This window comes from Streptomyces sp. NPDC031274 (genome assembly GCF_055570235.1).
Map to the genome: position 1 here is coordinate 1 of NZ_JBVIHP010000012.1, position 56453 is coordinate 56453.

At 70.5% G+C, this 56453-nt stretch carries 52 protein-coding genes, 1 other RNA gene and 1 pseudogene (1 of these 54 running past the window's edge); 17 read left to right on the plus strand and 37 right to left on the minus strand.

The annotated features are described in order from the left end of the window. Positions 1-100: 100 nt before the first annotated feature. Entirely contained in the window at positions 101-1828 is a 1728-nt protein-coding gene (locus tag ACZ5CR_RS20020) for an MFS transporter (RefSeq protein WP_468859242.1), read from the minus strand. A 249-nt stretch (positions 1829-2077) separates the two neighbouring features. On the opposite strand from ACZ5CR_RS20020, the gene ACZ5CR_RS20025 reads away from it, so the two are divergent. From ACZ5CR_RS20025 to ACZ5CR_RS20035, 3 genes are all read left to right on the plus strand, one after another. Next, the gene (locus ACZ5CR_RS20025) at positions 2078-4261 is read left to right on the plus strand and encodes an acyl-CoA dehydrogenase (RefSeq protein WP_468859243.1); all 2184 of its coding nucleotides are present in this window, start codon (positions 2078-2080) and stop codon (positions 4259-4261) included. A gap of 13 nt (positions 4262-4274) precedes the next feature. After that, positions 4275-5465 (plus strand): lipid-transfer protein, encoded by a 1191-nt coding sequence (locus ACZ5CR_RS20030; protein ID WP_468859245.1) that lies wholly within the window; start codon positions 4275-4277, stop codon positions 5463-5465. Positions 5466-5628: 163 nt separating this feature from the next. Further along, positions 5629-7053 (plus strand): MFS transporter, encoded by a 1425-nt coding sequence (locus ACZ5CR_RS20035; RefSeq protein ID WP_468859247.1) that lies wholly within the window; start codon positions 5629-5631, stop codon positions 7051-7053. A gap of 116 nt (positions 7054-7169) precedes the next feature. Here the strand turns inward: ACZ5CR_RS20035 and ACZ5CR_RS20040 are convergent, their stop codons facing one another. The 9 genes and pseudogenes from ACZ5CR_RS20040 to ACZ5CR_RS20080 all read right to left on the minus strand — a co-directional run bounded on the left by ACZ5CR_RS20040 (position 7170) and on the right by ACZ5CR_RS20080 (position 14139). After that, on the minus strand, positions 7170-7811 hold the full coding sequence (locus tag ACZ5CR_RS20040) for a response regulator (RefSeq protein WP_468859249.1): 642 nt from the start codon (positions 7809-7811) through the stop codon (positions 7170-7172). 89 nt (positions 7812-7900) lie between these two features. Then, positions 7901-8161, minus strand: coding sequence for a hypothetical protein (locus ACZ5CR_RS20045; protein ID WP_384256738.1), 261 nt, complete (start codon positions 8159-8161; stop codon positions 7901-7903). Positions 8162-8193: 32 nt separating this feature from the next. Beyond that, entirely contained in the window at positions 8194-8691 is a 498-nt protein-coding gene (locus tag ACZ5CR_RS20050; protein WP_468859251.1) for a glycine-rich domain-containing protein, read from the minus strand. 579 nt (positions 8692-9270) lie between these two features. Further along, entirely contained in the window at positions 9271-10113 is an 843-nt protein-coding gene (locus ACZ5CR_RS20055; protein ID WP_468859253.1) for a helix-turn-helix domain-containing protein, read from the minus strand. A 6-nt stretch (positions 10114-10119) separates the two neighbouring features. Continuing rightward, positions 10120-10638, minus strand: a complete 519-nt coding sequence (locus ACZ5CR_RS20060) for a DUF6879 family protein (RefSeq protein WP_468859254.1) — start codon at positions 10636-10638, stop codon at positions 10120-10122. Next, the gene (locus ACZ5CR_RS20065; RefSeq protein WP_468859580.1) at positions 10619-10867 is read right to left on the minus strand and encodes a hypothetical protein; all 249 of its coding nucleotides are present in this window, start codon (positions 10865-10867) and stop codon (positions 10619-10621) included. The genes ACZ5CR_RS20060 and ACZ5CR_RS20065 overlap by 20 nt, the downstream gene beginning before the upstream one ends. A gap of 287 nt (positions 10868-11154) precedes the next feature. Next, positions 11155-12429: a sensor histidine kinase gene (locus ACZ5CR_RS20070; protein WP_468859256.1), complete on the minus strand. Its 1275-nt coding sequence runs from the start codon at positions 12427-12429 to the stop codon at positions 11155-11157. 86 nt (positions 12430-12515) lie between these two features. After that, complete coding sequence (locus ACZ5CR_RS20075; RefSeq protein WP_468859258.1) at positions 12516-13238, minus strand: ABC transporter permease; 723 nt, start codon at positions 13236-13238, stop codon at positions 12516-12518. After that, positions 13238-14139: pseudogene (locus ACZ5CR_RS20080) on the minus strand (ABC transporter ATP-binding protein). The gene ACZ5CR_RS20075 and the pseudogene ACZ5CR_RS20080 overlap by 1 nt, the downstream one beginning before the upstream one ends. A gap of 333 nt (positions 14140-14472) precedes the next feature. Here ACZ5CR_RS20080 and ACZ5CR_RS20085 point away from each other — a divergent pair. The 3 genes from ACZ5CR_RS20085 to ACZ5CR_RS20095 all read left to right on the plus strand — a co-directional run bounded on the left by ACZ5CR_RS20085 (position 14473) and on the right by ACZ5CR_RS20095 (position 17526). Then, a complete protein-coding gene (locus ACZ5CR_RS20085; protein WP_468859259.1) occupies positions 14473-15327 on the plus strand; it encodes a MaoC/PaaZ C-terminal domain-containing protein in 855 nt (284 codons plus the stop codon). Positions 15328-15478: 151 nt separating this feature from the next. Then, entirely contained in the window at positions 15479-16555 is a 1077-nt protein-coding gene (locus ACZ5CR_RS20090; protein ID WP_468859261.1) for a Zn-dependent alcohol dehydrogenase, read from the plus strand. 17 nt (positions 16556-16572) lie between these two features. Beyond that, on the plus strand, positions 16573-17526 hold the full coding sequence (locus ACZ5CR_RS20095; RefSeq protein WP_468859262.1) for a 3-oxoacyl-ACP reductase: 954 nt from the start codon (positions 16573-16575) through the stop codon (positions 17524-17526). 174 nt (positions 17527-17700) lie between these two features. On the opposite strand, the gene ACZ5CR_RS20100 is transcribed toward ACZ5CR_RS20095, so the two are convergent. Continuing rightward, positions 17701-17841: a hypothetical protein gene (locus ACZ5CR_RS20100; protein WP_468859264.1), complete on the minus strand. Its 141-nt coding sequence runs from the start codon at positions 17839-17841 to the stop codon at positions 17701-17703. A gap of 110 nt (positions 17842-17951) precedes the next feature. Further along, positions 17952-19076, minus strand: coding sequence for a hypothetical protein (locus ACZ5CR_RS20105; RefSeq protein ID WP_468859266.1), 1125 nt, complete (start codon positions 19074-19076; stop codon positions 17952-17954). 294 nt (positions 19077-19370) lie between these two features. Between ACZ5CR_RS20105 and ACZ5CR_RS20110 the strand changes: the two genes are divergently transcribed. From ACZ5CR_RS20110 to ACZ5CR_RS20125, 4 genes are all read left to right on the plus strand, one after another. Beyond that, positions 19371-20414, plus strand: coding sequence for an ABC transporter substrate-binding protein (locus ACZ5CR_RS20110; RefSeq protein WP_468859582.1), 1044 nt, complete (start codon positions 19371-19373; stop codon positions 20412-20414). Between the two features lie 90 nt (positions 20415-20504). Then, complete coding sequence (locus ACZ5CR_RS20115; RefSeq protein ID WP_468859268.1) at positions 20505-21356, plus strand: Nif3-like dinuclear metal center hexameric protein; 852 nt, start codon at positions 20505-20507, stop codon at positions 21354-21356. Beyond that, positions 21353-22096 carry a zinc ribbon domain-containing protein gene (locus ACZ5CR_RS20120; protein WP_468859584.1) on the plus strand — a complete coding sequence of 248 codons (744 nt, stop codon included), beginning with the start codon at positions 21353-21355 and terminating at the stop codon, positions 22094-22096. Before ACZ5CR_RS20115 ends, ACZ5CR_RS20120 begins: the two co-directional genes overlap by 4 nt. A gap of 12 nt (positions 22097-22108) precedes the next feature. Beyond that, positions 22109-23275 (plus strand): bifunctional RNase H/acid phosphatase, encoded by a 1167-nt coding sequence (locus ACZ5CR_RS20125; protein WP_468859269.1) that lies wholly within the window; start codon positions 22109-22111, stop codon positions 23273-23275. 107 nt (positions 23276-23382) lie between these two features. Here ACZ5CR_RS20125 and eda read toward each other — a convergent pair whose 3' ends face one another. Both eda and yaaA read right to left on the minus strand, forming a co-directional pair. Next, a complete protein-coding gene (eda, locus tag ACZ5CR_RS20130) occupies positions 23383-24027 on the minus strand; it encodes a bifunctional 4-hydroxy-2-oxoglutarate aldolase/2-dehydro-3-deoxy-phosphogluconate aldolase (protein ID WP_468859271.1) in 645 nt (214 codons plus the stop codon). A 129-nt stretch (positions 24028-24156) separates the two neighbouring features. Then, positions 24157-24957 (minus strand): peroxide stress protein YaaA, encoded by an 801-nt coding sequence (gene yaaA, locus ACZ5CR_RS20135; protein ID WP_468859273.1) that lies wholly within the window; start codon positions 24955-24957, stop codon positions 24157-24159. A gap of 377 nt (positions 24958-25334) precedes the next feature. On the opposite strand from yaaA, the gene ACZ5CR_RS20140 reads away from it, so the two are divergent. Continuing rightward, positions 25335-26777, plus strand: coding sequence for an RNB domain-containing ribonuclease (locus tag ACZ5CR_RS20140; protein ID WP_468859274.1), 1443 nt, complete (start codon positions 25335-25337; stop codon positions 26775-26777). Here ACZ5CR_RS20140 and ACZ5CR_RS20145 read toward each other — a convergent pair. Together ACZ5CR_RS20145 and ACZ5CR_RS20150 are read right to left on the minus strand one after the other, a co-directional pair. Continuing rightward, entirely contained in the window at positions 26728-27582 is an 855-nt protein-coding gene (locus tag ACZ5CR_RS20145) for a hypothetical protein (RefSeq protein WP_468859276.1), read from the minus strand. The genes ACZ5CR_RS20140 and ACZ5CR_RS20145 overlap by 50 nt on opposite strands. A gap of 20 nt (positions 27583-27602) precedes the next feature. Then, entirely contained in the window at positions 27603-28418 is an 816-nt protein-coding gene (locus tag ACZ5CR_RS20150) for a MerR family transcriptional regulator (protein ID WP_468859586.1), read from the minus strand. 206 nt (positions 28419-28624) lie between these two features. On the opposite strand from ACZ5CR_RS20150, the gene ACZ5CR_RS20155 reads away from it, so the two are divergent. Both ACZ5CR_RS20155 and rnpB read left to right on the plus strand, forming a co-directional pair. Next, positions 28625-29203, plus strand: a complete 579-nt coding sequence (locus ACZ5CR_RS20155) for a Uma2 family endonuclease (protein WP_468859278.1) — start codon at positions 28625-28627, stop codon at positions 29201-29203. Between the two features lie 57 nt (positions 29204-29260). Next, an RNA gene (gene rnpB, locus ACZ5CR_RS20160) (RNase P RNA component class A) lies at positions 29261-29670 on the plus strand. A 91-nt stretch (positions 29671-29761) separates the two neighbouring features. Here rnpB and ACZ5CR_RS20165 read toward each other — a convergent pair. From ACZ5CR_RS20165 to ACZ5CR_RS20235, 15 genes are all read right to left on the minus strand, one after another. After that, on the minus strand, positions 29762-31177 hold the full coding sequence (locus tag ACZ5CR_RS20165; RefSeq protein ID WP_468859280.1) for a DUF6177 family protein: 1416 nt from the start codon (positions 31175-31177) through the stop codon (positions 29762-29764). After that, positions 31174-35166 carry a type VII secretion protein EccCa gene (gene eccCa / locus ACZ5CR_RS20170; protein WP_468859282.1) on the minus strand — a complete coding sequence of 1331 codons (3993 nt, stop codon included), beginning with the start codon at positions 35164-35166 and terminating at the stop codon, positions 31174-31176. Before eccCa ends, ACZ5CR_RS20165 begins: the two co-directional genes overlap by 4 nt. Then, positions 35163-36272, minus strand: a complete 1110-nt coding sequence (locus ACZ5CR_RS20175) for a type VII secretion protein (protein ID WP_468859284.1) — start codon at positions 36270-36272, stop codon at positions 35163-35165. Before ACZ5CR_RS20175 ends, eccCa begins: the two co-directional genes overlap by 4 nt. Before the next feature lie 9 nt (positions 36273-36281). Beyond that, positions 36282-37646 carry a type VII secretion integral membrane protein EccD gene (gene eccD / locus ACZ5CR_RS20180; RefSeq protein WP_468859286.1) on the minus strand — a complete coding sequence of 455 codons (1365 nt, stop codon included), beginning with the start codon at positions 37644-37646 and terminating at the stop codon, positions 36282-36284. 31 nt (positions 37647-37677) lie between these two features. After that, positions 37678-37968 (minus strand): hypothetical protein, encoded by a 291-nt coding sequence (locus tag ACZ5CR_RS20185; protein WP_468859288.1) that lies wholly within the window; start codon positions 37966-37968, stop codon positions 37678-37680. Between the two features lie 144 nt (positions 37969-38112). After that, entirely contained in the window at positions 38113-38985 is an 873-nt protein-coding gene (locus ACZ5CR_RS20190; protein ID WP_468859289.1) for an immunity 49 family protein, read from the minus strand. Beyond that, positions 38982-41582, minus strand: coding sequence for a hypothetical protein (locus ACZ5CR_RS20195; protein WP_468859291.1), 2601 nt, complete (start codon positions 41580-41582; stop codon positions 38982-38984). Before ACZ5CR_RS20195 ends, ACZ5CR_RS20190 begins: the two co-directional genes overlap by 4 nt. Beyond that, a complete protein-coding gene (locus ACZ5CR_RS20200; protein WP_468859293.1) occupies positions 41579-41971 on the minus strand; it encodes a DUF6507 family protein in 393 nt (130 codons plus the stop codon). The genes ACZ5CR_RS20195 and ACZ5CR_RS20200 overlap by 4 nt, the downstream gene beginning before the upstream one ends. 53 nt (positions 41972-42024) lie before the next feature. Continuing rightward, complete coding sequence (locus ACZ5CR_RS20205) at positions 42025-42336, minus strand: pore-forming ESAT-6 family protein (RefSeq protein WP_190084597.1); 312 nt, start codon at positions 42334-42336, stop codon at positions 42025-42027. A gap of 69 nt (positions 42337-42405) precedes the next feature. Further along, positions 42406-42735, minus strand: a complete 330-nt coding sequence (locus tag ACZ5CR_RS20210) for a hypothetical protein (RefSeq protein ID WP_453526625.1) — start codon at positions 42733-42735, stop codon at positions 42406-42408. 219 nt (positions 42736-42954) lie between these two features. Next, the gene (locus ACZ5CR_RS20215) at positions 42955-43890 is read right to left on the minus strand and encodes a glutaminase (protein WP_468859295.1); all 936 of its coding nucleotides are present in this window, start codon (positions 43888-43890) and stop codon (positions 42955-42957) included. A gap of 42 nt (positions 43891-43932) precedes the next feature. Beyond that, on the minus strand, positions 43933-45330 hold the full coding sequence (gene aspA, locus ACZ5CR_RS20220) for an aspartate ammonia-lyase (protein ID WP_468859297.1): 1398 nt from the start codon (positions 45328-45330) through the stop codon (positions 43933-43935). Between the two features lie 75 nt (positions 45331-45405). Then, entirely contained in the window at positions 45406-46446 is a 1041-nt protein-coding gene (locus ACZ5CR_RS20225) for an asparaginase (RefSeq protein ID WP_468859298.1), read from the minus strand. Continuing rightward, positions 46443-47891: an amino acid permease gene (locus ACZ5CR_RS20230; protein WP_468859300.1), complete on the minus strand. Its 1449-nt coding sequence runs from the start codon at positions 47889-47891 to the stop codon at positions 46443-46445. Before ACZ5CR_RS20230 ends, ACZ5CR_RS20225 begins: the two co-directional genes overlap by 4 nt. Further along, entirely contained in the window at positions 47888-48568 is a 681-nt protein-coding gene (locus ACZ5CR_RS20235) for a FadR/GntR family transcriptional regulator (protein ID WP_468859587.1), read from the minus strand. The genes ACZ5CR_RS20230 and ACZ5CR_RS20235 overlap by 4 nt, the downstream gene beginning before the upstream one ends. Before the next feature lie 485 nt (positions 48569-49053). Between ACZ5CR_RS20235 and ACZ5CR_RS20240 the strand changes: the two genes are divergently transcribed. After that, entirely contained in the window at positions 49054-49458 is a 405-nt protein-coding gene (locus ACZ5CR_RS20240; RefSeq protein ID WP_468859589.1) for a hypothetical protein, read from the plus strand. 61 nt (positions 49459-49519) lie between these two features. Here ACZ5CR_RS20240 and ACZ5CR_RS20245 read toward each other — a convergent pair whose 3' ends face one another. From ACZ5CR_RS20245 to ACZ5CR_RS20255, 3 genes are all read right to left on the minus strand, one after another. After that, positions 49520-50275 carry a YqeB family protein gene (locus ACZ5CR_RS20245; protein ID WP_468859301.1) on the minus strand — a complete coding sequence of 252 codons (756 nt, stop codon included), beginning with the start codon at positions 50273-50275 and terminating at the stop codon, positions 49520-49522. Positions 50276-50379: 104 nt separating this feature from the next. Beyond that, complete coding sequence (locus ACZ5CR_RS20250; RefSeq protein WP_468859303.1) at positions 50380-51150, minus strand: SAM-dependent methyltransferase; 771 nt, start codon at positions 51148-51150, stop codon at positions 50380-50382. 78 nt (positions 51151-51228) lie between these two features. Next, the gene (locus ACZ5CR_RS20255) at positions 51229-51777 is read right to left on the minus strand and encodes a DoxX family protein (RefSeq protein ID WP_468859305.1); all 549 of its coding nucleotides are present in this window, start codon (positions 51775-51777) and stop codon (positions 51229-51231) included. A gap of 206 nt (positions 51778-51983) precedes the next feature. On the opposite strand from ACZ5CR_RS20255, the gene ACZ5CR_RS20260 reads away from it, so the two are divergent. Next, positions 51984-52307 carry a nuclear transport factor 2 family protein gene (locus tag ACZ5CR_RS20260; protein WP_468859306.1) on the plus strand — a complete coding sequence of 108 codons (324 nt, stop codon included), beginning with the start codon at positions 51984-51986 and terminating at the stop codon, positions 52305-52307. Between the two features lie 108 nt (positions 52308-52415). Further along, positions 52416-53429, plus strand: coding sequence for an aldo/keto reductase (locus ACZ5CR_RS20265; protein ID WP_468859308.1), 1014 nt, complete (start codon positions 52416-52418; stop codon positions 53427-53429). 123 nt (positions 53430-53552) lie between these two features. Here ACZ5CR_RS20265 and ACZ5CR_RS20270 read toward each other — a convergent pair whose 3' ends face one another. From ACZ5CR_RS20270 to ACZ5CR_RS20280, 3 genes are all read right to left on the minus strand, one after another. Next, positions 53553-54482: a PhzF family phenazine biosynthesis protein gene (locus ACZ5CR_RS20270; RefSeq protein WP_468859310.1), complete on the minus strand. Its 930-nt coding sequence runs from the start codon at positions 54480-54482 to the stop codon at positions 53553-53555. 179 nt (positions 54483-54661) lie between these two features. Continuing rightward, complete coding sequence (locus ACZ5CR_RS20275; RefSeq protein WP_468859312.1) at positions 54662-55135, minus strand: lamin tail domain-containing protein; 474 nt, start codon at positions 55133-55135, stop codon at positions 54662-54664. A 217-nt stretch (positions 55136-55352) separates the two neighbouring features. Next, positions 55353-56204, minus strand: a complete 852-nt coding sequence (locus tag ACZ5CR_RS20280; RefSeq protein WP_468859314.1) for an SDR family oxidoreductase — start codon at positions 56202-56204, stop codon at positions 55353-55355. 133 nt (positions 56205-56337) lie between these two features. Here ACZ5CR_RS20280 and ACZ5CR_RS20285 point away from each other — a divergent pair, with 133 nt between their 5' ends. Next, on the plus strand, positions 56338-56453 hold the 5' end (the start) of the coding sequence (locus tag ACZ5CR_RS20285) for an alkaline phosphatase D family protein (protein WP_468859316.1). The gene runs 1519 nt beyond the window's last position; only the first 116 of its 1635 coding nucleotides appear in the window; its start codon is at positions 56338-56340; its stop codon lies off the right edge, out of view.

Genomic DNA, 56453 nt, shown 5'->3' on the forward strand with positions numbered 1-56453 from the left:
TCCCTCCCCCCCCCTCCCCCCCCCTCCCCCCCCCCCCCCCCCCCCCCCCCCCCCCCCCCCCGCGCCCTTACGCCAGCACGCCAGCCCTGCAGGGATCCCCCTACGCCAGCACGCCACTCTCGCCCGGCAGCGCGAGGTCGACCTCCACCGCGTCCCCGCGGTGCGCCGCCGCAGACGCCAGCGGCGCATGCCCGGCGGCCGTCGCGGCGAGGACGTACGAGCCGTCGCCCGGGACGGAGAGCGAGTAGCGCCCGCCCTCGTCCGTGAGGGCCGAACCGGCCTGCCGCCCCCTGGGGTCGATCAGCGTGACCTTGGCCCGCGCGACCGGCGTCCCGGAGGGGCTGAGCACCCGGCCGTGGAAACCGGCGAGCGCCTCCGTGGCGGCGCGCAGGTTCGCGTCCTCCTCGCTGCTCGCCCGGAGCTGGGTCTTGACCGAGCGGCGGGCGGAGGGCAGGAACAGGGCGAAGACCAGGCCCAGGGCGACCGCGCCCGTGGCGATCAGGAAGGACGTACGGAAGCCCGTCATCGTGGGGATCGCGACGCCGCCCACGTGGTCCGCCGTGTTGGCGAGGACCATGCCGATGACGGCGCTCGAAACCGACGTACCGATCGACCGCATCAGGGTGTTGAGGCCGTTGGCCGCGCCCGTCTCCGAAGGCGGAACGGCCCCGATGATCAGTGCGGGGAGCGAGGAGTAGGCGAGGCCGATGCCCGCGCCGATCACCACCGCGATGATGATCGTCTGCCAGGCGGCGCTCATCAGGCCGAGGCCCGCGCCGTAGCCGATCCCGATGATCAGCATGCCGAGGATGAGGGTCACCTTCGGGCCGTACTTCGCCGACAGGCGCGCGTACACCGGCGCCGTGAACATCATCGTGAGGCCGAGCGGCGCCACGCACAGGCCCGCGACGACCATGGACTGGCCGAGGCCGTAGCCGGTGGAGGTCGGGAGCTGGAGCAGCTGGGGGAGGACCAGCGAGATCGCGTAGAACGCCACGCCGACCGTGATCGAGGCCAGGTTGGTGAACAGGACCGCGGGGCGGGCCGTGGTGCGCAGGTCCACCAGCGGCGCCTTGAGGCGCAGCTCCATCACGCCCCACAGGACCAGGACGACCGCTGCCGCGCCGAACAGGCCGAGCGTCATGCCCGAGGTCCAGCCCCAGTCGCTGCCCTTGGTGATGGGCAGGAGGAAGAGGACAAGGCCCGCGGAGAGGCCCAGCGCGCCGGCGACGTCGAAGGTGCCCTGGGCCTTCACGTCGCTCTCGGGTACGAAGAGGACGGTCAGGAGCATCGATATGACGCCGAGGCCCGCCGCGCCGAAGAACAGCATGTGCCAGTCGGCGTGCTGGGCGGTCAGTGCCGCGAGCGGCAGGGCGAGGCCGCCGCCGACGCCGATGGACGAGCTCATCAGGGCCATCGCGGAGCCGAGCTTCTCGCGGGGCAGCTTGTCGCGCATCAGGCCGATGCCGAGCGGGATGGCGCCCATCGCGAAGCCCTGGAGGGCGCGGCCGACGATCATCACGACGAGGCTGTCGGTGAAGCCGCAGATCAGCGATCCCACGACCATCACGGCCAGGCTCGTCAGAAGCATGCGGCGCTTGCCGTAGAGGTCACCGAGGCGGCCCATGATCGGGGTCGAGACGGCGCCCGCGAGCAGGGTCGCCGTCATGACCCAGGTGGCGTTCGACGGCGTGGTGCTCAGCAGCGTCGGCAGGTCCTTGATGACCGGCACCAGGAGCGTCTGCATCACCGCCACGACGATGCCGGCGAAGGCGAGTACGGGGACGACTCCGCGAGTGCCGCGTTGGTGGGTCGTCGACTGCGTCATTACGTGGGGCCTCCGGGGGCGGTGCAAGGGCTGGCAGGGGTACGTGGGATACGAACCTGTTTCCTGGGGCGACTATTCCGACGGATGTCGTACGAGGGGAATTCTTGACCTGTTGTTAACCGGGCGCTTACGGGCGGACCAGTGGGCGCCCGCGGTCAGGGAGAAGCCGATCCGTATCTGACCTTCCGTCAGATTGGAACGTGTTCTAGTCTGGCGCCGTCCCGGAAGCTGCTACCGGCGAGGACGCGCATGGGCATCGGAATCACACAGGAACAGCGGGAGTTGGCGTCGGCGGTGCGCGGCTGGATCGCCCGCGCCATGCCGCCCGAGGAGATACGCAAACTGCTCGACGCGCCACCAGGGCCGGGCGGCAGGCCCGCGTACTGGGACGGGCTCGCCGAGCAGGGGCTGCTCGCGGTGCACCTGCCCGAGGAGTGCGGCGGCGGGGGCGGCGACCTCGTGGACCTCGCCGTCGCCCTGGAGGAGGCCGGGCGGGCCGCGCTCCCGGGGCCCTACTTCGCGAGCTCCCTCGCCTCGCTCGTGCTGCACCGGGCCGGTGCCCGTGACCTCGCCGCGGGCCTGGCGTCCGGGGCGTGGATCGGCGCCGTCGCGCTCAGTACGGGCACGCTCACCGCGGTGTCCGTGGCGGACCGCTGGGTCCTCGACGGCACCGCGCCGCCCGTCCTCTCCGGGGCGGACGCCGACCTCCTGATCCTGGCCGCGGAGTCCGCGCGCGGCACCGTGTGGCTCGCTGTCGACGCCGCCGAGCTGACCGTACGTACCCAGGAGAGCGCCGATCCGACGCGGCCCACCGCCGAGGTGACGGCGGACGGGGTCCAGGTCCCGGCCGCGCGCGTGCTCGACGTCGACGCGGCGCTCGTGCGCGACCTGGCGTGCGCCCTGTACGCGGCGGACGCGTGCGGGGTGGCGGCCTGGGCCCTTGAGACCGCCGCCGGGCACGCGAAGGTGCGCGAGCAGTTCGGGCGGCCGATCGGGCAGTTCCAGGCGGTCAAGCACGGGTGCGCGGACATGCTGGTGCGCCTCGAACAGGCGCGGGCACTCGCCTGGGACGCGGCGCGGGCGGCGGAGGAGCCCCCGGAGGTGAGAGGGCTCGTCTCCGCGCTCGCCGCCGGCGCCGCGCTCGACGCCGCGTACTCCTGCGCCAAGGACGCCATCCAGATCCTCGGCGGCATCGGCTTCACCTGGGAGCACGACGCGCATCTGTATCTGCGCAGGTCACTGGTTGCCCGGCAGCTGCTCGGCGCCGGTGACACGCACCGGCTGCGGGCGGTCGGGCTCGCGGAGAGCGGGGCGCGGCGCGAGCTGCGCATGGAGCTGCCGCAGGAGGCGGAGGCGTACCGGGACGCGGCCCGCGAGGCCATCGCACCGGCGCGAGGGCTCGACCCGGCCGCGGCCCGCAAGGCACTCGCGCCGACCGGCTACGCGGCGCCCCATCTGCCCGAGCCGTACGGCCTGGGCGCGGGCCCCGTCCAACAGCTCGCCGTACAGCAGGAGCTGGCGACCGCCGGGGTGCGCGTCAGCGATCTCGGGATCGCCACCTGGGTGGTGCCCTCGCTCATCTCGTACGGGACCAGCGAGCAGCAGGAGCGGTTCCTCGCGCCGACGCTCAGGGGCGAGCTGCTGTGGTGCCAGCTGTTCAGCGAGCCGGAGGCGGGCTCCGACCTGGCATCGCTGCGGACGCGGGCGGAGCGGGTCGACGGCGGCTGGCTGATCAACGGCCAGAAGGTATGGACGAGCGCGGCGCAGTGGGCGGACCACGGGATCCTGCTTGCCCGCACGGACCCGGACGCGCCCAAGCACAAGGGCCTGACGTACTTCCTCATCGACATGAAACGGGCCAAGGGCGTCGACATCCGCCCGCTGAAGGAGATCACCGGGGACTCCCTCTTCAACGAGGTCTACTTCGACGACGTACTGCTGCCCGCCGACGCGGTCGTCGGCGAGGTGAACGACGGCTGGCGGGTCGCGCGCCACACTCTCGGCAACGAACGCGTCCACATGGCCGACCAGCTGACCTTCGACACCGGCCTCGAAGCGCTCATCGCGCGCGCCGGTGACCTCGACGGCGCCTGCCGCGCGCGGATCGGCACGCTCGCCGCGGAGGCGCACGCGCTCGCCTGCATCGGCCTGCGGACGACGATGCGGCAGGTGTCCGGCGCGGAACCGGGCGCCGGGGCCTCCATCCGCAAGCTCGTGCAGACCCCGCACCAGCAGAAGGTCGCCGAGCTCGCCCTCGAACTGCTCGGCCCGGCGGGCGCGGTGCGCGAGGGCGCGGGGGAGCGGACGCTGCACGGCCTTTTGATGTCGCGCTGCCTGACCATCGCGGGCGGGACCACGCAGGTGCAGCTGAACGTCGTCGCGGAGCGCCTCCTCGGCCTGCCGAGGGACCCCGAGCCGCGCCCCATCATCTAGAAGGAGCTGGCCAGTGAAGGCGTACATAGTCGGTGTCGGCATGACGAAGTTCGAGAAGCCCGAGACGCGGGACTGGCAGTACTGGGACATGGCGAAGGAGGCGGGGACAAAAGCGCTCGGCGACGCCGGGATCTCGTACGAGCAGGTGGAGCAGGTCCCGGTCGGGTACTGCTTCCAGGCCTCGACGGCGGGGCAGCGGGCCGCGTACGAGCTGGGCCTGACCGGCGTCCCCGTCTACAACGTGAACAACAACTGCGCGACGGCGTCGACCGCGCTGATGATGGCGCGGCAGTTCGTCGAGGGCGGCATCAACGACTGCGTGCTCGCGCTCGGCTTCGAGAAGATGGCGCGCGGCGCGCTGGGCGGAGGGACCGACGGCGGGGACTTCAAGACGTCCCCCGTGGCCAGGCACTACGGCGTGATGGCCGCGGCGCACGGCTTCGAGATGACCCCGCCCACCGCCCAGATCTTCGGCAACGCGGCACGCGAGCACATGGAGAAGTACGGCACGACCGAGGCCCAGCTGGCCGCCGTGGGCGCGAAGAACCACCGGCACTCGGTGCACAATCCGTACGCCCAGTTCCAGGACGAGTACACCGTCGAGGAGATCCTCGCCGCCAAGACCATCCACCGCCCCCTCACCAAGCTGCAGTGCTCGCCGACGTCGGACGGCTCCGCGGCGGCGGTCGTCGCGTCGGAGCGGTTCGTGGAGCGGCACGGCCTTCAGGACCGCGCCGTGGAGATCGCCGCGCAGGCCATGACGACGGACACGGGGGATTCCTTCGACTCGGGCTCGTGCATCGACGTCGTGGGGCAGCCGATGTCGAGGGCGGCGGCCCGGCAGGTGTACGAGGGGTCGGGTCTCGGCATCGAGGACGTCGACGTGATCGAGCTGCACGACTGCTTCTCGATCAACGAGCTCCTCACGTACGAGGCGCTCGGCATGTGCGGGGCGGGGGAGTCCGGGAAGCTCGTCGAGAGCGGGGCGACGACGTACGGCGGGCGGTGGGTGGTGAACCCGTCGGGCGGCCTGATCTCCAAGGGACATCCGCTCGGCGCGACCGGAATCGCCCAAGTGGCGGAACTCACATGGCAGTTGAGGGGAGAGGCCGGGGCTCGGCAGGTGACGGGGGCCCGGGTGGGGATGGCGCACAACATCGGGCTCGGGGGCGCGGCGGTGGTGACGTTGCTGCGTAAGGGATAGGGGGCGGGGCGCCGGGGCTGGGGCGGGTGCGGCGGCCCTGAGACCCGGGCTCGCCCAGGAGAGTCCTGGGCGAGTTCTGAGAGAGACCTAGGACCCGCGGCCGAGGATCTCTGCGCCGAAACCCCGATGCACGGGGCACGCGATCCCTGAGAACATGCCCGTCATGGTCCAAACGCCCCCCGACACTTACATAGCCGCGACCTCGCGCAAGTCCGCACCCGTCTGGGCAGTGCTGCTCGCCGCCTGCGCGGGGCAGTTCCTCGTCGTCCTGGACGTGTCGGTGGTGAACACCGCGCTGCCCTCCATGCGGTCCGACCTGGGCATGAGCGCCGTCGGGCTGCAATGGGTGGTCAACGCGTACTCGATCGCCTTCGCCGGCTTCATGCTGCTCGGCGGGCGGGCCGGGGACCTCTTCGGCCGCAAGCGGATGTTCCTGGTCGGGCTCGGGCTCTTCACGGTTGCCTCGCTCGCGGGCGGGCTCGCGCAGGCCGAGTGGCACCTGCTCGTGGCGCGGGCGGTGCAGGGGCTCGGCGCGGCGGTCCTCGCCCCTTCGACCCTGACGATCCTCACGTCCGCGGTGCCCGAGGGGCCCGCCCGGATAAGGGCGATCGGGACCTGGTCGGCGGTCGGCGCGGGCGGCGGTGCCGCGGGCGGCCTGGTCGGCGGGGTCCTCACCGACCTGCTCTCCTGGCGCTGGGTGCTCCTGATCAACGTGCCGATCGGCGCCCTCGTCATCGTCGCGGGCGTCGCCTGGCTCACCGAGAGCCGGGCCGGTGAGGCACGCCGCCTCGACGTGCCGGGCGCGGTGCTCGTGACGGCGGGGCTCGCCACGCTCGCGTACGGGATCGTGCAGACGGAGGAGAAGGGCTGGACCGCTCAGGCGACCCTGGTGCCACTGTCCGCCGGGCTCCTGCTGCTCGCCCTCTTCGTTCTGGTCGAGGCGCGTACGAAGGTGCCGCTGATGCCGCTGAAACTGTTCAGGGTGCGGTCCGTCTCGGCGGCGAACGCGGCGATGTTCGTGTGTGGCGGCGGGATGTTCGCCATGTGGTTCTTCATGACGCTGTACGCGCAGAACGTCCTGGGGTATTCGGCCCTGAAGGCGGGCCTGGCGTTGATTCCCTCGTCGCTGACGATCGTCTTCGGGTCGAAGCTCGCGCCGCGGCTGATGCCGGTGCTGGGGGCGAAGAACGTCTCCGTGCTCGGGATCGTGATCGCGTCGGCCGGGTTCGGCTGGCAGTCCCTGATGACGGCGGACGGCGGCTACATCACCTCGATCATGCTGCCCGGCATCGTGATGATGTTCGGCGCGGGCCTCGCCACGACGCCGCTCGCGTCCCTTGGCACTTCGGGGGCGGAGCCGGGGGACGCGGGGCTCGTCTCGGGGCTCATCAACACGTCGCGCACGATGGGCGGCGCGTTGGGCCTCGCGGTGCTTTCGACGGTGTCCGCTTCGCGGATGGGGGGTTCGACCACTCCGGAGGCGCTGACGTCCGGGTATGCGATGGCGTTCCGGACGAGTGGGTGCATTTTGTTGGTGGGGGTCGTGGTGCTGCTGGTGTGGATGCCGCGGGACGGTTCCAAGCACTGACCTTCCCCGACCCCGGACCTGCCTGAGGCTCCGCCCCGGACCCCGTACAAGATGTCCTCAGACGCCGGACGGGCTGAAAGATTCAGCCCGTCCGGCGTCTGAGGACGCACTCGGAGCTAAAGCCACCCCCGCTGCCGAGCCTCCCGCACCGCCTCCATCCGGTTCCGCGTCCCCGTCTTCCCGATCGCCCCCGAGAGGTAGTTCCGCACCGTCGACTCCGAAAGGTGCAGCTTTCCGGCGATGTCGGAGACCGTCGCTCCGTCCACGGAGGCCCGCAGCACATCCGCCTCCCGCGCCGTCAGCGGACTGGGCCCCGCGCTCAGGGCCGCCGCCGCCAACGCGGGGTCGATCACCGTCTCGCCCCGCAGCGCCTGGCGGATCGCCTCCGCGAGGTCCTCCACCGGGCCGTCCTTGACCAGGAAGCCCACCGCGCCCGCCTCCATGGCCCGGCGCAGATAGCCGGGCCTGCCGAAGGTCGTGAGGATGAGAACCCGGCACTCGGGGCACTCGTCCCGCAGGTCCGCAGCCGCGTCGAGCCCGCTGCGGCCCGGCAGTTCGATGTCCAGGAGGGCCACGTCGGGGCGGGAGTTCAGCGCCGCGTCGACGATCTCGTCACCCGCGCCGACCTGCGCGACGACCTCGATGTCCTCCTCCATGCCGAGTAGCAGCGCGAGCGCGCCCCGCATCATGCCCTGATCCTCGGCGAGCAGAACTCTTACACACCTTGCAGGGCGGTGGTCCTGCGGCATCTCGTCCATGGGCTCAGGCTAAGGCCAGCGCCCCAGCTCAGGGCAGCAATAACCCCGGCCGGCACACGGGGAACGCGCCGGCGGAGCCGTGTGGATCGTCAGTCCTCTTCGGGCGGGAAGACGAACCCCCGCGTCGGACCTTGCTGCCGCTTCTCCGGGGGCTCGGGGCTGGTCTCGCGGAACTTCGCCACGACGGACGCCAGCGCGTCAGCGGTCGTGTCCTTGCGAGTCGCCGGATCGGCACTGTCGTACACACGCCACGCCCCCGCCGGGTCCTCCGGATCTTCCGGCGCGACCACGCCGGGGATACCCAGACGCCTCAACGTGGCGTCCACCTGCCGGGCCTGCTCCGCGTCCATAACCTCACCTCTCAGCCGTACGTGCGGGCAGCCTAGCTACCGCCGCCCCCACTCCCGCCCGAGCAGTGCGAAGCGCACTTGCCGGGGTTGATCGGCCCGCACCCGCCCGGCTTGGGAGTGTGCGAGCAGTTCGCGGCCACGGCTACCAGAGCCCTGGTCGGCCCTGTCCATAGCTCACTGTCCACGCTGTACCCGGCCTGTTCGATCAGCGCCACCGTGCGAGTCAGCGCGTGCGGGTCGTGCCGCTCCTCGTCGGGTCGCTCCGGCCAGTGGTCTACGAACCGCCCCAGCCGCTCGCACAGCTTCGCGTACAGGTTCGTATGCAAGATCAGTGCGTGCCATCCCTCGTCCACGACGTTGGACGGAGTGATCTTCACCGTGGGGAACTGGGCAGCAGCGGCAACGAACTTGAGCGCTTCCACCACGATCCGCTGTGCCGTAGCGTCGGGCATGTCGGGGTTGTTGTCGCGCACTGTGGCGACTACACCCCCGAACCCGTCAGGGGTCAGTAGGGCGCGTGCATCGTGCATGTGCGTTCCTCCCTGATAGAGGCCCGCCCCGGTTGCTCGACCTGTCCAGGGTTTCCACCAACCAGGGCGGGCGCTTGTGCCCCACCCGGCCACTCCACTTCATGGGGCGTGCGACCGGACGGGGGCTTGTACCTGTCTCTCCTGGGGGCTTCCCCTGGGGTTGGGAGACTCGATGCGGTATCGACTTCCGCAGGAGAGACAGGGGCTTAGAGACGTGCCGTCAGCGTGTAGCCAACGGCCGCGTAGGTGACGAACGTTGAGGCCCTGCGGGGGCGGTCACGTCCTCGGCCTCACCTGTCGGAAACAGAAGTTGTGCCAGTACACGACTTCCGTGTCCCCGCCCCCTTGGCGCTCGATCCGGCGGGCGGGATCAAGGGGCTTGATGGGCTTGCCGCACTTCTCACAGTCGGGTCTGTCCTCAGTGAACGTGACGTACCCGGCTTCCCCGTTGATTGGGTCAGTCGCGGGCGCATTGGGTTTCGCTGTCATCGGCGCAGTCCCCTCGCGTGATCCGTTAGCTACCACGCTAGGAACCCCAGGCCCCCAACTCACAGCCGATTGCGCCTGATTGCGCGCGGATTACCGCAGCGAGTCACGCGCCTTGATGATCAGCGCGCGGGCCTTCTGGCCGTAGACCGCCATGTCGGCCAGCGTGGCGAACGTGTCGGCGTACATGCCCACCTCGCTGGGCTGCGTCAGTGTGAGATGCCCGGAGACAAGCTCCACGTTCACCTGAGCCGTGTCGAAGATCCAGAACCCCTCCACCGGCATGCGAGTCCGCTCTAGACGGGTGGGGACCACTCCCACGCTGATGTTGGGCAGGGTGCTGACCGTGAGCAGTCGCTCAAGCTGTTCGGTCTGTGTGTCAGCGTCCCCGAGCCCGTTGCTCAACACGGATTCCTCGACCAGGAACGCGAAGCGGCGAGGAGCGTCGTGGAGCACGCGTTGGCGCTCCATGCGGACGGCGACCGCGTCGGCCACGTCATCAACCGTGACCCGCCTTCGCTGGACAGCGCGCAACACGTCCTCGGTGTATCCAGCGGTTTGAAGGAGACCCGGCACGAACCATGAGGAGTAGGCACGGAACCAGTGGGTTCGCTCGAACAGAGGCAGAACGGCCTGCTGCGCCCGTCGCAGCCCTGCACGCTCCATACGGCGCCATTCCACCCACATGCCTTCTACGTCCCGCAGGGAGGCCACCAGGTCCGCCGTCTGCTCCTCGGCGCCGCAGGCTGCGCACCATGCGCGAATGTCATCCTCACTGGGCTTCTGCCGACCCGTCGCGATGCGGGAGACCTTGGACGGGGCCCAGCCGCACAGCGCGGCTACTTCCTTCCCCTCCAACCCGGAGTCCTTGACCAGCTCGCGTAGGCGGTTGGCAAGGAGCTGCCGGGCTTGCTGGACGCTGCTTGATTCGGGCATGACGCGCTAGACCGGCTTGTACTCCTCATGTGGCGTGGCCCGCTGCCAGACCAACTCAAATGCAGATGTGACCAGTTGGACGGTCTTGGCGTCGGTTCGCAACTCTCGGTCAACGACTTCCCCGACCCCGGAAAAGTACGTGAACAGGACCGTTTCCCCGTCGAACATCCACAGGTCAGTACCGGGCAGCGGGATGTCGGCAGCCCGGCGCCGGGGCAGCCAGCGCACCAGCTCACCCGCCGCCACGTTGGCGAACGTCATGTCGTGCTCGTATCGGATGTAGTCCGTCAGCGGCTCCGACACGATCCGAGCCCGCCGCATCACCACGCCGCGAGCAGTCGTCTCCTGTACCAGGTCCTGCCACGTCCCCCACCAGTCAGGAAGCCTCGCAGGATCGCCGTCGTATCGGTGGCCAGCGCGCCAGCGGGCGAACTCCGGATCATCCGGGGTGTATGCGTCGCGCATCTCCAGACGTACGGCGGAGTGCCGGGCCTTCGCCAGCCCCTCACGTACGGGGTACTTCACCGTTGTCGCCCTCCGGTCGCGGGATGTACTTCAGCATGACAGCGGGGAGCCGGATGCTCGCCTCGTGATCCAGAACGTCCGTGCTGTGACCGGGGATTGACCCGATCTCCTGGCACCCCTTCACCTCTTCCTCCGTGGCCTTGTAGGACTGGATCAGCAGATCCCCCGTGTCCTCGTCCAGCCAGATGGTCGGGGAGTCGTCAACGGGGGTGTTCGGGATGATCCCCAGGAACCGGCAGCTTCATGGTTGCCCCCTCGCTGTGTCGATCCGATTGCTATCGATTGCTTGACCGTCACCCCTGCGACGGATCAGCGCAAGAGGGCGTGCGGGCCTTCGCTCCGCAGGCGATCCGCAGTGCTCAACTCCCTTGCTGGGGCTGGGTAAGCCCCGCGAGCAGGCGAAGTCCGCACGCCGGGGTGCTCGACCATCTGGCCGGTACTGCCGGGGGCCATCCGGCCGTCAGCGTGGACCTGCGCGTCTGACTCAGCGGCCTCGACCACGAGGGCGTCAGTCATTCATGGGGTGTGCTCCTCCACAACGGGGCCGGTCACTACGGGGCCGGTCGCAGCGGAGCCGGTCACCTCGGGGCCGGTGCTGAACTCGGTGACCGGCAGCTCCGCCGTGACCCGGAAGCCGCCGCGCGGCGCCGGGCCGGAGTCCAGGGAGCCGCCCGCCGCCGCGAGGCGTTCGGCCAGGCCCTTCAGCCCGCTGCCGGGCGCTGTCGAGCCTACGCCGCGGCCGTCGTCGGTGATCAGCAGCCGAGTCCGTTCGGCGGTGCCGCTCACCTCGATCTCGCAGCGGGTCGCCTTGGAGTGGCGTACGACATTCGTGGCGGACTCCCGGACCACCCAGCCGAGCAGCGCCGCCGTCTGGGGGGCCAGGGGTGGTCCTGACTGGCTTACGGCCGACTCGATGCCCGCCGCGTCCAGGAGGTCGCGGGCCCGGTCGAGTTCGGTGGCGAGGCTGCCCTCGCGGTAGCCGGTGACCGCCTCGCGGATCTCGGTCAGGGCCTGGCGGCCGACGGACTCGATGTCGGAGACCTGGCCGAGCGCCGCGTCCAGGTCGCGGGGGGCCAGACGGCGTGTGGCCTCCGCCTTGACCACGATCACCGAGAGCGTGTGGCCAAGCAGGTCGTGCAGGTCGCGGGAGAAGCGCAGCCGCTCCTTCTCGACGGCGGTGCGGGCCAGCTCCTCGCGGGTGGTGCGCAGTTCCTTGACCGTCTCGGAGAGGGCCAGGATCGCCGCCGTCACCATGACGGAGAGGAACGTGCCGTACGCGATCCCCGCCGCGTCCCAGCCCTCCTTCAGCCCGCCGATCACCGCCGCGGAGATGCTCAGGGCGAACCCCGCGGGAGCGAGCTGCTTGCCCCGCAGGACCGAGCCGGTCGCCAGGCCGAGCAGCGGGAAGAACATCAGCCAGCTGCCGCCGTAGCCGATGGCGAGGGCGAAGGTGACCGCGGTGAGGCCGAGCAGCGAGTACTTGGTGGCGCGCGCCTCCCGGGCCTGCTTGGTGAAGGCGCGGAACACCACGGAGACGTAGAGGGAGTTGAAGGTCAGCAGGCCGATCCCGGCGAGCCAGGGGTTGCCCGCCTTGCCCTGGAGGAGGTTGGAGAAGGAGCCCATGCCCATCAGGAGCCAGGGCAGCATCGCGAAGCCGTTGGGCGGGCCCAGGTCCTCCGGCTTGCTCCGGCCCGACTTCTCATGCGCCCGCATCTCGGCGAGCTGCTCCCTGCTGCTGTGTTTCAAGGCCGCGAGACGCCTGTGCCCCCGCCAGAAGCTCTTCACCGGCATTGCTTCTCCTGTCGTGCCGTGGCGCCTCGGCGGTGTCGTCGCGTGGCGCCTCTTCGGCGTCGTCATGTGGCGCCTCGTCGGTGTCGTCATACCGTCCGCGCGGCCCGGCGGTAGGAGGTCACAGCGTACGAACCGAAGACGAGCAGCCAGAGGGCCAGTATCGCGACCGTGCCGAAACCGATGCCTCCGCCGTCCGTCACGGACGTGCCGAGCTGCGCGAAGCGGTGCGTGGGCGTGTAGTCGGACAGGGTGCGCAGCCAGCCGGGGAACAGGTCGACGGGGAACCAGAGGCCGCCGAGCACCGCGAGCCCTAGATTGCAGGCCGTGTTCACCACGCCCGTGGTCTGCGCGGTCAAGCGGTAGCCGTTGCCGAGCCCCAGCATCGTGAAGGGCAGCGAGCCGAGCCAGAGCAGCACCGCTGCCGCCGTCCACTGCCAGACCTCCAGGCGTACGCCGTTGACCAGGCCGCCCGCGGCGAACACCGCCACGATCGACGGAAGCACGGTCACCGCACCGGTCAGGGCGCGGCCCGTCACGACCTCGCGCGGCGTCATCGGCGTGACCCGCAGCTGCCGCAGCCAGCCGATCGTCTTGTCCTCGGCGACACCGGTGCCGGTGCTCATGGCGGCGATCACGGCCCCGTACGCGGCCATGCCGATCATCGACGTCGTCTTCCAGTCGTCGTGTCCGGAACCGCCGCCGATGTTGGTGAACAGCAGATACATGAGGACAGGGAGTCCGATGCCGCCGATCACGAAGCCGGTGTCGCGGAGCGTCCTGCGTACTTCGAGCCTGGCGTAGTCGAACATCACACGGTCTCCGTGGTGAGAGGGGCGGGCGGGGAAGCAGGAGTGGTCAGGGCCAGGAACGCCTCGTCGAGCGAGGCCGCCGTGACCTGAAGGCCGCGGATCGCGCCGAGTTCCGCGAGCGCGACCACGGTCGCGTCGGAGTCCGCCGTACGCAGCCGGGCCCGGTCCCCGTGCACCTCGACGGAGATCACGCCGGGCAGCAGCGCCAGGCCCTCCGTACCGTGCCCGGCCAGGTCGAAGGAGACGGTGTTGCCGCCCGCGGACCGCTTGACCTGCTCGCCGCTGCCGTCGGCGACGATCCGGCCGTGGTCCATGACGACGATCCGGTCGGCGTGCCGGTCCGCCTCCTCCAGGTAGTGGGGGAGAACAGGACGGTGTTGCCGCGCCGCGCGTAGGAGCGCATCGACGCCCAGAACTCCTGCCGCGCCTCCACGTCGAGGGCGGCGGTCGGCTCGTCGAGGACGATCAGCGACGGGTTCCCGGCAAGGGCGGACGCGAACCGCACCCGCTGTGTCTGGCCCCCGGACAGCTTGTCGACGCGCCGACCGGCAAGCTCCTCGATCCCGGCGAGCGCGAGGGCCTCACCGACGGGCAGCGGCGCCGGATAGCGCCCGGCCACGAAGGAGACCAGCTCGCGCACGGTGACCCGCGGGACCAGGCGGCCCTCCTGGAGCATGGCGCCCACGTGCCCGGCGCGCACGGCGTCCTCGGGCGGACCGCCGAAGAGCTCGACGCGGCCCGAGTCGGGGTCGTCGAGGCCGAGCAGGAGGGAGATCGTCGTGGACTTGCCCGCGCCGTTGCGGCCGAGCAGGGCGACGGTCTCGCCGCGGTGGATCTCCAGGTCGATGCCGTCGACGGCGCGGAGCCGGCCGAAGGCCTTGACCGCGCCGGTGAACGCCACGGCCCGCTCGGCGGGACGCCCGGTGGGAGGCCCAGAGGGATGCTCGGAGGGAACTGTCTTCGTCATGGCTATGACGCTACGAATCCGGGGCGGTGCGGCGGCAGATGCGGTTGTACGGACTCGGCCGGTACAAATGTCACACGCGTGATCGGTGGCGTATCTGACGTGACGTCAGGAGTCTTCACAACTACCGGACGCTCAGCTATACATGGGATCGCCGGACTGGAACGCGTTCTAGAACGGGCTCCTTCCGGCCCTGTTGCGACCTCGGTGCGACCGACGGTGCGGACGGTCGCACCGAGGTCTTCAGACCGGCCAAGGAGCTGCCACCACATGCCCATCGATGCCGCGAAAGCACTGGCCGCGGAGCCCAGGTCGGCCGAGATCACCTGGGATCACAAGGACGTCCAGCTCTACCACCTGGGCCTGGGAGCGGGCGTCCCCGCCACCGATCCCGACGAGCTGCGCTACACCCTGGAGTCCCGACTGCACGTCCTGCCCAGCTTCGCGACCGTCGCGGGCGCGGGCATGGGCGTCGTCGGCGGGCTCTCGTCGCCCGGCATCGAGGTGAACCTGGCCGCGGTGCTGCACGGCGGCCAGAGCGTCACGCTGCACCGCCCGATCCCGGCCGAGGGCAAGGCCACCACCACCTCCGAAGTCGCCGCCGTGTACGACAAGGGCAAGGCCGCGATCCTCGTCCTGCGCACCGAAGTGGCCGACGAGGAAGGCCCGTTGTGGACCAGCGACGCCCAGATCTTCGTACGCGGTGAAGGCGGATTCGGCGGCGAACGCGGACCCTCCACCCGCCTCCCCGCCCCCGAGGGCGAGCCCGACAAGGTCGTCGAGCGCGCCGTCCGCGAGGAGCAGGCGCTGCTCTACCGCCTCTCCGGGGACTGGAATCCCCTGCACGCCGACCCCGAGTTCGCCAAGCTCGCGGGCTTCGACCGGCCGATCCTGCACGGCCTGTGCACCTACGGGATGACGCTGAAGGCCGTCGTCGACACGGTCCTCGGCGGCGACGTCTCGCGGGTGCGCGGCTACAGCACGCGCTTCACCGGGATCGTCTTCCCGGGCGAGACCCTGCGGATCCGGATGTGGCGCTCCGAGGGCCGCGTCCAAGTGGCGGTGACGGCGGTCGAACGGGACGACGCGCCGGTCCTCGCCGACACGATCGTCGAACACGCCTGAAGCTTCGGGCACGCCTGAAGCTTCGGGCACGCCTGCGCCTTCGGGCACGCCTGAAGCTTCGGGCACGCCTGCGTCTTCGGGCACGTCTGAAGCCCCGGACACGCCTGAAGCCCCGGACATGCCTGAATCTTCGTACGAGAGGAGCCGCACCATGCGCGCAGCCGTGCTGCACGAGATAGGCCAGGACAAGCTAGAGGTCCTCGACGACGTCGAGACGGTGGGCTTCGGCCCCGGCAAGGTGAAGATCCGGGTACGGGCCACCGGCCTGTGCCACTCCGACGTCTCCGCGATGAACGGCGTACTTCCGCAGCCCGGTCCTTTCATCCCCGGCCATGAGGGCGCGGGCGAGATCCTCGACGTCGGCGACGGAGTGAGCGGCATCAGCCGGGGAGACAGGGTCCTGGTGTGCTGGCTGCCCGCCTGCGGCCAGTGTCCGGCGTGCAAGCGTGGCCAGAGTCAGCTGTGCCTCGCCGGGTTCATGAACGCGGGCACGCCCAACTTCAAGCGCCCGAGCGGTGACGTCTTCGGCTTCGCGGGCACGGGGACCTTCACCGAGGAGGTCGTGGTCGACGCGGGCTGCGCCGTGCCGATCCCGGACGACGTGCCCTTCGACATCGCGGCCCTCATCGGCTGCGGAGTCACGACGGGGCTCGGCGCTGCCATCAACACCGCTGATGTGAAAGCCGGTTCGTCGGTCGCCGTCATCGGCTGCGGCGGTGTCGGCATCTCCGCGATCCAGGGCGCGCGGCTCAAGGGCGCCGCGCAGATCATCGCCGTCGACCCGGTCGAGTCGCGGCGCGAGGCCGCGCTGCGGTTCGGTGCGACGGAGGCGGTCGCACCGGACGCCCTTGAGGACGCCAAGCAGCGGATCACCGGGGGCGAGGGCTTCGACTACGTCTTCGAGGTCGTCGGGAAATCCGCCACAGCCCGCACCGCGTACGAGACCACGCGACGCGGCGGCACCCTCGTCATCGTCGGCGCGGGCGCCATGGACGACAACCTCCAGCTGAACATGTTCGAGCTGTTCTTCGACGAGAAGAAGATCCTGCCGTCCATGTACGGCGGCGGCGACGTCCTGCGGTCCTACGAGCGGGCCATCGCGCTGTGGCGCGCGGGCCGGATCGACCTGGAGAGCATGATCACCCACCGGGTGCCGCTCTCCGAGATCAACGAAGCGCTTGACCAGATGCGTACGGGCGTCGCGCTGCGTACGTGCATCGAGATCTGAGAGGACTTCGATCACTGATGGCACAGCCATTGCCACGGCCACTTGACGGTTTGGCCGCGATCGTGACAGGAGCGGGCCGGGGCCTCGGCCGTGCGGAGGCCCTGGAACTCGCCCGGCTCGGCGCGAGCGTCGTCGTCAACGACTTCGGCCAGCCCGGCCGCGACGGCTCGGGCGAGGCGTCGGCGACGCCCGCCGAGGAGGTCGTGGCCGAGATCCGGGCGGCGGGCGGGCAGGCGGTCGCGCACCTCGGCGACGTCGCGGACCACGAACAGGCGCGCGGGCTCGTCCAGTTGGCGATCGACACGTACGGAAAGCTCGACATCCTGGTCAACAACGCGGGGATCCTGCGGGACCGGATGATCTTCTCGATGAGCGAGAGCGAGTGGGACTCGGTCATCCACGTCCACCTCAAGGGCCACTTCAACACGACGCACTTCGCGTCCGTGCACTGGCGTGAGCGCTCCAAGGCGGCGGGTGAGCCGGTGTACGGCCGGATCGTCAACACGTCGTCGGAGGCGTTCCTCGCGGGTTCGGCGGGCCAGCCGAACTACGCGGCGGCCAAGGGCGGCATCGTCGGCCTGACGACGTCGAGCGCACTGGCGCTCGGCAAGTACGGCGTCACGGCGAACGTCATCTGCCCGCGCGCGCGGACGCGGATGACGGAGGACGTCTTCGCGGGGTTCCAGGAGCCCGGCGCCGACGAACTCGACGCGCTCGCTCCCGAGCATGTGGCGCCCCTGGTCGGCTACTTGGCGTCGCCCGCGGCCGCCGGGGTCAACGGGCAGTTGCTCGTGGTCCACGGCGGCATGGTCGCCGTGGTCGAGCGGCCCAAGGTGGCGGCGAAGTTCGACACGGCGAAGGACGCCTTCTCGTACGAGGAACTGGACGAGGTCCTTTCGCCCTATTACGCGGGGCGGCCGGACGGGGAGACGTTCGCGGCGCAGGAGGTGTTGGGGCTGAGGCGGGGCTGAGGCGGGCCCAAGCGGGGCTGAAGCGAGGCTCAAGCGGGGGCGAAGCGAGGCTCAGGCGGGGGTGAACCCCGCCTGACGCGACAAACGCCGGACCGGCTGGATATATCCAGCCGGTCCGGCGTTCGAGGACGAACTCGGCGGAGCCGGTGACCGGCGGCGCCCAGGGCCAGGGCCCTACGCCTCGTCCTTCCGGCGGTGCCGCCCCCGCGGCGTCTCACCCGCGTCGTGCTCGGCCACAGGCCCCCGGTGCTTACCGGCACCGGTAGTGCCCGCCGCCTCCCGCGGCTCGGGATTCTGCTCGGATTCCGTGCTCATCTCGGTTCTCATCAACACACACTCACCCCGTAAACCGGCAAATCGGTAATCCTGTAAATCTGTAACCGTGTACATCTGTAAAGAAGGTCGTTCGGTACAGGCGGGCGAGTCTAACGAACGCCCGTACGCCCTGTGAGGGGCGCCTGCTGCAAGGGAACGGGCCGCGCGGCGACCGGCGCGGGCGCCGCCGCCGGAGGGATTGGTTCCGCCTCCGCGACCCCGCACGGCACCGCCTCCGTGGCGTACGGAAGGCGCAGTGCTCCCTCCCGCGTCCACCACCCAGAACCGGCCAACCACCCCGCAGGCGCCGCCAGTTGATGCAGGCGCCGCTCGCTGGGACGCCAGATGCCGAGCCAGCTGCCCGCCGCCCCGTCGATCCGCAGCGCCACCGCACAGCCCTCCGGCATCAGCGTCTGCCCGGGCTGGATGGCGAACGGCGTCACCGCGAGGTCGGGCAGTCGCAGGCACTCGGGGAAACGCACCGGGCGCGTACCGCCGAGGACTCCCCAGCCGAGCCGGTCGTGCCCCGGCGCGTCCGAGCGGATCAGGAGCAGCCCGCTCTCGGCGTCCGCGAGCAGCACCCGGTCATTGCTCTCGTCGGCGATCTGGAGGAGAGGGGAGACCTCGCCGCCCCGCCCCAGATCCACCGCCACCGCCTTGACCCGGCCGCCCAGCTCCCGGTCCAGGGCGAGGATCCGGCCCTCTCCGTCCAGCCAGGCCCCGCCCGAACAGCGCCCCGGGATCTCGGCGACGTGCTCGGGCCCGAAGGCGCCGCCCGCCACCAGCCACAGGGCCGTCGATCCCTTGCCCACCGCGAGCGCGTAGGCCTGGCCGCCGACCGGTGACGGCGGCAGCAGCGTGAGCCGGGACTCGCCGCACTCCACGGCGCCGAGCGGCACCTCGCCGGTCTGCGGGCCCGTCGGGTACAGGAGCGCGAAGACGTGCCGCCCGTCGACGACGCGGTGGATCAGGACCCGCCCGTCCGTCATCGGGAGCACTTCCGTGCCGGGCTCCTCCGGCTGGCTGCCGGGCAGCGGCACCGCGTAGGGCTCGGGGGAGTCAAGGGTCCAGCGCTCGGGGAACCAGCAACCGCCGTCGTGGGTGAGGCGAGCGGCGTACGTGCCGTCGGTGGTGATCACTGGGGGTGTCGCGGGCGCGGGACGGGACGTCGGCGCGGTGGCCGGCGCGGTGGTCGGCGCGGTGATGGGCTCGGGTTCAAGCGTGGGCGCTGTCATGGGGGGTACCTCCGGGCCACGAAGCTAGTTTTCGTACGCGCTGCCGTGGCACCTGTGGTCGCCCGCTTCACACAGAAGGGTGGCGATGTACCGATTCGCCTGAGGGGGCGGGGGTGGTTGTGCTGGGCAAGGGGGCGGTTGTGCTGGGCAAGGGGGGCGCGCTTAAAGTAAGGCGAACCTAAGTGGTTGAAGGGCGGTCCGGGCCGGCGCATCGGCTCGTTCGGGCGGCAGATCGACCAGCACACCCCTGGAGCACCGATGTCCCCGTCTGTACGGTCCCTGCCCGCACGGTCCATGCGACCGCGCCGCCACCGCGCCACCGCGGCCGTCGCCCTCGCCGTGGCCGGCGCGCTCTCCCTCGCGGCCTGCGGGTCCGGTGACGCCGACGGCTCCGGCAAGTCCGACAACGGCAGCGGCAGCAAGGCCGTCGCCCAGGGCGGCGACGACTTCTCCAAGGCCGCCGAGCAGACCGCGAAGATGGGCACCACGGCGAAGCCGGGCGAGTTCCCGCGCACCATCACGCACGCCCGCGGCAAGACCGAGCTCACGGCGCGGCCGAAGCGCGTCGTGGTCCTGGACGTCGGCGAGCTCGACAACGTCGTCTCGCTCGGCGTCAAGCCCGTCGGCTACGCCCCCACCGAAGGCGACGACGGCATCCCCGGCTACCTGAAGAAGGACGCGGGCAACCCCAAGGACGTCGGCACGATCAACGCCCTCAACCTGGAAGCGATCGCGAACCTCAAGCCGGACCTGATCCTCGGCAGCGAACTGCGCGCGGCCAAGCTCTACCCGCAGCTCGCCAAGATCGCCCCGACCGTCTTCTCCATCCGCCCCGGCTTCACGTGGAAGGAGAACTACCTCCTGAACGCCGCCGCCCTGGACCGGACGGCCAAGGCGAAGGAGGAGCTCGGCGCGTACGAGAAGAAGGCCGAGGCGCTCGGCGAGGAGATCGGCGACGGCGGCAAGAAGCCGACGATCACGATGCTCCGCTACATGCCGGACCGCGTCCGCCTCTACGCGAAGGCGTCGTTCATCGGCACCATCCTCGACGACACAGGCCTGCCCCGCCCCAAGAACCAGCAGGTCAACGACCTCGCCACCGAGATCAGCACCGAGAAGATCGACGACGCCGACGCCGACTGGATCTTCACCGGCGTCTACGGCGACGCCGAGAAGACGGGCCGCACCGAGGCCGAGAAGAACCCGCTGTGGAAGAAGCTCGACGCGGTCAAGGGCGGTCAGGCCAAGGACGTCCCCGACGAGACCTGGTACCTGGGCCTCGGCGTGACGGCGGCGAACGAGGTCCTGGGTGATCTCAAGGGCTTCCTCGTCAAGTAGGACGCGGCTGAGCCGCGCCACCTGTGCGTGGCCGGTAGCAGTACGTAAGCCATGGCCAGTGGGGCGCAGAGGGCAGGTAGCCTTTCCTCTGTGCCCCGTCTGTCTGAAGTCATCGCCGCCCTCGACGCCCTGTGGCCCGCCGAACTGGCCGAGAGCTGGGATGCCGTCGGCACGGTCTGCGGCGACCCCGGCGCGGAGGTCTCCCGGGTCCTCTTCGCCGTCGACCCCGTCCAGGACATCGTCGACGAAGCGGTGAAGCTGGGCGCCCAGCTCCTGGTCACGCACCACCCGCTCTATCTGCGCGGCACGACCACGGTCTCAGCAGGCACCTTCAAGGGCCGCGTCGTCCACGACCTCATCAAGAACGACGTCGCGCTGCACGTCGCGCACACCAACGCGGACCGTGCCGACCCCGGCGTCTCCGACGCCCTTGCGGGCGCGCTCGACCTGCGGATCGTCCGACCCCTCGTACCGGACCCGGCCGACGTCCAAGGGCGCCGCGGCCTCGGCCGGATCTGCGAGCTCGAACACCCCCTGACGCTCCGTGAACTCGCCGCCCGCGCGGCCGAGCGGCTGCCCGCCACCGCGCAGGGCATCCGGGTCGCGGGCGACCCCGAGCAGCTCATCCGCACCCTCGCGGTCAGCGGCGGCTCCGGCGACAGCCTCTTCGACGACGTACGCGCGTCCGGCGTGGACGCCTTCCTCACCGCCGACCTGCGCCACCACCCGGTGTCGGAGGCCCGCGCGCAGACTCCGCTCGCGCTGCTCGACGCCGCGCACTGGGCCACCGAGTGGCCGTGGTGCGAACTGGCGGCGACACAGCTCGATCAGATCTCCGACCGTCACGGATGGGGACTGCGCGTCCACGTCTCCAAGACGGTCACCGACCCCTGGACCGCCCACGCGGCCTCGAATACCCACACCACAGGAGCCCCCAACTGAACGCCGCGCCCGCCGACCAGATCCGACTCCTCGACGTCCAGGCACTCGACGTACGCCGCCAGCAGCTGGCCCACCGGAAGAAGTCCCTGCCCGAGCACGCCGAGATCGAGTCGCTGAACAAGGACCTCGCGCAACTGCGCGACCTGCTCGTCGCCTCCACGACCGAGGAGAGCGACTGCGCCCGCGAGCAGACCAAGGCGGAGCAGGACGTCGACCAGGTGCGCCAGCGCGCCAACCGCGACCAGCAGCGCCTCGACTCGGGCGCCGCGACGTCCCCCAAGGACCTGGAGAACCTCCAGCGCGAGATCGCCTCGCTCGCCAAGCGCCAGGGTGACCTGGAGGACGTCGTCCTGGAGGTCATGGAGCGCCGTGAGGCCGCCCAGGAGCGCGTCTCCGAGCTGACGGAACGTGTCTCCTCCGTCCAGTCGAAGATCGACGACGCGACGGCCCGCCGTGACGCGGCCTTCGAGGAGATCGACCGCGAGGGCGCCACGGTCACCAAGGAGCGCGAGGTCGTGGCGGGTTCGGTCCCGGCCGACCTGCTCAAGCTCTACGACAAGCTGCGCGACCAGCAGGGCGGCGTCGGCGCGGCCAAGCTGTACCAGCGGCGCTGCGAGGGCTGCCGCCTCGAACTGAACATCACCGAGGTGAACGAGGTGAAGGCGGCGTCCGCCGACACCGTCCTGCGGTGCGAGAACTGCCGCCGCATCCTGGTCCGCACGTCCGAGTCGGGTCTGTAAGGGACGGTGGCCGTGCGGGAGTTCATCGTCGAGGCCGACGGCGGGTCACGGGGCAACCCGGGGCCCGCGGGCTACGGCTCGGTCGTCATCGACGCGACCACGGGGGAGACCCTGCGGGAGGTCGCCGAGTACATCGGCGTCGCGACGAACAACGTGGCCGAGTACAAGGGTCTTGTGGCCGGTCTGAAGGCGGCACACGACCTCGACCCGGACGCCTCGATCCACGTCCGGATGGACTCCAAGCTCGTCGTCGAGCAGATGTCGGGCCGCTGGAAGATCAAGCACCCGGACATGAAGCCGCTCGCCGCCGAGGCCGCGCGGGTCTTCCCGGCGTCCCAGGTGACGTACGAGTGGATCCCGCGCGAGAAGAACAAGCACGCGGACCGTCTCGCCAACGAGGCGATGGACGCGGGCAAGCGGGGCGAGCAGTGGGTGGCGTCGGATTCGACGGCGGAGCTTGACGCGCGGGCCGTTTCCGGTGCGGGGGCGGACGTCCGCGCCGCGGACAATGTCGCCGCGCAGGCCCCGCCCGTCGGCTGGGCCGCCCCCGCCGACCTGGGCGCCCCCGCGACCTTCGTGCTGCTGCGGCACGGCGAGACCGCGCTGACGCCCCAGAAGCGGTTCTCCGGCAGCGGCGGGACCGATCCGTCCCTCTCCGACGTGGGGCGGGAGCAGGCCGAGCGCGCGGCGGCGGCGTTCGCCGCGCGGGGCACGATCCAGGCGGTCGTCTCCTCGCCGCTGAAGCGCTGCCAGGAGACCGCACAGGCCGTCGCCGCCCGCATCGGCCTCGACGTACGCATCGAGGACGGACTGCGCGAGACGGACTTCGGGGCCTGGGAGGGGCTCACCTTCGGCGAGGTGCGCGAGCGCCAGCCGCAGGAGCTGAACGCGTGGCTGGCCTCGCCCGACGCTTCGCCGCCCGGCGGAGAGTCCTTCGCCGAGGTGGCCCGCAGGGTGTCGGAGGCGCGGGACCGTCTCACTGCCGAGTACGCGGGCCGCACGGTCCTCCTGGTCACGCACGTCACGCCGATCAAGACGCTGGTGCGCCTTGCCCTTGGCGCGCCGCCGGAGTCCCTGTTCCGGATGGAGCTCTCGGCGGCGTCGGTGTCGGCGGTGGCGTACTACGGGGACGGGAACGCGTCGGTGCGGCTGCTCAACGACACCTCGCATCTGCGCTGAGGGTTCGGGCCCCGAAGGGGCGCGGGGAACTGCGCGCCCAGCCACGAAGTACCCGCGGGGGTGCGCACGCGGCGGCCCCCCCCCGGGCCCCGGGCCCTCGGGCGGGATCAGCGCAGAGCCGCCGCCTCGCGGGCCAAGGCCTCGATGCGGCCCCAGTCCTTCGCCGCGACGGCATCCGCGGGAAGCATCCAACTGCCGCCCACGCAGCCGACGTTCTTCAGCGCGAGGTACGACGGCGCGGACGCGAGGCCGATGCCGCCCGTCGGGCAGAAGCGGGCCTGCGGGAGCGGCCCGCCGAGCGACTTGAGGTAGGCGGTCCCGCCCGCGGCCTCCGCCGGGAAGAACTTCATCTCGTGCACACCGCGCTCAAGCAGCGCCACGACCTCGGAGGTCGTCGAGACTCCCGGCAGGAACGGCACCCCGGACGCCTTCATCGCGGCGAGCAGCGTGTCCGTCCACCCCGGGCTGACCAGGAAGCGGGCCCCGGCGTCGACGGAGTCCGCGACGCCCTGGGGCGAGATGACGGTGCCCGCGCCGACCACGGCGTCCGGCACCTCCGCGGCGATGGCCCGGATCGCGTCGAGCGCGGCCGGTGTCCGCAGCGTCACCTCGATCGCGGGCAGCCCGCCCGCGACCAGGGCGCGCGCCAGCGGCACGGCGTCGGCGACATCCTCCACGACGACCACGGGGACGACGGGGGCCAGATCGAGCACGGAGGCGGAGGCGGAAGCCGCGGTGGAGGGGGAAGTCATGGGAGCATCGTGCCTCGGCGCATGCAGCATGCGCAAAGGGCGTTGCGCATGCTGCAATCGTGGCTGGTGGCTGGTGGCTGGTGGCTGGTGGCTCGATGCCCGGAGCTCGAAGTCCGAAGATCGAGAAGGTCAGTGGATCTCCCGGACCACCACGTCCAGCGCCCACGCTTTGCCCGCCTTGGCGGGTGCCTCGCCCTCCACCACGTGCCCGAGGTCCCGCAGCGCCTCGACCAGTTCGGCCGGGTCCTTCGGCTGGGTGCCGGTCTCCAGGAGGGAGCGGACGATCCGCCCCTTCGTCGCCTTGTTGAAGTGCGAGACGACGGAGCGCTTCTCGACGCCGTCGACCATCTGCGCGTGCAGCACCCGCACCGTCGCCGTCCGGTCCGCGACCTCGCCCTTCGGCTTCCACGCGGCCGTGTACGCCGATGAACGCAGGTCCAGTACGAGACCGTCGCCCGCCGCGTCGGGCATCGCCGAGGCCATCGGCGTACGCCAGTAGGAGCCCAGTGCGCCGAGTCCCGGCAGCTTCACGCCCATCGAGCAGCGGTAGGAGGGGATGCGGTCGGTGACGCCGACGGCGCCCCAGAGGCCGGAGAAGACGAGGAGCGAGCGGGCCGCGCGGCGCTTGGCGGCGGCGTCCAGGGTGGCGAGGTCGAGGGCGTCGTACAGAACGCCGGTGTAGATCTCCCCCGCGGGGCGCGCGCCCGCCGTGCGGAGCTCGGTGTTCTTCGCGACCTCGCCACGCAGGCCCTCGCTGAGCCCGAGTACGACACGGGCCTTCTCCTCGTCCGCCACGCAGAGGTCGACCAGCTCGTCGAGAACGGCCTGCCTCGCGTCCGCGAGCGCCGGCAGGGAGAGCGACTCCGGCTTCAGGGGGGCACCGCGGCCGGAGGGCGCCTTGCCTTCGGAGGGCGGCAGCAGGACGAGCATGGGTCTCCTTCGGAGGGCAACGGGGTGGGGGTGCGGCCCTGCGCCAGGGTAATCGTCCCGGCACCCCGTGCCCGCGCACAGGCCTCGCGTCCCCGGCAGCCACCCACGCTCCCGCAGCCGCGCGACGTACGTGAGGGGACGGGACGTGCCGGTACGTTCGCCCGGAGCCCGGCTCGCAGGATTCCGGCGCCGAAGTGACGCCGCGCCCGCAGCCGGACGGCGAGGACGACATACCGGTGCGGCCCCGCCCCGGAACAACGAGGCGCCCCACGACAGCGAAGTGACCGGGACCGCGGAGGCGCGCCCCACCCCCCACCGTGCCGCCCTGCCCCGCCTCCCACCGTGCCGCTCCGCCCCACCCCGCCTACGCTCGACCCATGCCCCGTCGCCATCTCCGCGTGACCGGCGCAGCCGAAGCTCCGTTGCGGGGCGCGCTGTGTGAGCTGCGTACGAAGTTGGATGTTCCCGGCGAGTTCCCCGCGGACGTCATCGCCGACGCCGAGCGGGCCCTCGCCGACCCGCGCCTGCCCGCACACGACGCGACCGACATCCCCCTCTTCACCATCGACCCGCCCACCTCCGTCGACCTGGACCAGGCGATGCACCTGTCCCGGCGGCAGGGCGGCGGCTTCCGGGTGCGGTACGCCATCGCCGACGTCGCCGCGTACGTCACACCGGGCGCGCCGCTCGACGCGGAGGCCCACCGGCGCGTCACCACCCTCTACTTCCCCGACGAGAAGGTGCCGCTGCACCCCACCTCACTGAGCGAGGGCGCGGCCAGTCTGCTGCCGGGCCAGGACTGCCCGGCGGCGCTCTGGACGATCGATCTCGACGCGGACGGGGCCGCCGTCTCCACCGACGTGCGCCGCGCCCTCGTACGCAGCCGCGCCAAGCTCGACTACGACGGTGTGCAGCGGACCATCGACGACGGCACCGCCGAGGAGGCACTCGCGCTGCTCGGCGACATCGGGCGGCTCCGCGAGCGGCTGGAGGTCGAGCGGGGAGGCATCTCCCTCAACGTGCCCGAACAGGAGATCGTCGAGCGGAACGGGGTGTACGAACTCGACTTCCGCGCCACGCTCCCCGTCGACGGATGGAATGCCCAGATCTCCCTCCTCACCGGCATGGCGGCCGCGGAGCTGATGATCCAGTCGGGCGCCGGAGTCCTGCGCACGCTGCCCACCGCCCCCGACGGCGCCGTCGGCCGCCTGCGACGTACCGCGAAGGCCCTCCAGGTCGACTGGCCGCACCACGTCCCGTACGCAGAGCTCGTCCGCTCCCTCGACCCGCACGAGCCCCACCACGCCGCGTTCCTCCAGGAGTGCACGACGCTCCTGCGCGGCGCGGGCTACACCGTGTTCAGCGGCGGCGACGTCCCCGACCTCACCACGCACGCCGCCGTCGCCGCCCCCTACGCCCACTGCACGGCCCCGCTCCGCCGCCTCGTCGACCGTTACGCCGCCGAACTGTGCCTGGCGGCCGCCGCCGGGGACGAGCCGCCGGAGTGGGTGCTCGCCGCGCTGCCCGACCTGCCCAAGGAGATGGCGGACGGGACGCGGCGCGGCAACACCGTGGAGCGGGAGTGCGTGGACCTCGTGGAGGCCGCCCTGCTCAAGGGCCGGGTCGGCGAGCTCTTCGACGGGGTGGTGGTGGACGTACAGGAGCGTGAACCGTCCGTCGGTACCGTCCAGTTGACCGACCCCGCGATCGTCGCCCGGATCGAGGGCGGCACGGGCGGGCTTCCGCTGGGGGAGCGGCTGCGGGTGCGGCTCACGCAGGCCGACCCCGGGGCGGCGAAGGTGCGGTTCGCGCCTGCGTGAGCTCCAGGGCCCCTTTGAGCGCGGCCCGCAGCTTCGCCGGGTCGTCGGAGTGCAGCCGTACCGTCGTCACCGGCTGCCGCCCGCCGAGGAATCCCACCGCAGTGACGGGCTCCGTCAGCTCCAGCGTGAGGGAGGTCTGCGCGGCGACGGGAATGTTGAGCACCCCGTAAGCCGCCTCGTGCGTGAAGCGCCGCTCACCGCTCACGGAGGCGATCCGCTCCAGCGGTATCCGCAGGTCACGATGGGCGCCGTGGCGTACGCGGAGCGCGTCGGCGGACAGCACGTGCGGCCGCGTCACGGAGGCCGCGTGCACGCCGAGCATCAGAACCACGGTGTAGACGTCCACGACGAGCACCACCGCGTGGGCCACGGGCCAGCTCCGCAGCAGTACGGCCATCCCGATGGTCTCCACGACGCAGACGAGGACGAGGCCGTAGAGCATCGCGGCCTGATCACGGGCGTGCCCGAACGCCAGATCCCCCTGGCGCACACCGTGCCGCCGCCGGGCCACCCACAGCCCGAGACTGCCGAACACCCGCAGCTCGTGCCCGAGGATCCCGCGCACCGGCCCCGGCACGACCTCCCGGACCGCCGCGCGCCCGCCCCGCCGGTACAGGACCGCGAGCCCCACGCCCTCCACGACGAGCAGCGCCACGGCGAAGGCCTCCACGCCGAGGAGTACGCCGGTGGGGAGCGGGGCGCCGGCCAGCAGGCAGACGACGAGGACGAGTTCGACGGGTACGACCACCCAGGCGAGGCCGCGCACGACCTTCGCCAGCCGATGGCCGCGCACCAGGCCCCTCACCGCGCACCCCGCTCCACGCCTCACCGCGCGCCCCGCTCCATGAGCAGCCGCATCCCACGGCGTACGGCCTCCGCCTGGGCGGGAGCGAAGTCGGCGAAGAAGGCTTCGAGGAAGCGGTCGCCGCCACCCCTGCCGAGCCCGTCGGCCACGGCTCGCGCGCCCTCGGCTCCCAGCTCCTCCAGGAGCGATTCGGGCAGCGCGTCGGCGAGCGCCCGGGCCGCTTCGTCGACCGCCGGATCGGCGACGTTGGTGTCCGCGAGCGCGTCGAGCAGCGCGTACACCTCGTGCGCGCGCTCCACCGCCTCCGGTGTGGCCAGCGCGGGGCGCATCGCGGCGAGGAGCCTGTCCCGGTCCGCTGGGGGCGCGGTCGTGTCGATCAGGGCGAGCAGCTCCCGGTCCTTCGCGGCCATCGCGGACTCGGGCCGCTCGCGGCCGACGCCGGTGCGGGCCATCTCGGCGAAGAACTCGCTCAGTTCGGGGGAGACGGGCCCTTCGGTGGACAGCACCCCGCGCTCCGCGCCGTCCAGCAGGACCCGCAGCCGCTCCCGCCGCTCGCGGATCGCGGCCTCCTGCCGGGCGAGGTCGGCGTCCAGTTCGGCGAGGACCTCGGCGAGCTCGCGCCCCGCGTCGTCCGCGAGCACGTCCCGCACCTCGGCCAGGCCGAGCCCCAGCTCGGTGAGCCGCCGGATCCGGGCGAGCGCGACGGCGTGCCGCAGCCCGTACTCCCGGTAGCCGTTGGCCCGCCGCTCGGGCTCGGGGAGCAGCCCGAGGTGGTGATAGTGCCTGATGGCCCGCGTGGTGACGCCGACGATGCCGGCGAGCTCTCCGATCCGCATCCCGTTCATGGGGCCAGTAGAAACGTTGACGCTGCGGCAAGGTCAAGGAGCGGCGTCGGGCCGGGACCCGCCGGGCGGGCGAAGCCTGACGCCCGCCCGGAGACCTCGTCCTCTATCGAGGGAAAAGCTTCGGATCTCCGGGCGACGCATCAAGCGGTGTCCCACTCTGGCCGGAGGCTGTCGAGCCACGGAGGAGGGAGCGTGACATGGCCGATCTGGCACACGAGGCGGTCACAGGGCCAGAGATCCTGTTGCAGGGCTTCTTGGACCTGGGCATCCCTGAGGGATTCCGGGCGCAGCTGATCGAGGGGGAGATTGTCGTTACGCCACCGCCGGACGGCGACCACGAGGATTTGCTCGGGCTGGTCGTGAGCCAGATCTACAGGCGTTCCAGGACCGATATGTGCTTTTCGGGGAACAAGGGCCTGAAGCTGATGGGCGGGGGCGCCGGTCCGGAGAACCACGCCATCCCGGACGGCACGTTCGCCCCCACGGAGCTACGGCTCTTCCGCGGCGCCGACCCCTGGATGCCATGCAACGGCGTCGCCATGGCGGCCGAGGTGACGGACGCCAGGCCGCAGATGGACCGCGAGGCCAAGCGCCACTGCTACGCCCGCGGCGGCATCCCCCTCTACCTGCTCATCGACCGCGAGGGCTCCTCGGTGACGCTGTTCAGCGACCCGGAGGGGGACGACTACCGCCAGCACTGCACGCTCCCCTTCGGCAAGGCAGTGGCCCTCCCGGAACCGTTCGGCTTCGAGCTGGAGACCGCGGAGTTCGTCTGAGGGCGGCAGCGGGCCTGAGCCCTGGCTCATGCCGGGTAGCATGGTCGATACGGCAGACGAGCCGGGCGGACGGCCGCGTGAAGCTCCCCTCACCAGGGGCTCTTCCCGAGGAACGTCCGGGCTCCACAGGGCAAGGTGGTGGCTAACGGCCACCCGGGGTGACCCGCGGGACAGTGCCACAGAAAACAGACCGCCGGAGACTTCGGTTTCCGGTAAGGGTGAAACGGTGGTGTAAGAGACCACCAGCGCCTGAGGTGACTCAGGCGGCTAGGTAAACCCCACCTGGAGCAAGGTCAAGAGGGGCCCTGGAAACAGGACCCTGCGCGGATGATTGAGGGCTGCCCGCCCGAGTCCGCGGGTAGACCGCAGGAGGCCCGTAGCAATGCGGGCCCTAGATGGATGGCCGTCTCCCCGGCCGCCGCGAGGCGACCGGGCGACAGAACCCGGCGTACAGCCCGACTCGTCTGCCGCTTTTTCGGCCCTGACCAGGGGTTTTTCCTTAGTCGGGGCCATACTTTTTGTAGTGGATTACCGGAGTTTTCGGGCAGGGAGTGTCCTTCACGCCGGATTCAGGTGCTGCTCGAGCCGTTGGAGTGTGGTCCAGGCTCCGGGGTCCGAACCGTCGCCGAGCGGGTAGTGCAGGGTGGGCGCGGTCGCGGGGCCGAGCCGGGTGGGGGCGACGTCGAGGGGCGGTCGCTGCGCGCGGGGGAGCCCGATCTCCTTTACGGCGGCGGGGCCGAGTGTAAAGGAGACCGGGTTGGGCGGGATCTGGAAGTGCGGTGCGACGGTCAGGTCGCGGGGGGCGGTGCGAAGTGAGGTGAGCATGGTGGTCAGGCCGTGCTCGGCGGCCAGGGCCGCAGTGAGGGGCTCGATGGCGTCCAGGGGCGGAGCCTCGCCGGTGCTGTAGCCGAGGGTGAGAGTGATGTCCTCTTCGACTCCGGCCGTGGTGCGGGTGATGTGGACGGTGGCGATCGCGGGGCGGTCGGGGTCGCCTACGGCGATGAGCCAGGTGGGGCGGGGAGCGCGGTGGCGGGCCAGGTCGGTCAGCTGGCGTGTGGACCAGGGGAGGTTGATCGGCTCCGCGGTGCTCCAGCCGACGGGCGGTGCGCCGGTGAGGTGGTGCCACGTGGCTTCGAGTGCGCCGCCGAGGGTGAGGTCTTCGTCGGCGGGATGCTGGGTGCGGACGGAGAGGATCAGCTGGCGTTCGCCGGGATCGGGGTCGTTGCCGCCGGTGAAGGCCTTCGCGAGGGCCGGTTGGCCGTCCTGGTGGCGTACAGGCGTGAAGTGACCATCCTGCCAGTGCAGTTCGACGCCGGACAGGCCGTCGTAGTAGCCGCAGGAGGGGTCTTGGACGACCCACCGGTTGGGGTGGCCGTGTAGGGCCGTGCGGGTGGGGAGGGTCAGACGGGTGTGTGCCGGGGTGACGATTTGCAGGGCACGATCGTCCGCGGTCGCCCCGCGCAGGGCGTCGGCGAGCCAGCTGGTCATCGCAACGACCGGGCGGTCCTGGATGACGACCGCGGCCTTGTCGGTGAGGACGTCGACGGCCGGTGAGGCGGTGGCGGGGGCCGGGGTCGCGGTGACGTCCTCGGAGGTGAGCGGGACGACGTCGGTGTGGGCGGCTTCCGGTGGCCAGACCGTTCCGTCCAGCACGGCGGCCAGGCGTCCGGCGAAGGATCCGGCGAGGCGTTCGCCCTCCTCGACGGCGGTGGAGGCGCGCGCTTCGGTCCACCAGTAGGGCCCCTCGGGGGTGGTGACCTCGGGGCCGAGCAGACGTTGTGCCTCGCCGGGGACCTGGATGAGCAGGGGTGCTTCTACGGAGACCAGGGGGCGGCCGCCCGGGGCGCAGAGCTGGACGACGGCTCCCTCGGCCAGGGAGCTGACGCCCAGGTCGGGGCCGCCTGCGAAGAGCCCGGCGAGCAGGGTGTTGATGTCGGGCATCTTGGGAGTGAGGGCGATGACGTCCTTGGTCACGAGGACGGGGTCTCTTCCGATAGCGGGGCAAGGGCGGTCTGAATGAGCTGGTGGCGGCGGCCCCGGCGGACCAGGGTGCCGCGGCCCGGCGGCTGGGCGGAGGCGTAGAGGCCGGGGAAAAGCTGGCCTTCGGTTCGGTCGCCGGTCATGAGCAGTGCGGTGGTGCCGGTTTCGCGCAGGGTGGTGAGGAAGGGCTCGTACAGGGCGCGGGAGGAGCCGGCGACGCGGCGACTCACGATGAAGTGCAGGCCGATGTCCTGGGCGGAGGAGATGTAGGGCAGGAAGGCGGCCAGGGGTTGTTGGCCTGCGGTGGTGAGGATGTCGTAGTCGTCGACGAGGATCACGATGCGCGGGCCGGTGAAGGCCGGGGCGTCGGTGATCGCGTCCGGGTCGGCGGTCTCCGGCAGGCGCTTCTCCAGTTCGCCCGCGATACCCGTGGCCAGGGCGGTGGCGAGTTTGGCGTTGTGGGCGTAGCCGCCGCGGTAGGGCTCGGGGACGGTGCCGCGCAGGCCGCGGCGCGGGTCGAAGACGCCGAAGACCAGTTCCTCGTCGCTGTGGCGGTCGATGAGCTGACCGGCGATGAGCTTGAGCAGGTTGGTCTTGCCGCACTCGTTGTCGCCGAGGATCAGCAGGTGCTGGTCCTGTCCGGTCAGGTCCAGGAAGGCCGGGGCGAGGGCGTCCTGATCGACGCCGAGCGGGATGCGCGATGGCTCGGCGGCCGGTGAGGGCAGTTTGGTGGCGGGCAGGGCAGTGGGCAACACCCTTACGGGGGCGGCGAGTTCTCCGTGCCAGCTGGCGCGCAGCGTGCGTCCGGCGCGTTCCAGGGCGGGGCCCAGGTCGCTGGTGGTGGGTTGGCCGTCGATGCGGGGCAGGGCGGTGTGGGCGAAGAGTTTGGCGTCGGTCAGGATCCGGCCCGGGGTGTCTGCGCTCAGTGTCTCGGAGAGCTTGCGGTCGACGCTGGAGTCGGAGGGGTCGTTCAGGCGCAGTTCGACGCGGGTGCCGAACATGGACTGGGTGGCGATGCGTACGTCGTTCCAGCGCAGCATCCCGGCGACGATGTGGATGCCGTAGCCGCTGCCGCGTTTGAGGAGGTCGGCGACGGTGTCGTCGAGTTCGGCGAACTCGTCGCGCAGGGCGCCGAATCCGTCGATGAGGAGCACGATGTCGGTGGAGCCCAGTTTGGTCAGCTTGCCTTGGGTGCGCAGGTGGCGGAGCTGGTCGACGGAGTCGATGCCGTGCTCGCGGAAGAGTTCCTCGCGCAGGGCGAGTTGGGCGCGGACTTCGGCGACGGTACGGGCCGCGCGTTCGTGGTCGGCGCGTCCCGCGATGCCTCCCACGTGCGGCAGGCCGGACAGTGCGGTCAAGCCGCCGCCGACCAGGTCCAGGCCGTACACGGCGACCTGGGCCGGGGTGTGGGTCAGAGCCAGGGAGAGGGCGAGGGTGCGCAGCAGGGTGGTCTTGCCGGACTGCGGGCCGCCGATGACGGCGGCGTGTCCGCCGGCGACGGTCAAGTCGAGGATCCAGGGTTTTTGCCACTGCTTGGCCGGGTCGTCGAGGATGCCCAGAGGTATCTGCATGGCATCGGTGGTGGTGGCCAGGTGCAGGCCGCGCTCCGAGGCCTGCACGGGTCCGGCGGCGGCGTCGAGCGAGGTCGCATCGGGCAGCGGCGGCAGCCAGATGCGCCGGACGGGAGGGGCTGCGGTGCACAGCTGGTCGACCATGGCCGTCAGGACGGTCGGGCCGGTCTCCCGCTCCCGCATCGCGGGTTCTTCGGGCGCGCCGGTGGCGGGATCCTGACCCGTGTTGAAGGTGGGGTAGGGCCAGGCGAGGGGTTCGGCGTCCGTCTGCTCGCGCAGGGCCGGGCCGCGGTGGGCGCCGGAGACGTAGCCCGCCTTGAAGCGTTCGTAGGTGGAGGTGTCGACCTTGAGGTAGCCGAAGCCGGGCAGCGGCGGGAGGTGGAAGGCGTCCACCGTGTCCAGGACGGTGCGTGACTCGTCGGCGGAGAAGGTGCGCAGGCCAAGACGGTAGGAGAGGTAGGTCTCCAGGCCCTTGAGCTTGCCGCCCTCGATGCGCTGACTGGAGAGCAGCAGGTGCACGCCGATGGAACGGCCGATGCGGCCGATGGACAGGAACAGGTCGATGAAGTCCGGCTTGGCGGTGAGGAGCTCACCGAATTCGTCGATGACGACGAACAGGTGCGGCAGGGCCTCCAGCTCGGGCTGCTTCTCGCGCAGTGCGGCGTAGTGGCCGATGTCCGCGACGTTCCCGGCGTCCTTGAGGACCTGCTGGCGGCGCTTGACCTCACCGGCCAGGCTGGTGTGGACGCGTTCGACGAGTCCGGCCTGGTTCTCCAGATTGGTGATGACGCCGGCGACGTGCGGCAGTTCGGTGAAGGGGGCGAAGGTGGCGCCGCCCTTGTAGTCGACCAGGACGAGCGCGAGGTCTTCAGGGGAGTGGGTGGCGGCCAGTGCCAGGACCAGGGTGCGCAGGAGTTCGCTCTTGCCGGAGCCGGTCGCGCCGACGCACAGGCCGTGCGGGCCCATGCCCAGCTCGGAGGACTCCTTGAGGTCCAACAAGACGGGTTCGTGGCGGTCGTTAAGACCGATGGGAACGCGCAGGAAGTCACGTTCGCCGCGCGGCGCCCACAGCCTGCCGAGGTCGAGGGCAGCGGGGTCCTCGATGCCCAGGAGGGTGGGGAAGTCGACGGGACCGGATATGGGAGTGCCCTCGGCCGCGGATTCGGCGGACAGGCGCAGCGGGGCGAGCATGCGGGCCAGCCCCTCGGCACCCGCGAGGCTCACCTCATCCGCGGTGCCCTGCCCGGGCAGCGCGTCGGGGACACGTAGGTCTTCGACACTCACCTGATCGCCGTCGACCGTGATCCGCACGGACACCTGGTCCGGCTCGTGCACCTGCTGCTCCAGCAGGTGCAGCACGGTCACACCCATCCCCGGCAGGTCAACAGCGGTGTCAGGGCGGGGGAGTTCGCCGGCCGTACTCCCGTGGCAGTCACTGACGACGATCAGCCGGTCGTTCATCCGCAGTGCGTTGCGGTCGGACAGGCCGCGGCGCACTTCGGCGGCATAGGAGGAGCGGCGCCGCAGATCCGGGGCGCACTGCCGGGCGAGCTGATCGAGGCTCGGCGCGATGCGCCGGGCGGCGACCGGACCGTCGTCCTGCTGCGCATCGAGGACGTGGGGCAGCCACTTCGCCCACTCCCACTCCTCCAGGCGCCCGCCGGGCACCCCCAGCGCGAGGGCGACATCGTCGGGGGCGTGCGTCACCGCAGTCTGGATCAGCAAGGCACGGGCGATACGCAACACACCGTCCCGCTCGCCGATGATGCTGACATTGCCCGCCCGGTCCAGCGGCGCCATCAGCGGGAAGTCGCTCGCGGTGGTGAACCGGTGCTGCAGCGCCCGCGCCTCGTTCAGCATGAACGGGTCGGGCGGGGTCAGCACGCCACTGCCCTGGTTCTGACCGATCGCAAGACCCTGCACGGGTACGTCGCCCGTGCCGAGCCGCACCCGCAGGAAATCCGCGTCGAGCCGCCGCCGCTCCCACAGCCGCGCGGGGTCACGCACGAGGTCGTACAGCGCGGACGGCGGCGGATTGAGGATCCGCGCCTGACGCCGCAACTCGCGCTCGGCCAAGCCGAGTTCGTCGCGTTGCTCCTCCACGTACTCCAGATAGCGCTCGCGCTGCGTGCGCCGGGTGCGTTGGGCCTTGCCGCGCTGGGACAGGAACAGGGCCACCGCGCCAAGGAGCGCGAAGACCAGGACGATCGCGCCGATGGCGGCGAACTGGCTGTTGCGGATGACGGTCATCATGACGACCGAGCCCATGACGCCGGCCATCGGAAGCAGTGCGGTGGCCGCGTTGCCCATCTTGCCCTCGGGCAGGTTCGGGGGCGGTTCGATGGTGCGCTCGGGGGCTGCCGCCAGGGGCCGGGTGGAGCGGGCCGGGCGGTGTATGAGGTGCCTGGTCATCGCACCCGCACCGCCCGCCCCATCGCCTCGGCGGCCAGTTGGACGGCGGCCTCGCGGGAGCTCTGGCTGAGCATGCCGGTGTGGATGGGGCCTCCTTGGGCCAGATGACGGTCATAGGGGAGCGGCACCACGGCAGCCCCCGACTCCCGCAGATGCGCGGCAGCCGTCTTCAAGTCGAGTGTCGTATCAGGAGAGTTGGCGCTCAGCGCCACGACGGTGGTGGCCAGCGCGGAGTGCGGCAGCTGGGCCAGCCAGTCCAGGACCATGCGGGTGCCATTCACGCCCTCGGCGGTCATCGGAGCGACGACGATACGGGCATGGGCGGTGTCCATCGCGGTACGCGCCACCTCGCCGGGCAGCGACTCGCAGTCGGCCACCGTCACCGCGAAGTAGCGGCGCAGCGCGAGGGTCACGGTGCGGTAAGTCGGTACGTCGAGCGGGGCTCCGACCCGGCCCTGGCCGGCGGGCAGCAACCATCCGCCATCGGTCACTGGCACCAGATAGCCGGTGACGTCGGTGAGTTGCATCTCCGGGCTGAGGATCCGGGCCAGATCGGCGCAGGACCAGCGCACCGACTCCGCACCCAGGCGCACCGGCAGTGTGCCGAGTGCGGCATCGGCCTCCAGGGCCAGGACGGGATCGTGCCGGTAGTGATTGAAGGTCCGGGCGAGGAGGGCGGAGACGGTGGACTTGCCGACGCCGCCGCGGATGGAAGTGACCGCGATGACCCGCCCGGTGGTGACTGGCTGCTGTATCTCGCGAGCGAGGCGGGTCTGCTCGGCGACCTCCTGCCCGGCCGAGGCGGTCAGCTTGCGCAGCGAACGCCCCGTCCGCCGTACGGCGGAGTCTCCGTGTTGTGGGCTGCCCAGGGCACGGGCCAGGCGCGGATCGACGGTGGGGACGGACTCGGGGGTGGGCAGGGGGAGGCGAGGGTCGCGGGGTGCGGGTCGGGCGGCTGCCGCCGGACGGGGCGCTGGAGCTGTGGTTCGCGGTTGCTCCTGCGCCGACTCCGAGGTCGCCGGAGGCGGCGCGGCAGCGGGCTCTGCTGGAGCGGCCCCCAACTCCCGCAGTACGTCACGCTGCCAATCACTGTCCTGCTGAGCCATGCCGCACCCCTAAGCGAAGGTGTCGAGCAGTCGCCCGTACACACCGAACACCCCGATGACCAGCGGCAACAGGGCAATGACTCCCACCGACTCCAGCACGTCACCGGCGCGGCGAAGCCGCACCCGCACATGCTCGGCGGGCTGCACCGCGAGCACCACCAGAGGAACCAGAGCCAGTACGACCAGCAGAGCCAGCGGCCCCCCGGCGGCCGACCGCTCCAACCACACCCGGACAAGACCCACCATGACGACGGCCGCGGCGGCGAACAGCCCGACCACCTCCGCGATGAGCGGATAGGCACGCGCCCGCAACCCAAGCACCACGGCGGTGACGGCGGCCACCAGGACGGTCCATACCGAGGGCGCACGCAACACCATCACCCCGGCCGCCGCGGCAGAGAAGGCCAACACGAGGGTGGCAAGGGCCAGTCCACGATGCGTGGCGGTCAGCGCCGTACCCACCTGATAGCGGCTCACCGAAGTCCCGCCGGTACGCCGGTCATCGAGCCCCGACAACCCCGACGCCATCAAGGCAACCCGCGGCAGCACACCGAGCACCACGACCGACACGACAGCGAGCAACGCACCCATGCGGGCCTGCTCGACCTCGGTCCGAGCACCGTCCTGCAGCGCGAAGGCCGCTTCCCACAGAACCAGACACCCCAGAGCGGCCGCGGCCCCGATCAGGGCACCTCGCCCCATTGGCGAGAACCACCCCAGAAGCAACAGCACGAGTACGACGTTGAGGACGACGCCCGCCAGCAGCACCGGGCTTCCCCAGGCATGCGCATCGCCCAACGTCCACGCGCCGAGCACCCCCAGGGCACCCGCGGACACGATCAACGTGGTGGCAAGTCCCGGTTGCTTGCGCCACCCCAGCAGAACCCCGGCAAGGCCTGTCACCACGGCGACGGCCACCAGCGCGTTGCCCGCCGCCGCCAACTCGAGCTCACCGGCGGCCAGTACCCCCGCCACGACCACCCAGAACACGGTGGCCAACCCGGCGACGATCCGCCGAGCCGCGGGCCGCCACCGCCAGGCCCGCACATCCAGATCATCGGCGGCTTCATCGGTGACGTCATGCACCACGGGCGCGGACGGCGCATCCTCTACGCGCACCAGCCGCAGCACGGCACCGTCGGCGACACCGGCCGTCTCCAGGGTGCTGTCGTGCGCCAGCGCCGAACCGTCTGCGGTGACGAGGTGGCGCAACATAGGCCGTACCCCGGCCTGATCGTCGAGCAACCGCAACACTTCCGGAAGCAACAGCCCGACAGGCTCCTGGGAGGGAAGTACGAGATCGACCCGCCGCTGCTCTCCCACCAGAGTGACCCGGCTCAAGGCCGTACGACTCGTACCGCTCGTGCGGCTCAACGGCCCCGCAGATATCACGCGTTCGAACCTATCATCGAGAAGAAGGGGTGATGGAGGGAGAGGGGGACGGCGTGGACGGGGAGGACGAAGGCACGGAGGAGCTGTAGGGGCTCTTCCCGATGAGCCGATTCGAAATGAACGACCACCCCACACACCCGGCACACAACACCGCCGCGATCACCACCCCGGCGAATACCTTTCCCAACCGCTCATCCACCGTGCGCCGTTGCCGCTGCGCACCGAACAACAACGCATCACGCAGCCGTCGGCGTCGAACCGACACCGACTCCAGCAACTGACTGTCGTAGTCCTGGGCTGCCACAGTCTTCCACTTCTATTTCTCGAGTTGGCAGTGCGCGTGCGCTGTGGGCATCTTGGCCAAGTCCTTTTTGGCCCGCCGAACTGAGCTCAACTGCGGCTCTGTCAGCGGGGAATCCATGACGAAGACGCTTACGGTCAACCGGCGTCACGTGGGGAACTCGCCCAACCAGCCGCGCTGCAGTAGATGCTTCGGCAAGTACTCCGACTCGACGTCAATCGGAATTTCCCCATCGTAGGCGAGGCAAGCGATAGCCAGTGGCCCCAAGGCGACGCTTCCATCAATGTCCGCTTCCCGATCCTCGTTCAGCGTCCAGTAAGTCTTGTGCAGTTTCAAGGCTTCCAGTAGGGCGGGACTGAATCCCTCCTCATTCTTGCGTACGAAGTGGTAGAAGAGGTTGATCGGTGGGTAGAGCAGGCCATCCAGGAGGTCCCGCGGGGCGATTCGCGCGACGGCGGGATCCGATGCCTGGAACGTAGCGGTGAGCTTCTCCACCAACCCAGGCCGACGCAGCCAGTACGTCTGCAAGGTGTCTACCCAGTGATAGATGTACTCGTCATACTTTCCCTCGGGTGCACGCAACCGCTCCAAGGGGATCTCGCACAGCTGCGTCATTCGCGGCTGATCACGGCAGATGACGGCCAGCCAGAACGCCGTCAGCCAGTTTCCCGCATCAGCAGTTGGCAGCAGGCCCACGGCTGGAAGCGTCCGCATCTTCCGATTGATGCGGCACTCGACGGAGCCCTCGCCCGGCGCCGTCACGGCGAACAGGGCTGATCCCAGTTGCATCGCATTGACCGTGGCCTCCCATGTCTCCAACGCCGCCGCTCGGGGATCGACGACACAGCGAGCGCGCAACACCAGAAGCCCGGTGTCGAAATGTGAGTCGATCAAGCTCGCGGAACCGGCGGAGTCCGCAAGGTGATCGATGCCGTTCACCAAGTGTGCGCTGAGGCGCTCCGCCAACTGCTCGGCGTCAGGTCCTGCCGACAGGTCATGCCGGGCCATGTGTTCGGTCACGGAAGGGTTCCCTTGCTGATATCGAAGTACCGATATTGGAGGCCAGTGTACGTCCCTGCGTTCTTCTCCCCCTTGACGACGACATATTCTAGCTTCTCGGCGGCTATGGCTTTTTCGATGGCGGCCACGACCTCGACTTCCCCGCGTTTCTTCATGAGTCGGAAGATGTCGAAGAAGTATTCCCTGCTCCCCTGAGAAACCCTTCCTCCGTTGTCCGGGAGATCGCGGTGGCCAAGTTGCGTACCAGTATTACTCTTGGCCTCGACGACAACTACTCGACCATCCTCGTGTACCCACACCTGATCAAACTGATCATTGCCATTCTTCGGCCCGAGGAGAGCCTGCTCTTCGAAGTCCGGATAACGCTCGGCGATAAAGTGATGCCGGGCGGCCTGCTCACCAAATTGCTCGGCCAAGTCCCTCATCTGAGTATGAGATTCCTTGTACGCCCCCTTGGCTTCCCCCCAGAGCGCTTCTGACTCGACTGTGCCGTTTGCCTCGTGGGCCTTTCCGGTCTCTTCCTTCCACTTTTCCGCGAGGTTGTCCCACTGGATGGCGTGATGGCGAGCCCCAGCAGCTCCGTCGAGAATATTGAGCCTGGGCTTGCTCGTGACGGTTTCTGGGCCATCTGAGATGTAATCGGGGTCGAGGTAATAGGGTTTGGGGGGATCTGGTACGTCCTTGGAGCGGATCAATGGGCCATCATCCGAAAGCCGGGTCAGCTGAGGCGGAGTGAACCCGCTCTCGTCCGTGAGTTCCAGGCCCTTTCGGTTGCCGAGGTGTTCGCCGCCCTTGTAGTACTTTTCGAAGTATCCCGGTTCGTGGTTGGCCCGGTAGACCTGGATTTCCTCGATCTGCTCCCGAGTGAGGGATCTTCGAGGCCCGTAAGGGTTGGGGCCCTCCCGCATGAAACTGGGGCGTTCGGCCTGGCTGGGTTGCCTCGGGACGTCGCCGTCAGGTCCGGCCGGGCTGTTGCCGGCTGCGTTGTCGCCCGCTGAATCCAGATTGTCCAGGCCGTCGCCGCCCGCCGCACCGGAGTGCGGCACGGAGCCGCGCCCCGGACCACCGGGTGCGTCGTGGCCCGTGGAGCTGCTCGGCCCGTGCCCGTCGCCGCTCCGGGCCCCGGCCGACCCTCCAACCTCGTTGTGCCCGTTGCCTCGTGGGGAACCTGCCTCGCCTCTGCCGGCCGGGGGCTCGTGGCTGGCCTGCGGCGGAAGGTTTTCGCCCGTGTGGGTACTGGTTTCGGGCGCCCGATCTCCGGCGCCGACCAGCGCAGGCTCGCGCTGGGAGGGTGCTGGCTCTGGACGTGTCCGGTCGGCGGCGGACAGCTCGTTCGGGGCGGTGTCCCTGATGGGGTTGCCCTCCGCGTCGACGCGGATGAACTTGCCGTCCTCGACGCGGACCCTGGACCCGTCGAACTCGAGGTCGGTGTGTACGCGCTGCAGTTCGGGCGCCGCGTCCGTGCCGGTACGGACGCGGCCGGTGAGTTCGGCGACGCTGGGCAGCTTGCTGAAGGCCTTGCCGCCCACCGTGAGCCCGGCGGAGAGCGGGTCGGCGTAGGTGCCGATCTTCGCTGCGACGCCGGCGGCCTTGGAGGCTGCCCCGGCCTTGCCGCCCTTGGCAACGGCCCCCAGGGGTCCGACGCCCAGCGTGAGGATGTTGAAGGTGGCGGTGCCTGCGGCCTGGACCGGGTGCTCTTCCCATTGATCCCAGGCGACGATGCTCTTGGCGAACTCACGTGCGGCCGTCTTCTGCCGCTTCTCGTCAGCGCTCTCTTCGTCCGGGCCGATCGTGTGGTCCAGGACCCAGTCGTAGGGAGTCAGGGTGTACTGACCGATACCGCCGAGGACATCGCCGAGACCGCTCCAGGCCTCCTTGGCCGAGCCCCCGATGCCGAACAGGTGGCCCAGGCCCTCGAGGGTGCCTCCGGCACCGTCGACGATGAAGCCGTCCCAGACGTAGTGCTTGATGTGCCGGTGAATCTCCCACGCGTGGATGGATTCGCTCATCCGGCTGCCCCAGGGCGTGTCCTTGGTGTGTTTGAGGACCTCGGCGTCATAGCCGTACATCACGGTCTTCTTCGTCGCCTTGTGACTGCCGTCGTCCTCAATGAACTTCGGGCCGCCCACAATCGCCGAGATCTTGGTCGCGGCCCGACGCTCGGCGTCCTCGAAGGCGGTCTTGGTGGCGACAACGCTGTCCGTCAGTTCGTTGTTACGGGCGATCTTCTTGTCGTCGTACGACCAGTCGTCGTCGCCCTCGATGCTGGCGCGGAACGTCACCGCATCGGCCTTCAGTGTCTCCAGGCGCTCGGCCAGCGGTCGCGCCTCGCCGGAGAAGGTGTCCAGAGCGTCGGCCACCGTCTCCAGATCCGCGGCGAAGGTGTCGGCCCTGTCCATCACCGGACGAGTGCTGGCGAACAGATCGTCCGCCTCCGGCGCGGTGTAGTACGCCCCCAGCATCTGGAACCGGGAGTGCACATCGGCCCCGCCGTTGCGGATCCCGATGGCATCGCTGCGCAGCGCGGAGACGTCCTTGTCCAGCTGCTCGAAGTTACCGGTGAACTGCGGTATACCTCCCGGCTCGATCACCGTCACTTGTCGGCGCCCTTCTTACGGGCAGCTGCGAGAATGGCCTCCATGTCCGGGGCCTTCTCCGCATTGCGCTGTGCGGTCGCGGCTTGCTCCAGGTCTCCGGCCACGTAGTGATTGGTCGCCTCGATCGCTCCGTTCACCGACTTCGCGGCCCGAGCGCCGGGGAAGAGCGCATCGCCCGCGCTCTTGTCCACGAACAGCGCCAGAGCCATTCCGATCGGACCGACGGGCGCGTCCCCGCAGTACCCCGAGCTGATGGTGCCGGCCGAAGTGGCCGCACTTTCGGCGTCGGTCCCGTACGCCTTGACGTTCTTGGCCACGTCGTCCATCGCGAGCCCCACCAACGACGTCACCGAATCCACCCCGGACGGTGAAATGTCCCACGCAGGCATGCCAAACCCCCTACTGATCCCCGTAATTCAGCCCGGCTGCTTTGTGCTGTCGGTCAGCCGATGTTGTCGACGGCGGCGCGTGCCCGCGCGAGCGTCGACTGTGCGGTGCCGTCGTTCTGTTCCAGCGTGGTGCGCACGAGGCGGATGATCTCCCGTACCTCGTTGGCCGCCTTGTTCCAGCGCACTTCCTTGCCGTGGTAGTCGTCTGAGACGCCGTCGGCCTGGTAGTCGGCCATCGCGGCCTTCACCGCGCGGTCACGGTCGCCGAGCACCCGCTCCAGCTGACCGATGATGATCTGCAGGCCGCCCTGTACGTCGGCCGAGGCGCCGGTGTCGTAGGAACGGCGGTCCTGGGTTCCAGCCATGGCGAAGTTCCCCCTGTGTGCGAATGTGTGCGAAGTGTTTGGGCGTGCGAGCAGGCTGACTCGGCGGACTCAGGCGGAGAAGCGGGCGCCGTCGAAGTTGGCCGCGCCCATGTTCTGGTGGGCGTTGTCGGACTGTTCCTGGTCACCGGAGCCGAACGCGGTGTCCATGCCCGCCTGTCCGCCCAGGATCGAGGACAGGGCCCCGTTCAGGTCCGAAGTGATCTCGTCCGCCCGCAGCTTGAATGAGTCGAAGGTCGCCTTGCCCGCGCCGTTGAACTTGCCTTCCAGCGGCTCGGCCGCCTGGACCAGCAGGTTGATCAGCGTCCCGAGATCGTCGCTGGACCCCACGGTGTTCTTCCCCAGCACCGCGAGAGTCGTGTCTCCCATGTCGAACTTCATGAGTCCACCCCCGTGTATCCCCGATTGTGTGGTGCGTCGTGGGTGGTTCTGCCGTCACGGCATGCACACGCACCACTCACGCCCCGTATTCTATCGAACATCCTGTCCCATAAGAGGCTGTGGGCGCGACGCATTTGGGGACGGGACAGCGTGATCCGCGCCATGGCGTATGCCGCGACCTGGGCCGCCCCAGAACACCGACGGGCCGCCTCAGACCCCTCAGAACACCGAAAGCCCCGTCAACGTAGTGAACCGGTCCAGCGCCGCCACCCCCGAAACCGAGTTGCCCCGTTCGTCCAGGCCCGGGCTCCAGACGCAGAGCGTGCAGTGGCCGGGGACGACGGCGATGATGCCGCCGCCTACGCCGCTCTTGCCCGGTAGGCCCACGCGGTAGGCGAATTCGCCCGCCGCGTCGTACGTCCCGCAGGTCAGCATGATCGCGTTGACCTGTTTGGACTGGCTGTTGCTCAGCAGGCGGGTGCCGTCGGTGCGGATGCCGTGGCGGGCCAGGAAGCCGGTGGCCAGGGCCAGGTCGGCGCAGGACGCCTCGACCGAGCACTGGCGGAAGTACTGGTTGAGCAGGGTCGGGACCGGGTTGTCGATGTTCCCGTAGGCCGCCATGAAGTGGCCGAGCGCGGCGTTGCGGTCCCCGTGGGCTGATTCGGACGCGGCGACGGCTTCGTTGATGGCGAGCTTGTCGTTGCCGCTCTCCGCGCGCAGGAAGTCGAGGAGGGTGTTCGCCGCGTCCCCGGTCTGGGTCTGTAGGCGGTCGGTGACGACGAGCGCGCCCGCGTTGATGAAGGGATTGCGGGGGATGCCGTTCTCGTACTCCAACTGCACGAGCGAGTTGAAGGGGTTGCCGGAGGGCTCGCGGCCCACGTGTTCCCACAGGGCGTCACCCTCGCCCGCCAGGTCGAGCGCGAGAGTGAAGACCTTGGTGATGGACTGCGCGGAGAACGGCTGCCGCCAGTCGCCCACCCCGTACACCGTGCCGTCCGGCTCGGCGACGGCCATGCCGAACCGGCGCGGGTCGCACGCGGCGAGCGCCGGGATGTAGTCGGCGGGCCTGCCGCGTTCCGGCGTCAACTCGATCTCGGCCGCGATGCGGTCCAGGACCGGCTGGAAGGTCAGGGACGACGTCGTCATGATCGCCATTCTGGACTGTCGTGGGCCGGGGCGTTCGGGCGGCGCGAGGGCTCAGGCGCGCCGCGAGCCGGCCAGGACCTCGGGGCGGAGCAGCTCCGCCAGGCGTTCCGCGGGCAACAGGCCCTTGTCCAGGACGAGTTCCGCCACGCCGCGTCCCGTGGCGAGTGCCTCCTTGGCGATGGCGGTGGCCGCCTCGTACCCGATGTGGGGGTTGAGCGCGGTGACGAGGCCGATGGAGTTCTCCACCGCCGCGCGGAGCGAGTCCGTGTTGGCGGTGATCCCGGCGACGCACCGCTCGGCGAGCGTCAGGCAGGCGGCGCGCAGATGCGTGAGGCTCTCGGACAAGGAGTGCAGGATGATCGGCTCGAACGCGTTGAGCTGCAGCTGGCCCGCCTCCGCCGCCATGGTGATCGTGACGTCGTTGCCGATCACCTCGAAGGCGACCTGGTTGACCACCTCGGGGATCACCGGGTTCACCTTGCCCGGCATGATGCTCGAACCGGCCTGCACCGGCGGCAGGTTGATCTCGTTCAGGCCCGCACGCGGCCCGGACGACAGGAGGCGCAGGTCGTTGCAGCTCTTGGAGAGCTTCACCGCGATCCGCTTCAGGACCCCGGACATCTGGACGAACGCCCCGCAGTCCTGGGTCGCCTCGACGAGGTTCGCCGCCGTCACCAGCGGGAGTCCTGTGATGTCCGAGAGGTGGCGGCGCGCCGACTCGGCGTAGCCCGTGGGCGCGTTGAGCCCGGTGCCGATCGCTGTCGCGCCCAGGTTGATCTCGTGGATCAGCTCGACGGCTTCGGCGAGCCGACTGCGGTCCTCGTCGAGCATCACCGCGTACGCGGAGAACTCCTGCCCGAGCGTCATCGGCACGGCGTCCTGCAACTGCGTGCGCCCCATCTTCAGGACGTCGCGGAACTCGACGGCCTTGGCCGCGAAGGCGTCCTGCAGCACGGCCATCGCCTGCAGGAGCTCGCGCACCGCGAAGACCGTGCCGACCTTGACGGCCGTCGGGTAGACGTCGTTCGTCGACTGCCCGAGGTTGACGTCCTCGTTCGGGTGCAGGAACTCGTAGGCGCCCTTGGCGTGGCCGAGCAGCTCAAGGGCGCGGTTGGCGACGACCTCGTTGGCGTTCATGTTCGTCGAGGTGCCGGCACCGCCCTGGATGACGTCCACGACGAACTGGTCGTGCAGCTTGCCGTCGCGGATCTCCCGGCAGGCCTCCACGATGGCCGCCGCCTTACGGGGCTCAAGGAGGCCGAGCTCCTCGTTGGCGAGCGCGGCGGCCTCCTTGACCGCGGCCAGCGCCTTGATGAGGTGCGGGTAGGTGGAGATCGGGGTCCCCGTGATGGGGAAGTTCTCCTTGGCGCGCAGGGAGTGGACACCCCAGTACGCCTCGGCGGGGATGTCACGGTGGCCGAGCAGGTCGTGCTCGCTGCGGACGGTCATGGTGGTGCGTCTTCCTTCTGGGGTGGGGGGAGCGGGGGAGTGGGCGAGCAGGGGGCGCAGGGGGCGGGTGGTGCGTCAGGTGTACGACGCCGACGCCACCGGCTCCAGCGCACGCGCCGGACGGATGGAGCCGACCACCGCCCCGCCCCCGAGCAGCGGCGCATCGCCGAGCCCCGCGAGCGCGGCCGGATCGACCCCGCAGCGCGCGAGCGCCGCCGCGGTGACCGGCAGGCGCGCCCGGTCCGATCCGTCGGAGATCTTCACGGCGATGGCCCGGCCGTCCGGCAGCGCCGCGACCTGTACCCCTTCGAAGCCGTCCTTGGCGAGCAGCCCCGGCACGGCCCGCATCAGGGCGGCGACGTCGCGGCCTGAGCCCGAGGCCATCTCGGCGTGTTCGCGCATCGCGTCGGCCACCCGCGCCTCGGGGGTGCCGGGCGGCGCCGTGGTGATCCGGGCCGCGGCGCGTGCGAGGCCGTGCAGGGAGATGGAGAACAGGGGCGCGCCGCAGCCGTCGACCGTCACATGGGCGAGGGCCTGCCCGGTGAGTTCCTCGACGGTCCCGGCGATCGCCTGCTGGAGCGGATGGGCGGGATCGAGGCAGTCGTCGAGCGACCAGCCGTTCAACCGCGCCGTGTACAGCATCGCCGCATGCTTGCCCGAGCAGTTCTGCGCGAGCCGTGACGGCAGCCGTCCGGCGCGGATCCAGTCCTCCCGTACGACCGGGTCGAAGGGCAGGTCCGCCACATTGCGCAGATCGTCCTCGACGAGCCCGGCCAGCTCCAGGATCTGCCGGGCACCGGCGAGATGCCGCTCCTCGCCGGAGTGGCTCGCCGCGGTCAGCGCGAGCAGTTCGCCGTCGAGCGGGAGCCCGGCCCGCAGCAGCGCCACGGCCTGCACCGGCTTGATCGCCGAGCGCGGGTAGAACGCCGCCTCGATGTCACCGAGCTGCAGCTCCACGCTCCCGTCGGCGGCCAGCACGACCACCGATCCGTAGTGGATGCCCTCGATGACGCCGCCGCGTACGAGACGGGCGACGGGCGCGTGCAGAGGTTCCCGCACCACGGGCGCCTCGGCGAGTGAACTCCCGTACGCAGGAGTCGTGTTGAGGGTGCTCATGCGTCCGCTCCGGACTTCCGTATGGCCGACACCCGGCCGCGTACGCAGTACCACCCGGCCACCAGTGCCGCCGCGATCAGCGGCAGGCACAGCACGGTCGTGCGTCCGGCGCCCCCGTCGGCGTACATCAGGACCAGCACGGAGGCGAGGAAGAAGAGGGTGACGAGCTGGGTCCAGGGCGAGCCGGGCAGGCGGTAGTCCGGGCGCTCGATGGCGCCCTCCTCCGTCTTCCGCCAGAACTGCAGATGGCAGAGCATGATCATGCCCCAGGTGGCGAGGATGCCGAGGGCCGCGAAGTTCAGGACGATCTCGAACGCGTCGGCGGGGACCACGAAGTTGAGTCCGACGCCGAGCACACAGATGCCGCTGGTCAGCAGGATTCCGCCGTACGGGACCTGGCTGCGGCTCATGACCCCGGTGAACCGGGGCGCGGAGCCGGACATCGCCATGGAGCGCAGGATGCGGCCGGTGGAGTAGAGGCCGGAGTTCAGCGACGACATGGCCGCGGTGAGCACCACGAGGTTCATCACGCCGCCGGCCGCCGGGATGCCGATGTTGGAGAGCACGGTGACGAAGGGGCTCTCGCCGGAGGTGTACTTGTTCCAGGGCAGCAGCATGGAGAGCAGCAGCACGGAGCCGACGTAGAAGAGACCGACGCGCCACATGATGGAGTTGATGGCCTTCGGCATGATCTTCTCGGGGTTCTCGGTCTCGCCCGCCGCGACGCCGACCAGCTCGACGGAGGCGTAGGCGAAGACGACGCCCTGGATGATCAGGAGCATCGGCAGCAGGCCGCTCGGGAAGATGCCGCCGTTGTCGGAGATCAGGGACGGGCCCGGGGTGTGGCCGTCCACGGGGTTCTGCGTGACGAGCAGGAAGATCCCGATCAGCATGAAGATCACCAGGGCGCTGACCTTGACGATCGCGAACCAGAACTCCAGCTCCCCGAAGATCTTCACGGAGATGAGGTTGACCGTGAGGACGACGGCGAGCGCGATGAGGGCGATCACCCACTGCGGGATGTCGGAGAACATGCCCCAGTAGTGGGTGTAGGTGGCGACCGCGGTGATATCGGCGATCCCGGTGGTCGCCCAGTTCAGGAAGTACATCCAGCCCGCCGTGTACGCGCCCTTCTCGCCGAGGAACTCCCTGGCGTACGAGACGAAGGCGCCGGACGAGGGCCGGTACAGGACGAGTTCGCCGAGCGCCCGCACGACCAGGAAGGCGAAGGCGCCGCAGACGGCGTACGCGAGGAACAGCGAGGGACCGGCCTCGGCGAGGCGGCCGCCGGCCCCGAGGAAGAGTCCCGTGCCGATCGCGCCGCCGACGGCGATCATGTTGACGTGCCGGGACTTCAGGGACTTGCTGTACCCCGCGTCCCCGGCATCGACGTGACCTGCGGGTTTCCGTATTCGCGACGATTCTCCGAGGGACTGTTCGCTCACGCCTGGTGTCCGCCTTCCGGTGGGGCGTCCGTGCGCTCGGGGCGCACGATCGCGGTGAGGGTCGTCTCGACGCGGTCGAGGTGATGCGCCATGGCCTCGGTCGCGTCGTGCGAGCTGCCGTCGACGAGCGCCTCGACGATCGCGCGGTGCTCGCGGTTGGACTGCTCGCGGCGGTCGCCGAGTTCGTTGAGGAACGCGGACTGGCGGGCCAGCGCGTCCCGGATCTCCTCGATCACGCGGCGGAAGACCGGGTTCTGGGCGGCCTGCGCGACGGCGAGGTGGAAGAGCGTGTCCATGGCCACCCATGCGGTGGTGTCGGTCTCGTGCTCCATCCGCTCCAGGAGGTGGGCGAGGTGGTCGAGGTCCTCGGGTGTACGGCGCGCTGCCGCGTAGCCCGTCATGGGGATCTCGACGTGCCGCCGGACCTCCAGGAGGTCGCTGGCCGCGTAGTCGCCGAAGGTGGGGTCCTCGACGGTCCCGTTCGACAGGACGAAGGTGCCCTTGCCGGTCCGGGAGACGGTGAGGCCCATGGTCTGCAGGGCCCGCAGTGCTTCCCGAAGGACGGGCCTGCTGACCTCCAGGCGACGGCAGAGCTCCGCCTCGGAGGGAAGCTTGTCGCCTATGGCGTAGTCGCCGCGCTCGATGGCGCCGCGCAGATGACCGAGCACCGCTTCCATGGCGCTGACGCGCCGGGGTACCGGGTCACCTGTCTGGCTGTCTGACAGGTTCACGGGGGTGATCCTGCGGGGGGACGGGAGGGGCTGTCAAGGGTCGGGGGGAGGGAGAGACGGGTGGGGGCCTCGGGGGTGGGGGCTCTACGGCCTTGGGTAAGGAGCTGGGCCGGGAGCGGCTGGAATTGGCCGTTGCATGTCAAGAATCATGGAGGTGTGCCTTGTCACCTCAAGGGGCCCATGCCTCAATGAGCAGCGGTCCGGGATGCTGACTGGCCGTCAGTTCGGCTGGCCGTTTCCCGGTGCCGCCCCCCCGCATTCCCCCCACTTGAAGGCAGGACCACATGAGGCATGGCAGTTACTCGATCGGCAGACCGGGCAGATACGGCTTCGGCAGGCCCGACTTCGGCAGATTCGGCTTCGGCAGGCCCGGTTTCGGCAGACTCGGTGCCGGGTCGGCGTTGGGCGTCGGCCTGGTCGCCCTGGGCGCGATGGTGATGGCGCCCGCCGCCACCGCGGTGACCCCGGACACCGCGACCATCTCGTTCGACTGCGGTTCCTGGGGCTCGGGTTCGGCGACGCTCAAGGCCACCCAGGACGGGACCGCCGCGACCATCAGCGTCTCCACGTCGGCGATCAGCGCACCCATCGACATCGGCGCGGGCTCGGTCGCCTCGACGCTCACGCTCACCAAGAACGGCTCGGGCACGGCGACCTTCACCGGCAACTCCAACCCGGCCATTCCCGCGGGCGGCGAGGTCTCCACAGGGCCGCTCGACGGGACCGTCGCCACCGGCGACAGCCTGGAGGGCAAGTCGCTGAACGTCGTGGTCCTCGGGATCAGCGTGACCTGCAACGCCACGTCGGCGCAGGCGCCCGGACCGTTCGTCTTCTGACGTCGGCTCCTGGCGTCGGCTCCTGGCGGTGACCGGCGAGTTCTTCGAGGGGCGGCGGCGCTCAGTCCTGGGCGGCGCCGCCCCTCTCGCCCGTCTCCGCCGCCAGCGGGCGCCAGTACTGGTTCTTGCCCTCGTCCCGTACGACGTACCCCAGATCCTGCAGCGCCCCGCCGAGCTCCCGGACGTCCTCCCCGTCATCGTCATCGCTCTTCAACGCCACCTTCCGTGCCGCGAGGACCGCGTGCGCCTCGGCGGGCAGGCCGGGAGCGCCGGGGATCCAGCGGCGGAAGAGGGACGCGTACGGGTCGGTGTCCCGCCACGGGTAGCCGTGCGCACGGAACGCCTCGGCCAGGGTCGCCGCCGATGCCTTGTGCTCGCCGCGCGTCACCTCGCGTGACGTCTCGTCCAGGACCACCAGGTTCTTGCCGTCCAGGAACACCGCCGAGACGCACTCGCGTCGGACCGTCCGCGTCACGCTGTCCTTCTCGGTCTCCAGCTCCCCGTCGGTGAGCTTCAGCTTCAACGCCTCGTCGATGTCCGCGAAGGCCAGGACCGCCCCGGCCACCAGAGCGACGCCCACCACGACACCGGTCTGCCACGGCTTGTCCAGCGACCCGACGAACGTGATGCCGTCCCGCCAGGGCAGCACCGGCAGGCCAGTCAGCCACCGGGCGAGCGGCGGCAGGGCGAGGCCGATCAGCAGGCCGATGACCGGCATGCCGATGAGCAGGGTCAGCAGGTCCGCGCGCGGGTATCCGAGCACCGTCGTCCGGCCCTTGCGGAGCGAGACGGGGCCGAGGGTCTCTTCGCTGGTCATGCCATCGACGCTAGGCGGGCGGGGGCCGCGGGGGAGCGGCCGAAAGTCGATGGACGGCAGACTTCGGTCGATGCCGCGCCCCTGATCTCCGTCAAGGACCGCCCTCAGGCCACCGGCATCAAGGTCAGATAGGCCAGACCGAGCACCTCGCGGTACCCCCGCAGCCAGGTGTCGCGCTGGCGGTCCGTCTTCTCGCGGGTCTCGGCGGCCAGCGGGTGGTCGGGGTACGTGGCGAGCCACTCCTCCACGTCCGTGCGGTAGCCGGACTCGAACTCCTCCCACTCCTGCGTGCTCGCCGTCTCCACCCACAGCGGGCGGAAGCCCGCCGCGATCGCCGCGTCCACCAGGTCGCCCAGGAAGAGGTGTTCGCCCGCGTGGGCATCCGGCCACATCCCGGCGAGTTCGGCGGGGGCGGGCGTGCGCTGCCAGAAGCCCTCGCCCAGTACGACACGGCCTCCGGGGCTGACCAGGCGGCGCAGTGCGCGCAGGGCCGCGGCGGTGTGGCCGGGCGGCTCCGCGGAGCTGAGCGCGTGGCTGGAGCCCAGGCACAGGACGAGGTCGGCGGGGCCGTGGGTGGTGTCCGTCGCCGACTCCTCGACGAACGAGACCCGCTCGGCCAGGCCGCGCTCCTTGGCGGCGGCGCGGCCCCTGGCCAGGTCGGCGGCCGACAGATCGACGCCCACGCCGGTGGCGTCCGGGGCGGCATCGAGGACGCGGAGCAGCAACTCGCCCCAGCCGCAGCCGATGTCGAGGACGGAGCCGGTGCCCGGCGTGACGCGCTCGACGAGGCGTGCGGCACGTGCCTCGGAGAGCGGGCCGTGGAAGGTGAGGCCGGTGAGGCGGGGCGGCAGGTCCGGGGCGGTGGTCTCGGTCATGGGCGACGACGCTATCCCGTCAACTCGGGCCGCGAAAAGCGACTTTCGCCGCGACGCGCCCGGCCGCGAGGGGGGCGGTCAGGCCCCTTCCGGGCCCGCCTGGTTCTGCTCCTGTTCGCGTACGTTCCTCGCCCGCGAGCCCACTGACACGAGCGCTCCGACGGCCGTGCCCGCCAGGGCCGCAGGCACCATCCAGTTGCGGTTGAAGGAGTGGCCGAGCGCGCTGTCGACGGAGTAGGCGCCGGGGCCCGTGACCGCGAGGGCCGCGGAGACGATGCCGAGGAACGCCGGGTACTCGTAGCCGCCGCCCTGGCTGAAGAAGCCGTTGGGTGCGTGTACCGCGGTCGCCCCGGCCATGGCTCCCGCCGCCGCGGAACCGGCGGCGGGGGTCGCGAGGCCGAGTGCGAGCAGCGTGCCGCCGCCTGCCTCGGCGAGCCCGGCGATGATGGCGTTCGCCTTGCCGGGCGCGAAGCCGATGGACTCCATGAAGGCGCCGGTGCCTTCGATGCCGTGGCCGCCGAACCAGCCGAAGAGCTTCTGGGCGCCGTGGGCGGCGAGGACTCCGCCGGTTGTGACGCGGAGCAGGAGAAGGCCCAGGTCGCGTCGGTCGAAGCAGGAACTGGTCATGGTGCTGACTCCTGGGGCGAGAGGGGGGGGAGGGGAGGGGGGAGAGGCGATTGCATGTGGGTGGGACGGGTGAGTCCGTGTGTTCCGTGTGTGTCGGTGCCGTCCCCCCACCGTCCGTCAGAGCCTCGCCGTGCACCTGGCTCAATCGGCCGTACGGGTGACCCCGCCCGGTGGCGGGGTCGGGCGGCCGGTGTGACCGTGGGCGCATGAGCATCCAGGTAAACCGGCTCTCCGACCCGACGGTCCGGGCCTTCGTCACCGCCGTCAACGCCCACGACCAGGCCGCCTTCCAGGCGGTCCTCACACCCGACGCGGCCATGTCCGACGACGGTTCCGACCGGAACATCGCCGACTGGACCGACCGCGAGATCTTCTCCTCGCACGGCCACATGGACGTGGAGAACGAGTCGGACGGAGGACGCGCGCTGATCGTCACGTTCCGCAACGACACGTGGGGAGAGATGCGGACGAGGTGGCAGTTCACCGTCGACGGCGGGAAGGTCTCCCGGTTCGAGACGGGGCAGGCCTGAGGCAGCAGCGAGGCCCGAGTCAGTACCGCGTCCTGAAGCAGCGGCGCGTGACGCTTTTCGCGCGAGGGCTTGTCTTCGCGTGCGCTTCAACTCCTAGCGTCCATGGGCATGGAGACGACACGTAGGACATTGGGGCGCAGCGGTATCGAGGTCAGCGCGCTCGGACTGGGCTGCTGGGCCATCGGCGGCGAGTGGTCGGGGCCGAACGGGGAGCCGTTCGGCTGGGGTGCGGTCGACGACGAGGAGTCGGTACGGGCGATCCGGCGGGCCGTGGACCTCGGCGTGAACTTCTTCGACACCGCGGACAACTACGGGACCGGGCACAGCGAACGTGTCCTGGGGCGTGCTCTCGGCGCGCGGCGGGACGACGTCGTCATCGCCACGAAGTGGGGCAACCTCTTCGACGAGGAGAGGCGGGCCGCGCTCGGGCGTGCGGACGACTCCGTCGCGTACGCGCGCCGTGCGCTGACCGATTCGCTGAAGCGGCTCGGCACGGATCACGTCGACCTCTACCAGCTGCACATCGGCGACGCGGACCCGGAGCGCGCCGCGCAACTCCGCGACGCCTGCGAGGAGTTCGTGCGGGAAGGGCTCATCCGGGCGTACGGGTGGAGTACGGACGACCCGGCACGGGTGGCGGTCTTCGCCGAGGGGCCGCACTGCGCGGCGGTGCAGCATCGCTGCAATGTGCTCCAGGACGCGCCAAAGATGCTGGCGCTCTGCGAGGAGCTCGGGCTCGCGAGCGTGCTGCGGAGCCCGTTGGCGATGGGGCTGCTCACCGGGAAGTTCAGCGCCGGGCGTGTGCCGGAGGCCGGAGACATCCGCAGCGCGCCGCCCGCCTGGCTGCCGGGCTTCGGAACGGGCGGGGGCGCGGATCCCGAGTGGCTGGCGCGGGTGGACGCCTTGCGGTCCGTGCTGACCGGCGGCGGTCGGAGCCTCACACAGGGGGCGCTCGCCTGGCTCTGGGCGCGGAGCCCGATGGCGGTACCGGTGCCGGGCTTCCGGACCGTGGCGCAGGTCGAGGAGAACGTGGGCGCGATGGAGTACGGGGCTTTGAGTGAGGGGGAGTTGGGGGAGGTCGAGCGCATTCTGAGTGAGGTGCGCGCGGTGGGCGGGGAGTAGTCCGTTCGGAGGGCGATGGCGCGCGGGGAGAGGGGTCGGGCGGGGGCCGGAACCTACCTACCCGGAACCTACTACCGACCCATCTACCTACCGACCCATCTACCTACCGACCCATCTACCTACCTACCCTCCGATCCGCACCGCCGCCCCGCTCACCCGCACCCTCGCGTCCCCTTCCCGCAAGGTCACCGTGAGTACGCCGGGGCGCCCCATGTCCGCGCCCTGGTGAAGGGTGAGTTCCGACTCCGCCGGGACCAGGGACAGTTCACGGGCGTACGCGCCGAACGCCGCCGCCGCGGCGCCCGTGGCGGGGTCCTCCACGACTCCGCCCACCGGGAACGGGTCGCGGGCGTGGAAGGTCAAGTCCGACTCGCGCCAGACCAGTTGGACCGTGGTCAGGTCCAGGCGGTGCATCAGGGTGGCGAGGCGTTCGAAGTCGTACGAGAGGTCGGCGAGGCGTTCGCGGGTCGCGGCGGCCAGGATCAGATGGCGGGCGCCCGCGTAGGCGATACGGGGTGGCAGCGCCGGGTCGAGGTCGGCCGCGGGCCAGTCGAGCGCGGCCAGGGCCTCGGCCAGGTCGGCCGCCGCGACCTCCGTGACGTGCGGTTCGACGCTGGTGAGCGTCGCCCGAAGGGTGCCGTCCACGTCGGTCACGGTCACCGGCACCGTGCCCGCCCGCGTGGAGAAGACGAAGTCGCCCGTACCGCCGCCCCGCTCGGCCAGTGCGACCGCCGCCGCCACCGTCGCGTGCCCGCAGAAGGAGACCTCGGCCTGCGGGCTGAAGTAGCGCACATCGAAGGCGCGGCCCGCATCTTCGGCACCGGCACCGGAGCCCGGGAGCAGGAACGCCGACTCGCTGTACCCCACCTCCGCCGCGATCCCCAGCATCGCCGCATCGTCGAGCCCGGCGGCGTCGAGCACGATCCCGGCGGGGTTGCCGCCCGCCGGGTCGGTCGCGAACGCGGTGTATCGCAGTACGTCAGGAGAGACGGCGGGAGAGGTGGCGTCAGGAGAGCTGGCAGGAGAGGCGGCGTCAGCCGAGTTCGTTGTCATGTCGCAGGGCAACCGTTCCGCGACCCCGGTCATTCCCGCGGCTCCCCAGCGCGGGCCCCCGACCGGCCGTCACGGAGCGGCTGCCCTGCCCCCCTCCCCATTCACAGTGGCAAGTGGCCTTCAGCGGCAGGCAGTCAGCAGTCAGCAGACAGCAGACAGCAGACAGCAGACAGCAGCCGTCAGTGGCAGTTCTTGTAGCCGGGGTTGCTGTTCGTCCAGGAGCAGGAGTCCTTGAGCGAGCCGCTCGGCTTGATGAGGCGGGCCTTGTCGCTGGTGTTGTTCCAGACGTACGAGCCGCGGCCCCAGTAGCGGACGCCGGACGCGTTGGTGCCCTTGCCCGTGCGGACCTTGACGGTCTTGCCGGCGCCGATCTTGTAGCTGCCGAAGGTGTACGTGTAGCCGGTGTTGTCCTTCAGCTTGTAGCCCTTGAGCTGGATCGCCGAGCCGGTGTTGTTGTGGATGTTGACCCACTCCGCGTTCAGCGAGGAGTTGGAGCGGGAGTCCCGGCCCGGGCTGTCGTACTGGATGTACCCGAGGTGCAGTCCACCCTGGTGGCGGGCGGCCGTGGCCGCGGTCGCGGGGGACGTGGCGAGCAGCGAGGCCGAAAGTGCGGCGGCGGCGAGAACGGCCGGGGCGGCGGAACGTATGCGCAAGGTGTGCTCCGAGTGTGCTCTGAATGTGGAGTTCTCGTGGAGGGCTTGCTGAGCATACGGGGTGTGATGCGCGTAATTGACGCGGTGCTTCCTATTCCGTTTGTGAAGATGTGGGCCGACCGTGAGGGCGGGGTCACGGTCGGCCACAGAAAAGAGGCGCCGGACGCCACTGGCGTCCGGCGGCCCCGCCCCTAACCCCGCCCGGCGAACAGCATGCTCAACCCCGCCCGACGAACGGCATGTTCGTCGCAAGCACCGTCGCGAACTGCACGTTCGCCTCCAGCGGCAGCTCCGCCATATGGCGCACCGTCCGTGCCACGTCCGACACGTCCATCACCGGCTCGGGCGCCAACTCGCCGTTGGCCTGGAGGATTCCGTCCCGCATCCGCTCGGTCATGTCGGTCGCCGCGTTGCCGATGTCGATCTGGCCGCAGGCGATCCGGTAGGGGCGGCCGTCCAGGGAGAGGGATTTCGTCAGGCCGGTCAGCGCGTGCTTCGTCGCCGTGTACGCGACGGAGTGCGGGCGCGGGACATGCGCGGAGATGGAGCCGTTGTTGATGATCCGGCCGCCCTGCGGGTCCTGCCCCTTCATCTGCCGGAAGGCCGCCTGCGCGCACAGGAACGCGCCGTGGAGGTTCGTGTCGACGACGTGCCGCCACGCGTCGTACTCCAGCTCGTCGACCGGGACGCCGCCGGGGCCGAACGTACCGGCGTTGTTGAAGAGGAGGTCGAGACGGCCGTAGCGGTCGTGCACGGCGGCGAAGAGCGCGGCCACGTCCTCGGGCCGCGAGACGTCGGTGCGTACGCACAGTGCGTCGGTCTTGGCCGGGGCGTTCACCTCGGTGGCGTCCTCGGCGTGCGGGACGGGCCGCACCGCGGCGCCCTCCGACACTCCCGCGGCGATCGCCGCCGTCTCCTCCAGGGTCTCCGAGCGGCGCCCCGCGAGTGCCACGGACCATCCGGCCCGCAGCAGTTCCACTGCCACGGACCTGCCGATCCCGGAGCCCGCGCCGGTCACCACCGCGGTCCTTGTCTGCTCGGTCGGGTGCCCAGTTAGCTCTGCGTTCATGGCCCCGCAGCGTACGTGAGGGGTGTCCACGCGGACATCATCCGTCCGCCATGCAGGTGTTGTGTACGCGACAGTCGCGCGTCGTCCCCCACCACTTGCATGCCCAGGACACCAATCGTCAGGGGAGGGCCATATGACACCCGCAGGCCAGCAGGACACAGCAGAGCTCCGAGCCGCCGCGAGCCACTTGGGCCGCCGGCGCTTCCTCACCGTCACCGGCGCCGCAGCCGCGCTCGCCTTCGCCACCAA

Coding starts and splice junctions, on each gene's coding strand:
- ACZ5CR_RS20020 (WP_468859242.1), bottom strand. CDS start 1,828: ATGACGCAGTCGACGACCCACCAACGCGGCACTCGCGGAGTCGTCCCC.
- ACZ5CR_RS20025 (WP_468859243.1), top strand. CDS start 2,078: ATGGGCATCGGAATCACACAGGAACAGCGGGAGTTGGCGTCGGCGGTG.
- ACZ5CR_RS20035 (WP_468859247.1), top strand. CDS start 5,629: ATGGTCCAAACGCCCCCCGACACTTACATAGCCGCGACCTCGCGCAAG.
- ACZ5CR_RS20040 (WP_468859249.1), bottom strand. CDS start 7,811: ATGGACGAGATGCCGCAGGACCACCGCCCTGCAAGGTGTGTAAGAGTT.
- ACZ5CR_RS20045 (WP_384256738.1), bottom strand. CDS start 8,161: ATGGACGCGGAGCAGGCCCGGCAGGTGGACGCCACGTTGAGGCGTCTG.
- ACZ5CR_RS20050 (WP_468859251.1), bottom strand. CDS start 8,691: ATGCACGATGCACGCGCCCTACTGACCCCTGACGGGTTCGGGGGTGTA.
- ACZ5CR_RS20055 (WP_468859253.1), bottom strand. CDS start 10,113: ATGCCCGAATCAAGCAGCGTCCAGCAAGCCCGGCAGCTCCTTGCCAAC.
- ACZ5CR_RS20070 (WP_468859256.1), bottom strand. CDS start 12,429: ATGCCGGTGAAGAGCTTCTGGCGGGGGCACAGGCGTCTCGCGGCCTTG.
- ACZ5CR_RS20075 (WP_468859258.1), bottom strand. CDS start 13,238: ATGTTCGACTACGCCAGGCTCGAAGTACGCAGGACGCTCCGCGACACC.
- ACZ5CR_RS20085 (WP_468859259.1), top strand. CDS start 14,473: ATGCCCATCGATGCCGCGAAAGCACTGGCCGCGGAGCCCAGGTCGGCC.
- ACZ5CR_RS20090 (WP_468859261.1), top strand. CDS start 15,479: ATGCGCGCAGCCGTGCTGCACGAGATAGGCCAGGACAAGCTAGAGGTC.
- ACZ5CR_RS20095 (WP_468859262.1), top strand. CDS start 16,573: ATGGCACAGCCATTGCCACGGCCACTTGACGGTTTGGCCGCGATCGTG.
- ACZ5CR_RS20100 (WP_468859264.1), bottom strand. CDS start 17,841: ATGAGCACGGAATCCGAGCAGAATCCCGAGCCGCGGGAGGCGGCGGGC.
- ACZ5CR_RS20105 (WP_468859266.1), bottom strand. CDS start 19,076: ATGACAGCGCCCACGCTTGAACCCGAGCCCATCACCGCGCCGACCACC.
- ACZ5CR_RS20110 (WP_468859582.1), top strand. CDS start 19,371: ATGCGACCGCGCCGCCACCGCGCCACCGCGGCCGTCGCCCTCGCCGTG.
- eda (WP_468859271.1), bottom strand. CDS start 24,027: ATGACTTCCCCCTCCACCGCGGCTTCCGCCTCCGCCTCCGTGCTCGAT.
- yaaA (WP_468859273.1), bottom strand. CDS start 24,957: ATGCTCGTCCTGCTGCCGCCCTCCGAAGGCAAGGCGCCCTCCGGCCGC.
- ACZ5CR_RS20140 (WP_468859274.1), top strand. CDS start 25,335: ATGCCCCGTCGCCATCTCCGCGTGACCGGCGCAGCCGAAGCTCCGTTG.
- ACZ5CR_RS20150 (WP_468859586.1), bottom strand. CDS start 28,418: ATGCGGATCGGAGAGCTCGCCGGCATCGTCGGCGTCACCACGCGGGCC.
- ACZ5CR_RS20155 (WP_468859278.1), top strand. CDS start 28,625: ATGGCCGATCTGGCACACGAGGCGGTCACAGGGCCAGAGATCCTGTTG.
- eccCa (WP_468859282.1), bottom strand. CDS start 35,166: ATGACCAGGCACCTCATACACCGCCCGGCCCGCTCCACCCGGCCCCTG.
- ACZ5CR_RS20175 (WP_468859284.1), bottom strand. CDS start 36,272: ATGGCTCAGCAGGACAGTGATTGGCAGCGTGACGTACTGCGGGAGTTG.
- ACZ5CR_RS20200 (WP_468859293.1), bottom strand. CDS start 41,971: ATGCCTGCGTGGGACATTTCACCGTCCGGGGTGGATTCGGTGACGTCG.
- ACZ5CR_RS20205 (WP_190084597.1), bottom strand. CDS start 42,336: ATGGCTGGAACCCAGGACCGCCGTTCCTACGACACCGGCGCCTCGGCC.
- ACZ5CR_RS20210 (WP_453526625.1), bottom strand. CDS start 42,735: ATGAAGTTCGACATGGGAGACACGACTCTCGCGGTGCTGGGGAAGAAC.
- ACZ5CR_RS20215 (WP_468859295.1), bottom strand. CDS start 43,890: ATGGCGATCATGACGACGTCGTCCCTGACCTTCCAGCCGGTCCTGGAC.
- aspA (WP_468859297.1), bottom strand. CDS start 45,330: ATGACCGTCCGCAGCGAGCACGACCTGCTCGGCCACCGTGACATCCCC.
- ACZ5CR_RS20225 (WP_468859298.1), bottom strand. CDS start 46,446: ATGAGCACCCTCAACACGACTCCTGCGTACGGGAGTTCACTCGCCGAG.
- ACZ5CR_RS20235 (WP_468859587.1), bottom strand. CDS start 48,568: ATGGAAGCGGTGCTCGGTCATCTGCGCGGCGCCATCGAGCGCGGCGAC.
- ACZ5CR_RS20240 (WP_468859589.1), top strand. CDS start 49,054: ATGGTGATGGCGCCCGCCGCCACCGCGGTGACCCCGGACACCGCGACC.
- ACZ5CR_RS20245 (WP_468859301.1), bottom strand. CDS start 50,275: ATGACCAGCGAAGAGACCCTCGGCCCCGTCTCGCTCCGCAAGGGCCGG.
- ACZ5CR_RS20250 (WP_468859303.1), bottom strand. CDS start 51,150: ATGACCGAGACCACCGCCCCGGACCTGCCGCCCCGCCTCACCGGCCTC.
- ACZ5CR_RS20255 (WP_468859305.1), bottom strand. CDS start 51,777: ATGACCAGTTCCTGCTTCGACCGACGCGACCTGGGCCTTCTCCTGCTC.
- ACZ5CR_RS20260 (WP_468859306.1), top strand. CDS start 51,984: ATGAGCATCCAGGTAAACCGGCTCTCCGACCCGACGGTCCGGGCCTTC.
- ACZ5CR_RS20265 (WP_468859308.1), top strand. CDS start 52,416: ATGGAGACGACACGTAGGACATTGGGGCGCAGCGGTATCGAGGTCAGC.
- ACZ5CR_RS20270 (WP_468859310.1), bottom strand. CDS start 54,482: ATGACAACGAACTCGGCTGACGCCGCCTCTCCTGCCAGCTCTCCTGAC.
- ACZ5CR_RS20280 (WP_468859314.1), bottom strand. CDS start 56,204: ATGAACGCAGAGCTAACTGGGCACCCGACCGAGCAGACAAGGACCGCG.